Genomic DNA, 57,671 nt, shown 5'->3' with positions numbered 1-57,671 from the left:
ATGAGGATGTTTAATATGATTTGATGTAGATTTCTAACTAGACATATCCTTATGCAATGAAAAAATGATGTAGGGATAGAAAATTAACCTAAAGACATGAAAAATTTTTAGTGCATTACTAGATTATTCATGTCTTTTAGGTTTTTTTGCTTAATTTTCATGATATACATATGGAAAAGTTTGAATAAAACATTGACAGTTATCTATATATAGGAATATACTGTATATAGATAAACATCTATATAATAAATTAAATTTTAATGCAGGGTGAATAGACTAGATAAAAGTCAATGGAAACATTGTATATTTCCGTAAAATCCTTGAAGGAGGTGGTTAAGTGGAACAACGTTATAAGGATAATGCAAAAATCATTAAAGCACTTTCTGACCCTAATAGACTTAAAATAATAGACATCTTGTCCTGCGGAGAAAGGTGTGCTTGTGATATCTTAGAGCACTTTGACTTTACACAGCCAACTCTTTCTCATCATATGAAAGTTTTGATGGAATGCGGCATTGTAGAGTGCAGAAAGGAAGGGTTATGGAGTCATTACTCACTGAATGACCCTAACTGTAATAAGCTTATATTATTTCTTGAAAATCTTATGACAGATACGGAGGAATGTATCTGTAAAGATAAAAGCAAATGCCAATGCAAATAAAAGGGAGTGTGTAATAATGAAAAAAATGATTATTTTCGAACCAGCTATGTGTTGTCCAACAGGAGTTTGTGGTCCATCAGTGGATCCAGAACTATTAAGGGTGTCTACAGTAATCAATCATCTAACTAAAAATGGTGTATTCATTGAAAGACACAATTTAACGAGCAATCCTTTAGCCTTTATTCAAAATGGGGAAATCAATCAGATGCTAGACAAGGAAGGCATAGAAATTCTACCAGTTACAATGGTCGATGGGGTTGTGGTAAAAATAAGACAGTATCCTACAAATGAAGAATTCTGTAACCTATTAGATATAAAAGAAGATGATTTGAAAGTAGTGGATGAAAAAGCATCAGAGGGGTGCGATCCTAATAATAGTAGTTGTTGTTAATAATATAGGAAAAGAGGGGTTTATATGCCATTGAAAAAATTTGATGTAGCCGAGATCAACTTAACGAAATACTTGTTTTTCACAGGGAAAGGTGGAGTTGGTAAAACCTCAACGGCTTGTGCCATTGCAGTAGCCTTGGCAGATAAAGGGAAAAGAATTATGCTGATTAGCACGGATCCGGCCTCCAATCTTCAAGACGTATTCCATACAGAATTAGATAACAAAGGAGTACCTATAAAAGAAGTCCCCAATTTAGTCGTAGCAAATTTTGAGCCAGAAAAGGCTGCAGCGGAGTATAGGGAAAGTGTGATTGGCCCCTATAGAGGGAAACTGCCAGAAGTTGTTCTGGAAAATATGGAAGAACAACTTTCAGGATCATGTACAGTAGAGATAGCAGCTTTCAATGAATTCTCTAGTTTTATCACCGATAAAAAGGCAGCAGAAGAGTACCATCATATTATATTTGACACTGCACCTACAGGTCATACATTAAGAATGCTTCAACTGCCTTCGGCATGGAGCAATTTTATTAGTGAAAATACCCATGGAGCATCCTGTTTAGGGCAATTATCAGGGCTAGAAGATAAGAAGGAGATTTATAAAAATGCAGTGCAAAACCTATCAGATGGAGAAAAAACTACACTTATCCTTGTATCTCGCCCTGAGGTAGCAGCTTTAAAAGAAGCTGAAAGAGCTTCGATAGAATTGCAGGATATAGGGGTAAATAATCAGCTTTTAGTCATCAATGGGATGTTACAGGGACACGATGATGAACTTTCTACTGCTATTTATATAAAACAAAAAGCAGCATTAGGGGATATGCCAGAAGGTCTTAAATCTATTAGGACTTTTGAAATCCCTCTAAGACCATATAATGTCACTGGAATAGAGAATGTAAGGGCTTTTTTCAAGAATGATGATATAAAACACAGTAATGTTGTATTAGATGTTGAAAATATTCCTTATCTCAAGGATGTAATCCAAGATGTATATGAATCTAATAAGAAGGTCATATTTACCATGGGTAAAGGTGGAGTAGGTAAAACCACAATAGCAGCTTCAATTGCCCTAGAACTAGCGAAAAAGGGGAAGAAAGTTCATCTAACTACTACCGATCCAGCAGCACATTTAAAATTTGTTTTAGAAGAGGGGTACGGCATTACCATAAGCAGCATTGATGAGAAAAAAGAGCTAGAAAAATATAAAGAGGAAGTATTAAGCAAAGCAAGAGAAACAATGAATGATGATGATATTGCCTATATAGAAGAGGACTTAAGATCTCCCTGTACCCAAGAAATTGCGGTATTTAGGGCCTTTGCCGAGATTGTTGAAAGGTCTGAAAATGAAGTTGTAGTTATTGATACAGCACCAACGGGGCATACATTACTACTTTTAGATTCAACCCAAAGCTATCATAAGGAGATAGCAAGATCCCGAGGAGATATACCGGAGTCTGTTAAGAAACTACTGCCTAAGCTAAGGAATGAACAAGAAACTGAAGTAATCATTATTACCCATGCAGAGACCACACCAGTTTATGAGGCTATAAGGCTAGAAGAAGACTTAAATAGAGCAGACATTTATGTTAAGTGGTGGGTGATCAATTCAAGTTTCTATGCGACCCATACAACCAATGATATTTTGAAGGTAAAAGCAAGTAATGAAATAGAATGGATGAACAAGGTTAATGAGGTTTCTAAAGGGAATTTTGCAGTTGTACAGTGGATTTCAGAGGAAGTAAAGGGTAAAAATCTAAGTAAACTCTTAGAATAGAGCTTGCCCAGGGAAATGAATCATTTTAAATGTTAAAAAGAATTGTAGATAAGATATTTTCAGGGAGGGAATCTAATGGGAGAAAAAATCAAAATTGAAATGTTTGGAATAAAAAATCAAGCAGTAGCAGAGCCATGTGGATGAGGCCCAAGCACAGACTGCGGTCCTAGTGAGGATCCAACCACAATAGAAATATATGAAGAGCTTAGAAATTTTCTTAAACAGACAGATATGTGGGATAAGATTGAAATGATTTTTATTGATTTAGAAGAAGATGATTTAGGTAGCTATAAATCTGAAATGGCAGTGATCAATAGGGGATATCAACCTCCCATTACCTTTATAGGAGGACAGCCTGCATTTACTGGTCAAGTGGATCATTTTAAAACCTATCAAATTCTTAAGAAAATATAATCCTTATAGAGATGCTAGTGATGCTTACTCTTATTAAGATAGCAAACAATACAAGAGGATGGTTTTAAAGGAAATAGGAAAGGGAGGATAAGTGGTGAAGAATTATAAACCAAAGGTAGCCTTTGTCTGTGTCCACAATTCATGTCGTAGTCAAATAGCAGAAGCATTGGGGAAGTGCTTTGCCAGTGATGTTTTTAAAAGCTATTCGGCAGGCACGGAAATTAAAGAGCAAATAAACCAAGATGCAGTAAGACTAATGAAGGAAATCTATTTAATAGATATGGAGAAGGAACAATACAGTAAGTTATTGCAGGATATTCCCCCTGTGGATATTGTCGTTACTATGGGGTGTAATGTGGATTGTCCTTACCTTCCCTGCAAGCATCGAGAGGATTGGGGATTAGATGATCCAACTGGTAAAAGTGATGGGGAATTCAAAGCTGTTATTTCCACCATTGAAACCCATATAAAAGACTTGGCAGAAAGGATCAGACTTGGATTGTTGAATTAATGCTTGTTCTATAAAGTAAAATGGAATCTCAGGTTTTTATTTATGCTATTGTGTTATAATAAAGGGATATAGAGAAAATAATGGGGTGATCATTATGATGCACTATGGATATAGAATGGGACTGCCTTGGCTTTTCATGTTTCTGCCTCTATTGATTGTAGGACTGATGGTGTATATCATTGTAAGACTTGTACAAAAAAGCAATCATAATGCGGGGATACAGAAAAATAGTGCCCTGGATATTTTGAATGAGAGATTTGCCCGAGGGGAAATTTCTGAAGAGGAATATGAAAGAAAGAAGAAAATGTTGAGGGAGTAAAATAGCTGGGGGATTTATCTATCCCCCAGCTATTTCATTTATCCAATGCATTCTTTTATAATTCTTTCCGCATTTTTAGTACATATTTTTTCTATTTCATCGGGATGGAAATGTGCTTGCTCTAAAGCGATGATTAATTTATCTATTTCTCCCATATCTTTTATTTCCAATTCGCCCCCAATGCCGTCAAAATCTGTACCTAGACCAATGGCATCAATGCCGGCTATATTTTTCATATATTTAATATGTTCTACCATGTATTTTACTCTACTGACTTTATCTCTATCTGGTCCTAAGAAATTGGGGCTGAAGTTAATGCCTACCATACCACCCTTTTCTCCTAATAATTTCAACATATCATCGGTCATATTCCGTGGAACATTGACTAAAGATCTTGCACAGGAATGGGAGGCCACGATTGGCTTGTTGGAATGCTGAATACAGTCATAAAAGCCACCATCAGACAGATGGGAAACATCTATAATCATGCCCAATTGGTTCATTCTTTCCACTACTTCAAAACCAAAGGGCTTTAATCCCTTAGCCATAAGGTTTCTATCTGAGGAGTTGGGATAACCAATGCAGTTTTCATAATTCCAAGTTAAAGTAATTAATCCTAGACCTAAGGCATAAAATTCATCCAATCTTTCTAATTTGCCCTGGAGGAAATCTCCTTCTTCAATGGTTAAAAAGGCAGAAATCTTTCCTTCTTGGATATTTTTTTGCAAGTCCTTATGGCTAGTGGCATGACGGATATTTTCTTTATTGTCTTCCATTTGAGAGGAGAATACCCTATATAGATCCTTTGCGTGCTGATAAATATCCAAATGTTTCTCATCAATCCACCCTTTGTCAATGTATAGGGCAAAAAACTGTGCAAGAACATTTCCCTTCTTTAGTTTTTCAATATCGATGGAATAGGAGTTTTTTGATAAACTTTTTTCTTCTCCATGATAAATACTATAGATAGTATCGCAATGCATATCGATGATACCCATTTTCATCACCTCATCTTTTTCTTATATTATATAGGGATAAAAATACTCTATGCAAGTTTAGGCCTATGGAATAAGAAGATTTATTTTTATAGAACTTTCAAAAATTCCTTTTTTATGATATAAATTTTTTATATCGATATTAGGAGGTGTACAATTGAACTTTCGTAAAGCAAAGAAAGAGGATATTTCTTTCATAATGGACATTATCCGAGAGGCTCAAGAATATTTTAGAAAGAAGGGCATTGATCAATGGCAGAATAATTATCCAAACATAGAAACTATAAAAATGGATATGCGCCATGACAATTCGTATGTATTCGTGAAGGATAATCTTATAGTGGGTACGGTCGCATTAACCTTTGATCGGGAAAAAAGCTATGAAAATATTGTGCAGGGGAGCTGGAAGAGTGCCCAAGATTATGGGGCCATCCATAGAATAGCGGTTGCCCATGAGTGTAGAGGGATGGGTATATCCTCTATTATAATAGAGGATATAGAGAAAATTTGCTTAAACAGAGGGATTCATAGTATTAGAGTAGACACCCATAAAGACAATACTCCTATGCAAAAACTCTTAGAAAAAAATAAATTTCAATATTGTGGAATCATTTATCTAGAAGATGGGGGAGAAAGATTAGCCTTTGAGAAAATATTATAAGGAGTTAGGAAAAAGCTTTCGTATCCTTATATAGTCCTCCATCAAAACAGGCAAAACTTGGACAGCAAATCAATAATACAGATGAATTTTATTCCTAAGGGGTATAATGTTACTATGATGATCATTATTGGGGAAAAAGAGGGGATAGCATGAAGTTATATAATCTATTATTCATTACTTTAGGAATGTTTTTTATGGGCTTGGGGATGGTAGGAGTCATTGTGCCTGTACTACCCACCACTCCCTTTCTTATTTTGGCTTCTGTATTTTTTGTAAAGGGATCTGACCGTTTTGATTTATGGTTTAGAAGTACAAGAATATACAAGTCCTATGCGGAGGATTTTATCAGAGATAGATCCATGACATTAAAAAGAAAAATAACATTGATGTTGATTTCGGATTTGATGTTATCTTTTCCCTTCATAACCCTCAAAAATTTGTATCTAAAACTATTTATTTTATTGGTAGTAATCTTTAAATATTATTATTTTATCTTTAAAATAAAAACTAAGAAAATATATGAATAATGATGAAAACACTCCCCAAAGTTTCTAGCGTATTTTACAATATTTCGGGCTATGGGGCGAGCTAAAGCCTAAGTTATATAGGGGATATACCATCTGTCCATAGGGAAAGACAGGTGCTTTTGTTGTTAAGTTAAATATTGTATAGTAAGGATTACGGATAGAAGGATGAATATACGATGGTTGATAAAACATTGGGCAAGAGAATAGATGGGGTTAAATATTATGATCGAAAAGGAGCATATTTAATTGCAGTGGAAAAAAATATGCTTGCAGTAGTGCAAACCCCAAAAGGTTATTTTCTTTTAGGGGGAGGATTTGAGGAGAAGGAAAATCACATAGAATGTATTAAACGTGAATGTCTTGAAGAAACAGGATATGATGTTGTTATTCAAGATTATATTGGTTGTGCTGAAGAATATTGTTTACATAATGAATTAGGATATTTTCATCCCCTTCAGTTTTATTATTCAGGAAAGATAGCTAGTAAGATATCTGAACCCATTGAAAATGATCATATATTTAATTGGATTTCGATGGAGAATATAGAGGAAAAAATGTATATAAAGGCACAGGCGTGGGCAGTTAGAAATTATTTAGATAGAGGTTCAAGTTGTAGAGTATAATCTTCATTTGTACAATGATTTTTGAGTTGCAAGGAGGAGGCTAAGACAATGAAAGACTATAAAAAATGTATATTATCTATTCTAACCATTTTCATCCTTTCAAGTATTACTGGCTGTAGTTCTATCACTAGCTATCAGCAAAGTATATTTGACGATGATAATAAAATAACCAAAGAAGAGGACAGCTATACTTATAAAATTAGAGAGGGAAAAGGTGCAGGAAATGAAATAGATATCACCTTCACTTCCTTTACAGGAATGGATACCGTATATAAGTTTATGGCTGAGGAAGAAGGGGAGGTTACATTTCATTTTGAATCAGTTGTCCACAAGGGGGATTTTAAAGTAGTTCTTATCACTCCAGAGAAGGAAGTGATCAATATTCTATCCGATACAGAAAAAGGAGATAAAATCATTCCCCTAGGAGAAGGAGAAAGCAGAATGAAATTAGTAGGGAAAAAGGCTAAGGGAACAATGAAAATGACTATGGATGTAGAAGAAAAGATTAAAATGAAAAGACAGGACTAATTGATAAAGGGAAAGTTTGTTATAATAAAAGAAAGAAGAATAAATACTTTGGAGGGATGGTTGATGAATTACAAAATGCTACATACTTGCCTTAGAGTGATGGATTTAGAAAAATCCTTAAAATTTTATCAAGAAGCTCTAGGATTAAAGGAACGAAGAAGAAAGGATTTTCCAGAGGCTGAATTTACCTTGGTTTTCCTAAGGGATGAAGAGGGGATTTATGAGCTGGAATTAACCTATAACTATAATCCTGAAAACCCTTATACAATAGGGGATGGATATAGTCATATGGCTTTTTCAGTAGATGATTTAGAAGCCTCTAGACAAAAACATAAGGATATGGGGTATGAAGTGACCGACCTTATGGGTCTTCCTGGAGAAAAACCCCACTATTATTTCGTGACCGATCCCGATGGGTATGCAATAGAAATTTTAAGAGCTAAGTAAATTCAAAAAGAGGTAAGCCTTAAATTTAAGGTTTACCTCTTTTTATGAGCAAAGTTTTGTCCTAGGCTATTTTACTACCTAAAAGGATATCAATATCATCCCCGCCGATGGTTTCCTTTTCCATTAACTTTTGGGTTAGAGCATGTAATATATCCAAATTGTCATTTAATAAACCTTTAACCTCTTGATATAATTCTTTGATGTATTCTCTACATTTTTCTAGAATGATAGGGTCAGCGTTCATATTTACAGCATCATTATTAAATAAGCCAATATCAGAATCCATGCCCAATTTCATCACATATTCCTTTATGTGTCGAGAGGCTCTTTCGATATCATTGGAGGCTCCAGTGGTGATATTATCTAGCCCAAAGATGAGTTCCTCAGCAGCCCTTCCAGCTAGAAGAACTTTAATATCCTTTAGAATATTTTGCTTAGTCCTATATAATCGATCCTCTGGAATGCTTAAATTAAATCCGCCATATCCCTTTGTACTAGGAATAATGGTTACTTTGCTAATCGTATTTTTAGGAAGTAAAAGCTTGGTAGCTAGAGCATGTCCGCTTTCGTGATAAGCGGTAATCTCCATATCCTCTTTATGGATAGAACTCCTATCTTTCTTTTCAGATCCTGCTACCACGGTATAAAAGGCTTGGTTTAAATGCCTTTGATAAATTTCAGTGCTGTTTTCATTCGCGGCTAAAATAGCCGCTTCATTGGCCAAACTCTCTAGCATTGCCCCACTAAAATAGACAGTATCCCTAGCCAGTTGATCTAGGTCCACATGGTTATTTAAAGGCTTATTTTGCACGTGTAAACCTAAAATTCTACGACGGGCATTGACATCAGGGAGTCCCACCTCAATTAGACGGTCAAATCTTCCTGGGCGAAGTAAAGCCTCATCTAAAGTATCCACTCGATTGGTAGCCGCCACTACCACAATACCTAAATTGGTACTAAAGCCGGACATCTCTGTTAAAAGGGCATTTAGGGTTTGATCTCGCTCGCTATTGCCTTGGTCAGGATTGTCCGCTCTTTTTTTCCCGATAGCATCTATTTCATCAATAAAAATAACGGCTTTTTGAGATTTCTTTGCCTTCTTAAACAATTGGCGAATCCTGCTGGCTCCTACCCCCACATACATCTGTATAAAATCTGAACCTGATACAGCATAAAAGGGAACTCCTGATTCTCCTGCTATTGCCTTTGCTATCAGGGTCTTTCCAGTGCCGGGAGGTCCATAAAGCATGATTCCCCTGGGCATCTTTGCACCAAGCTTTGAATATTTTTCTGGATCTTTAATAAAGTCAATAATATCCTTCACCATATCCTTTGCCTCATCATTGCCAGCTACATGATCAAAGGTGTAGCTGGTTTCATCCTTAGTTTCGGTACCATTAGCATTGACCAATTCCATTTTATCCTTGCTTCTTTCCTTCTGTAATAAAAATACAGCAAATACAGCTACTCCTACCCAAAGAAATACTTGCAAGAGCATATTGGGATTTACTTTACTTTTTGTAACGGTAGCTTCATTTAATAAGAAATACTCTTTCATGGATTCACTTTGAGGATTAGGCACTTGAAATACAGATTTGTCCTTCATTTTCACATCTAGAAAGGCATCATTTCTTATGGTTATTTCCTGAACTTTACCTTCCTCTAAATGAGAAACAAAAGTAGTATAATTCATATCCTTAGGTTTAGGTTGAAAATGCTGATAACCTGCTATAGAAATCAATAATACCACTAATATAGAAACTGCTATGAAAATATAGCTTTTCTTCATAATTACCCCCCTATTATTGTAGCCTTCATCTGCGGCTAATCATTATCATACAATATCTATTGTAATACATTATGTAAACCAAAACAATGATTTTATAGAAAACTATTGTACAGAATATATTCCCTATTTTCAAGATTATAGGAGTATGGAACAGAGCCAAGTAGGAAGGTAGATTTTTATTGATTTTTGCTTTGTAGATAATGGGGGAGGGAGAATAAATGGTATAATGATTTTAATTATATATTCCAGCGGGGGATTCAATGAAATAATCTTAGGAGGGATATTTTATGAGGGAGTATTATTTAGCATACGAGGAAAGGTATAAAAAAGTACATAGTGAGGGTTTCACGTGGTTTTCAGATATTCCAACACCAGAGTTATTAGAGTGGGTTGAATTCAATAATATTCCAATGGATGATGAGATTTGTGAAGTTGGATGTGGAGAAGGAAGAGACGCTTTATATTTAAGTAGTGAAGGCTACAAGGTAACAGCAGTTGATGCCTCGGAATCGGCAATCCTTAAATGTAAGGAACTGTCTAAAAAGAAAGGCGTAGTTGTGAATTGGAAGGTTGCCGATGCATTGTTTTTAAACAAGATGATTAAAAAGCAGTATAAGTGGGTGTATTCCATTGCTACATTGCACATGCTTGTTGAAGATAATGACCGCAATAAATTCTTAGATTCACTATTTAATATCCTTCAGCCAAAGGGGAAACTACTGCTTGTCAGTATGGGGGATGGAGAATCAGAGAAAAGGTCAGACACTTCTACAGCCTTTGAATTGCAAGAAAGATCCAATAATGTAGAGGGCAAAAAAATAATGGTTGCAGGTACTTCCTATCGAGGAGTAAATTGGGAATACCATAAGCATGAATTAGAAAGAGCAGGCTTCCAAATTGAGAAAGCAATAAATACTGAAAATCACGAATATGGCAATTGTATGACTGTTTATTTAAGTCGTGATTGATATGGCGTAATTTTCATTTTTCACAAAAGCAGAACACCTTCGGGAGATTTATAGGGATTTCATTTTATTTTTTAAAAGAATTGGAGGAAAAATATGTTTGAAGTTAGAAGAATTAAGCCAGAAATGACTTATACTATTAGACACCGTATTCTACGTCCACATCAGGCAATGGAAGACTGTAAATACGATACAGATAACCAAGATAGTGCATTTCATGTGGGAGCATTTTATCAGGGAAAACTGATAAGTGTGGCATCCTTTTGTGTTGAAAAGCATCACGATTTTCCTATTGAAAAGCAATATCGATTAAGAGCAATGGCCACCCTTGAAGACTTTCGAAAGTTAGGATCGGGAAGGGCATTAGTTAACCATGGGGAAAATTTATTAAAAGAACAGGGCATTGACTTTTTATGGTGCAAAGGAAGAACCACTGTGCAAGGATATTATAGTAAATTAGGTTTTAAAGCACACGGTGAAGTATTCGATTATCCGCCTATTGGCCCCCATATCATTATGTATAAGAAATTAAGCTTGAGCAAAGAAAACTGTTGAAAAAATATGCCTTGCATATTAAGGTAGTGGGCAGTCTTTATTTACCCTGTAGGAAAATGAATTGATATTTTTTATATTGTATGAAAATCGTCAATGTGAATAGGGCAGAAAATAGATTACAATCAGAGAGGACTATTTATGAAATACAAACCAAAATCAACAAAAATGCTTTTCTTATTTCTTTTCATCCTAGGAATAATAACATTTTTACTATGGCAAAATAATGCCATTGGGATAACAAATTATGAAGTTGCCAATCCCAAAATCCCTAAGGCTTTTCAGGGCTATAAAATTGTACACATTTCAGATTTGCACAATAAGGATTTTAAAGGAAAACTAAAGAAGAAGGTTAGGAAAATTAATCCCGATATTATCCTCATCACGGGAGATCTAATAGATAGAAGAAATACTAGAGTAGATATAGCCCTAGACTTTGCAAAGCAGATGGTGGACATCGCTCCCACATACTTTGTTTCTGGTAACCATGAAGAGTGGTCGGATCGATATCAAGAGCTAAGGGAAGGATTGGAAAAGGTGGGAGTACATCTTATGGATGACTCCTATAGGGTGTTAAGTCGAGAGAAAGAGAAGATTGGCCTTATGGGGATTGCCGATCCTGCTATTGGATTAAAGGAAGGGGAGTACCCTAAAGAAGAGAGCAGAGAGTATTTTCAAGAGGGTCTTACAAAACTTTTGGAAAAGAGCAATACCAATTTTCACATTTTGCTTTCCCATCGTCCGGAACAGTTTGAAGTCTATAGAGATAATAATATAGACTTAGTTTTTAGTGGACATGCCCATGGAGGACAAATTCGAATTCCCTTCGTTGGAGGCCTAGTTGCACCCAATCAGGGGTTATTTCCCAAATATACAAAGGGCATATATCATGAAAAGATTACCTCCATGGTGGTCAGCCGGGGACTAGGCAATAGTCTTTTTCCCCTTAGAGTGTTGAATCCTCCGGAAGTAATAGTGGTTACTCTGCATAACCAATAAAAAGCAAAGTAGGACAGAAAATCAATTTAGACATTTTTGCACATTTAGACAGTTATTGTACAAAAATATTTCATCGCTATTTTTATATCCCTTGGTGTTAGAGCATTATGGAATGTTAAACTTTTGGCATGATGCTTGCATTATATATTGTTAAATATAATACAAGGAGGCAATGCTATGAGCAGAAATCCAAGGGAAATGTTAAACGAGTTTGTAGGAGGATTAGACCAAGTAGGAGAAGAATCACCAGAATTTGTAGGGAGTTTTATGGGACTTTTGGGGGCAGCCTACCAAGAGGGAGCTCTATCTGTTAAGGTAAAAGAATTAATGAGTGTTGCCATAGGAGCCTATAATCGGTGTGAATATTGTATTGTTTATCATGTGTATAAGGCTTTTGAAGCAGGAGCTACCAAAGAAGAAATTATGGAAGCTGCTCAAGTAGCTGTGGCCTTTGGTGGTGGACCTTCCATGGCCTTTACTGTGTCCTTAGTAAAGGAAAGTATTGCAGAGTTTGAAAAGGATTTCCAATAGGGTACAATAAAAATATCAAAACAAACAATAGGAGGGATTTACATGGGTGTACATACGTTAAAGGCAAAAGTTAAACGGGTAAGTGGTTTGGAGGTAGAAGGAGAATCTAGAGGTTTTAAGGTAATTATGGATGAACCTATAGATGAAGGTGGCACTGATAAGGGCATGAATCCTATGGAAATGATTTTATGTGGGCTTGGAGGGTGTCAAACCATAGTCGCTTCTGCCTTTGCCGAATCCCAGGGCATTGACTTACAAGATTTTTGGGTTGAAATTGAAGGAGATCTTGATGTTGAAGGTTTTATGGGGCTTTCTGATGTAAGACCAGGATACCAAGAAATAAGATATACTATGCATATAAAGAGCAGTTCTCCAGAGGATAAAGTGAGAGAATTTGCGAAATTCATCGACTCTAGATGCCCTGTAGGGGATAGTCTAAAAAATACTGTTAATTTTGTAGAAACCGATGTGATTATTTCAAAATAAAAAGGGCTAAAGCCCTTTTTATTTTGAAATAGGAAAGTTGGTCTTGCTGGCAGGGACTAAACTTTTCTATATTCTTATCATGACGATAGTGGTTTTTCGATAATTATTTTTAAGAGATATGGGAGGAAAGTTCATGGAGTATAAAATAGATATGCCACAGATATCAGCTAAAATAAAAGAAGGTACAGTCAGAAAGTTGTACAAGAAAAAAGGGGATACTTTAAATTTAGGAGATGAAATAGTAGACATCACAGCAGGCAAGCTTAATCATACCATCATTTCAGAATATCAAGGGAAAGTTATAGATGTTTTGGTAGAAGAAGGTCAAAAATTGCCTATAGGTCAAGTCATTATCCTCGTAGAGGGAGAGAAAATTCAAGAAGAAGTTACTACATCTAATAAGGAAGAGAAACTTGGGCATGCAAAGGATTCCTCTAAAATAAAAAGAGAAAACCTAGAAACAGATATTGCAATACTTGGTGGAGGCCCCGGAGGATATGTAGCAGCCATAATGGCTTCCCAAAGAGGAGCAAAGGTAGTATTGGTTGAGAAAGAAAAGCTAGGGGGTACCTGCCTAAACCAAGGTTGCATTCCTACCAAGGCTCTAGTAAGAGCTTCAGAAGTTTATAAAACAGTAAAAAATGCTAAGGAGTTTGGTATAAATGTAGGGAGTACATCTTTAAATTACAAAAAGGTGAAGGAAAGAAAGGATCAAGTGGTAAAGCAGTTGGTATCTGGTATAGAGCATCTTATGGAACACAACAAAATCACTGTAGTAAAGGCCGAGGGGAAATTTAAGGATAAACATACTGTGGAATATAAGGGAAGCCATGCAGAAGGGATGATAAAGGCTGATCATATCATTATCGCCACGGGTTCAAAGCCAGGTTTGATTCCTATACCAGGAGCGGATAGCAAGAATGTCATGAACAGCAACGATTTTTTAAATATGGAAAGTTTACCCTCCAGCATGACCATTATTGGTGGTGGAGTGATAGGCATGGAGGTGGCTTTTATTCTCAATAACATGGGGGTTAAAGTAAATGTTGTAGAAATGATGGATAGAATTCTTCCTATGTGCGATGGAGATATTTCCCAAGAATTACAATCCATAGCTAAGGCAGAGGGCATTCATCTTTACACCTCCTCAAAGGTGACAAAAATCTTAGAACTGGATAATGGAGACAGTGTGGTAGTACTGGAACAAGAGGGAAAGGAAAAGGCTATATATTCCCACAAGGTATTTATATCCATTGGAAGAAGTCTAAATGTAGATAATATAGGCCTAGAAGAAGTGGGCATAGAATATAGTCCAAAGGGAATTGCTGTAAATGAACATTTGCAAACCAACATTCCCAATATCTATGCCATAGGGGATGTCAATGGGAAAATATTATTGGCCCATGTTGCCTCCCATCAAGGAATAGTAGCCGTTGAAAATATTTTAGGCAGGGAGGTTTCTACAGAGGATATCATTCCTGCAGGCATTTTTACTGATCCTGAAATTGCCTATGTGGGACTGACGGAGGAAGAAGTAAAGGCTAAAAATATCAAATATAAAGTTTCCAAATTCCCCTTTGGAGCCAATGGTAAGGCCCTATCCTATGGGGCAACAGAGGGTTTTGTTAAATTAATGTGTGAGGAGAAAACACAGAAATTATTAGGAGCTCATATTATAGGGGTGCATGCCACTGATCTTATTCCCCAATTGACCTTGGCCATTAGAAAAGGATTGACTGCTGAGGATATTGCTCAGACAGTCCATGCCCATCCCACAACGGCAGAAACCATTATGGAAGCAGCCCATGATCTTATGGGGCTACCTCTACACCATATGGGGTAGTATGTTATAATAAGAGCAAAAGCTTGTATGGAGGAATTATGGAAAAGTCATATTTAGTCAATATAAAGGTTAGGGACTGTGTGGATAAAAATTTTATCATGGTGGATCAGTATACAACCTTAGGGGAACTAAACCATGCATTACTTAATCATCGGGTGAGGGAAGCTGTAATCTCTGATGATCAAGAAAACTTAATGGGTATAGTCACCACTACTGACTTGACTAAGGGATATGCTAGGGGTCTACAGGATGACAATTTTACTTATGAAGTGATGAGCAAAAACCTTGTGACGGTTTCCCCTCAAGAGGATTTATTAGAGGTTAGAAGTTATTTAAGAAAATTAGGAGTGGGGAGAGCCCCAGTTGTAGATAAGGGAAAAATGATAGGGATGTTGACCACCATATCCATATGTGATGGTTTTTCCCAAAGATTAGATAGTGCGGTGGACTTTTTACATTCCATATTTAATGAAATGGATTATGGGGTCATCATCAGTGACAGTCAGGGGAAAATTCAGTATTTTAATTACAAAATCCAAGAGATATTTGCTCTAGAGCATAATTTACTTGATGGCCCCATAGGAAACCTACTAGATGGGGAAACCTATGGAAGAAGCAAAGAGAATGAAATCATTTTTGAAATAGAAAACCAAATGTTCACCTTGCATACCTCTGAGTTTGATATGGAGCGGAAAACCTATTTTTTGACAACCCTAAAGGATATTACAAAAACCAAAGAGCTTATACAAGAATTGGATAGGACCAAGAATAAACTAATCTATCTTGAAGATAAACTGCAAAGGATAAAGCAGGATAAGGTAAGTTTTGGCGCAATTAAAACCTCCAGTAGAAAGATGGAAAATGTGATTTCCATATGTAAAAGAGTAGCAAAAACCTCGGCGACTATACTCCTCTGTGGTGAAAGTGGCACAGGGAAGGAAGTTTTTGCCGATGCTATATACGAGAGCAGCCTTATCAGCCATAAACCCTTTATTAAGGTGAATTGTGGGGCTATTCCTTACAATCTGTGTGAAAGTGAATTTTTTGGATATGAAAAGGGGGCCTTCACGGGGGCAAGCAAGGAAGGAAAAATGGGTCTATTTGAGACAGCGAATCAAGGGACCATCTTCTTAGACGAGATAGGAGAACTTCATCTAGATATGCAAGCAAAACTTTTAAGGGTATTGCAGGAGCATTCCTTTTATAGGGTAGGGGGGACAAAACCTGTGCATATCCAGGTTAGGGTGATTGCCGCTACCAATAAAGATTTAAAAGAGATGGTAAAGGAAGGGAGCTTTAGAAAGGACCTATATTATAGATTAAATGTGATAAACATCAATCTACCTTCTTTACAGGAGAGAAGAGAAGATATTATTCCCTTAGCCAAGGATTTTCTTCATATGTATTCAAAGGAATATGATGTGGATATAAAGGCTATCCAGCCCAAGGTTATAGAATATCTCACCCATTATAGCTGGCCTGGCAATATAAGAGAACTCAAAAATGTCATGGAACGACTGGTTATTTTATCAGAGGAGGGCATTATCAAGGAAAAATTCCTGCCGGAAAGTGTGATTAATAGTCCCCAAGAGAATAATATTTTAGGAATAGAGGACGAAAAAGAACTTATCCAACGGGCAATTAAAAAATATAAATATAAAACTAAGGTAGCTGAGGCACTGAACATGCCTAGAAGTACCCTATATTATAAAATGAAAGCCTATAATATTGATTTGTAATAATAAATAGACAAAGAGTAGAACAACTTTTTGCCTTTTCTTGAGGAAAAGATTTGGAGAACAAGTTTTGTCATAAATAATAAGGACTTTCCCAATAAACAAGGAAGATAATATAATATAAATCATAATAGATAAGAAAGGTGTAATTTGGTTCCAATGAAGAAAAGAGAGAAAAGTGCCCAATATATGCAACAATACCAAGAAATTTTCCAGTGTCCTATTTGCATGGCAGATATGAAGATTGTAGACTTAAAGAGTTTAATATGCACAAATAATCATACCTTTGACGTAACGAAACAGGGATATATCAATCTGCTAAATAGCTCTTCAAAAACCAAATACAATAAAAAATTATTTGAATCCCGTAAAAGTATAGTAGATAGTGGATTATTTGTGCCCCTGCATGAAAGGATTAGTCAATTGATAGCCAATGGGGTAGGGGGAGAGGAAAGGATAAACATTTTAGACGCAGGTTGCGGAGAAGGCAGCCATCTTGCCTATATAAAAGACAATATAGATAAGAAGTTATCTACCGATGTGTTAGGTGTAGGTATTGATATCGCTAAGGAAGGAATTGTTGTGGCAGCCAGAAACCATATGGATTTTCTTTGGACGGTGGGGGATTTAGCCAAAACTCCCTTTCAGGAGAAGTGCTTTGATATTGTTTTGAATATTTTATCTCCTGCTAATTATGGGGAATTTAAAAGACTACTAAAAGACAATAGTATGGTGGTAAAAATCATACCCCAAAGGGAGTATTTAAAAGAATTACGGGAGATCATTTTAGAAGAATCTAGGGAAGAATCTTATAATAATGAGAGCATAGTAAAAAAATTTAAAGAAAATTTTAGGATTATGGAGAGGCACCCCTTAAGCTATATCTTCCCCTTAGATAAGTCCCTAATTCCGGAATTAATCCTTATGACTCCCCTATCGTGGAGTATAAAAGAAGAGAGTCTACAGGAATATTTAAAAACAGATTTAGACCACATTACTATTGATTTTGATATATTGATAGGTAAACCTTAAGAAAAAAATGAAAAAAAGAATAGATTTTGTTTACCCTCTACGATTAGAGTTTTCTCTAATTGTAGAGATTTTTTTTGTGATGAAAGGGACTTAGAAGGTTTACCATCTTTACCTTCTAAGTCCCTTTCATAAATTTTAGGGGAACAAAAAATTGTTGACAATTTGAGACTCATATTATAAAGTATAGTAAGTTGGTAGGAATACATGGAATTAAAGTGATGAAGGAAGGGGGAGAAGGATGATTCAATTGCTTGATGTCAGTAAAACCTTTGAGAGTAAGGCGGGAAAGGTACATGCTCTAAAGCATGTGAATATGACCATTGAAGAGGGAGATGTTTTTGGGGTTATTGGATTTAGTGGTGCCGGCAAATCCACCTTAATTCGTCTAGTAAATGGATTAGAAAAGCCTACTAATGGAAGGGTGTTTGTAAAGGGGCAGGAAATGGGAGAACTCCCTAAATCTCATCTTAGAAAGATGAGGAAGGAAATCGGTATGGTTTTTCAACAATTTAATCTCCTAAACGCTAAGACAGTTTATGCGAATGTTGCTATGCCCTTAGTTTTAGATAAGATACCAAAGCAAGATATCCAAAAACGTGTGATGCGATTATTAGAATATGTAGGATTGGAAGATAAAGCAGATGCATACCCCAATGAATTGTCTGGGGGGCAAAAGCAAAGAGTGGGAATTGCAAGGGCACTGGCTACAAACCCAAGCATTTTATTATGCGATGAGGCTACTAGTGCTTTAGATCCTAAAACCACTTTATCTATTCTAGAATTATTAAAAAAGATTAATCATGAATTGAATATCACTATTTTAATCATTACCCATGAAATGAATGTCATTAAGAATATCTGCAACAAAGTGGCTGTTATGGAAGATGGAGCAGTTATCGAGGAGGGAAAGGTCATTGATGTTTTCGGAAATCCTCAAAAGGAAGTGACAAAGGATTTTGTGAAAACAGTTATTGACGATACTCTTCCAGAGGGAATGATGAAAAAATTAAAAAGGGATAGGTCCAATAGCTCGATTCTAAGGCTAAAAACCATAGGTGATTATGGAAAAAACGCTCTATTATCGGAGATCAACAAGGAATTTGATATTACTACCCATATTCTATTTGCCAGTGTAAGCGAATTAAGGGAAAATACGTTGAGTATTGTGATTGTGGAAATAGAGGGAACACCTATTGAGAGAGAAAGAGCTCTTGCTCATATTCAATCAAAGGGAATACTCTATGAAAGGATGGAACTATGATGGGATTTAAAGATTTATTGGGAATTACTCCAGACAAACTAATTTTATCCATTCAGCAAAGCATCTATATGATAGGAATAGCCTTGCTTATTGGTGCCCTCATAGGAATTCCCCTAGGAATACTATTGGTTCTTACAAAAAAGGATGGCCTATTGAAAAATACGCTATTATTTTTTGTTTTGAATAATGTAATTAATATCATCCGCTCTATACCCTTTGTGATATTACTTATATTTATCATGCCAATGACCCGAGCTTTAATGGGTACGACCATAGGTTCCAACGCGGCTATTGTGCCCCTTGTGGCCTATATCAGTCCCTATATAGCTAGATTGGTAGAAAATTCCTTGCTAGAGGTAGACAAAGGGATTATAGAAGCAGCGGAAGCTATGGGAGCAACTACATTTCAAATCATATGGTATTTTTTATTGCCAGAGGCTTTAGGATCCTTGATATTGGCCCTAACCACAGGAACTATTGGCTTAATAGGTGCTTCTGCAATGGCAGGGATTATAGGGGGAGGGGGAGTAGGAGATTTAGCATTGACCTACGGATATCAAAGAATGAATACTCCCCTTATGGTTGTTACGGTGATTATTTTGGTCGTTTTTGTACAAATTATTCAAAGCCTTGGAAATTACTATTCAAGGAAGATTAGAAAAAACTAGGAGGGAAAACATGAAAACAATAAAGAAATCATTTATTCTATTAATGTCTTTAGTTTTACTATTGGGGATTATTACAGGGTGTGGACAAAAAACAGAAACAACAGCGGATAAGGATCAAGCCACAAAAAAAGAAATTACAGTGGGAGTATCCCAGGGTCCTTATAATGTTTTATTCGATGAGGCGGTAAAACCCATCTTGGAAAAACAGGGATATACAGTAAAATCAGTAGAGTTCCAAGACTTACTCCAATCTGAAATTGCTCTTAATAACAATGAGATAGATTTTAATGTGGCTCAACATACTGCCTATGCAGAAAATTTCAATGAAGCCCATGATGGTCGTTTAGTCGCTATTACCCCAATTCCCACTGTACCAGCAGGGATATTTTCGGCCACCAATACATCTGTTGACCAGATTGAAGAAGGTGACAAAATAGCTATTCCCAATGATGCTTCCAATGCAGCTAGAGCATATGCTTTACTACAAAAAGCTGGGTGGATTAGCTTAAAAGAAGATGTTGAATTATTAACAGCCAGTGTAGATGATGTAATTGAAAATCCTTATAACCTTGAATTTGTAGAAATGGAATCTTTAAATATACCCAGAGCTTTACAGGATTTTGATTTTGCTGTTATTACGGGTTCCATTGTCTATAATGCAAAAATAGATACATCCACAGTATTATTGCAAGAAGATATTTTAAAACATCTAGAACTCGTGGTGGTTGTAAATGAAGAGGATAAAGATACCCAGTGGGCAAAGGATATTGTAGAGGCCTATCATTCAGATGAGTTTAAGAAATACATGGAGGAAAATAATTCCGATAACTTTTGGTATGTACCGGATGAGTTGAAATAATAGAGAGTATTTTATAAAAATAAACCCAATGTAAAAGAGGGAAAAGAAAAAATGAAAAAGTGGTTTAGTCATTTTTTAAAAAAATTAGAACAGGCCAATAAAGAAAATTTTGGGAGTGAAAGAATGGACTGTTGTGCAGTCAATCAAAAGAGTAACCATGATAGAAATACAAATAAAGGGAAACAAACCAAGGATAGAAATTTTCAATAAAAGAAAAGTTCTCTATTCTCTTGCAAAAAACATTTGACAAAATAAAACAAATGTGCTAGTATAAGTCACAATAAATAAAATATTGAAATCCTCATCCTTCTGGGTGAGGTAGAGGCGCGGTATCTATGAGTATCTATATCGAGGTTGGAAGCCAATGACCTATAGAGAAAGGAGCCACCGCCGAAGTGTCAGACACCAAAATCTGATGCTGGGTCTATATCGAATAGGTATAGGACTGACGTCATGGTATTTGCTCAGTACTTTGATGTTGTGCTATCTCACATTGAGCCAGGAAGGAGGAGAGAGGATACCTAGCTTTGCTATAGGCATATCATCACCTAACAAATCCTGTTAGGTGTTTTTTATTTTTAAGGGATGATTATTCGAATAAAGATTAAGGAGAGAATGTAAAATGAAAAAAAGATTATGGGTATTGACCACTATAGTATTATTGGCCATGACAATATTTGCAGGCTGTGGCTCTAGTCCAGCAGATACTTCGGAAGCAGGAAATGAAGCCAGTGATGATGTTTTTAGAGTCGGACTGGAAGCAGGATATGCACCCTTTAACTGGACACAAATCGATGATTCCAACGGAGGAGTACAAATTGAAGGCAGTGCAGAATATGCAGGGGGATATGATGTAGAAATAGCGAAAAAGATTGCAGAGGGATTAGGAAAGGAATTAGTCATTATAAAGACCGAATGGGATGGATTGACTCCTGCATTAACTTCTGGAAAAATTGATGCCATTGTTGCAGGGATGTCTCCTACAGCAAAGAGAGCAGAAACCGTTGATTTTTCCGATACTTATTACAAATCAGATTTGGTCATGGTTGTGAAAAAGGGAGGAGCTTATGAAGGTGCTACTTCTCTAAAGGATTTCAAAGGAGCAAAGATCACTGCTCAATTAAATACTTTTCATTATTCCGTTATTGATCAAATTGAAGGCGTCATACAGGAGACAGCTATGGATAATTTTCCTGCCATGAGAGTGGCCCTAGAATCTGGTATGATCGATGGATATGTATCCGAACGTCCAGAGGGAGTCAGTGCAACCGCTGCCAATGAAAACTTTGCTATGGTAGAATTTACAGATGGATTTAAAACCTCTGATGAGGATACGGCCATTGCTGTAGGTCTCCCCAAGGGAAGCACTTTAACTGAAAAAATAAATGAAATATTAGCAACCATTTCAGAAGATGAACGCACGACCCTTATGGATGAAGCCATTAAAAATCAGCCATCGTCAAATTAAAGAAGCTATAAAATAGAAGGTAAGCCTGAGTATCAGGAAAAGAGATCGAAGATAAGAAAGAGCTATGCCTATTATCAGAGTACTTACCTATAGGAAAAAAATCAGAGAAAAAGAATCTTAGGATGTCCATAGATTTTGTAGAGTTTTAGAGGAGGGACGACATGACTTATGAGTGGTTGGTAAGAATTTTGGCGGATTATTGGCCTATGTTTTTACGAGGAGCTGGAGTGACATTATTTATTTCCATAATTGGTACCATCCTGGGAACAATTATAGGTTTATTAACGGGAGTTATACGTACAATCCCTATGCCGGAAAGAGGAGGGAAAAGAATCTTATTAAAGTTTCTCAATATCCTTCTCAGTGCATATATAGAATTTTTCCGAGGGACTCCAATGATTGTGCAGGCTATGGTGTTTTATTATGGCTCAGCACAGTTCTTAGGTATTCACATGGATAAATTGGGGGCGGCAATTTTTATTGTATCCATTAATACGGGAGCCTATATGGCAGAGATTGTGCGGGGAGGAATTATTTCTGTCGACCGGGGACAATTTGAAGCAGCTCAAGCCATAGGGATGAATCATGTGCAAACCATGAAAAATGTAGTATTACCCCAGGTAATTCGTAATATCTTACCTGCCACCGGTAATGAGTTTGTAGTCAATATTAAAGATACCTCAGTGCTAAATGTCATCTCGGTATCAGAATTATATTTCCAGACTAAATCCATTGCAGGAAATAATTTTAGATATTTTGAAGCATTTTTTATCACAAGTATTATTTATCTTGTGATGACCTTTACTGTGACGAGAATTCTTCGTGGGATTGAAAGAAAGCTGGATGGTCCAGAAAATTATAATCTTATTGGAAATCAAATGCAGGTGCAAAGACCGGAGGATAGATTGCGCAGGGAAAATAAAATGTAGAGAGGAGGGTGACCATGGAAAGAGTAATCGACATACAACATTTAAGTAAGACCTTTGGAAACAACCAAGTTCTGAAGGACATTAATTTCTCAGTGAACAAAGGAGAAGTAGTTTGCGTCATTGGATCCTCAGGATCTGGAAAGTCCACTCTTCTTCGTTGCATCAATCTTTTGGAAAAACCCAGTGGTGGAGCAATTATTTATAATGAAGAAAATATATTAAAGGATGAACATGATATCTATAAATACCGAACAAGGCTTGGCATGGTATTTCAGCAATTTAATTTATTTAATAATCATGATGTATTAAGCAATTGTACCATAGGACAAAGAAAAGTATTGGGTCGCTCTCAGCAAGAGGCAGAAAAAGTTGCCATGAAGTATTTGGAGGTTGTAGGGATGGCTCAATATATCCACGCCAAGCCAAAACAATTATCGGGAGGACAAAAGCAAAGGGTAGCCATCGCTAGGGCACTTTCTATGGAACCAGATGTTATGCTTTTTGATGAACCCACCTCCGCCCTTGATCCTGAAATGGTAGGAGAAGTCCTAAAAGTCATGAAGCAACTTGCCCAAAGCGGTCTTACCATGATGGTAGTCACCCATGAAATGGGCTTTGCCAAAGAGGTGGCGGATCGTGTAGTGTTCATGGATAAGGGAGTTATTGCGGAGGAAGGAAATCCAGAACAAATCTTCAACCATCCAACCCAGGAAAGAACCAAACAATTTTTAAAGCGTATATTAAATAAAGGATAGAGTAATTTATCATACTCTATCCTTTATTTTTATTCAAATAGTTTTAAATACTCTCCATAACCCTCTTTTTCTAGATCTTCCTTTTTTATAAATCGCAAAGAAGCACTATTAATGCAATATCTCATGCCTCCCTTATCCCTTGGCCCATCAGGGAATAGATGCCCCAGATGGGAATTTCCATACTTGCTTCTTACTTCGGTTCTCCTCATGCCATGGCTGGCATCTGATTTCTCTACAATATGCTCATCGTGAATACTTTTATAAAAACTAGGCCATCCACAACCGGCATCATATTTATGCTGGGAACTAAATAGTGGCTCTCCTGATACGATGTCTACATATATTCCCTCTGCCTCAAAATTCCAAAAATCATTATCAAAGGGTCTTTCAGTAAAATCATTTTGGGTAACATCATATTGAAGAGGAGAAAGTTTTTCCTTTAATACTGTTTTATCAGGTTTTTTATATTTCTTATCCATTGGTTTCCTCCATTCTATTGGAAATTTATTGCCTGATTAACCTTATGGAATATTATACCCATTTAGTAGATATTTCAATTATTCATATATTTTCCTATGGAAATGGGTAAAGGGGAATTCATAGGATTTTAAAGGAATTTTAAGAAAGAAAATAGAAGTTAAAGAGAGAATAAGGATTAAAAGCATTCATATAAATTTAGATAAAAGCGAAAAGGAGGAAAAAAATGAAAATAATAAAGGGGAATAATGTAATCTTTTCTTTTAAGCCTAAAATGGAGCCAGTACAAAAGGTTAATCCCAAGGAAGTTTTTAAAGTGATAACCAATGATTGTTTTTATGGACAAATATCTTCCGAGGAGCAAACATTGGACACCTTAGATTATTCCAGGGTTAACCCTGCCACAGGACCAATATTCGTAGAAGGGGCAGATCCAGGGGATTTATTAAAAGTTAAAATTCTTAAGATTGATATTCACTCCCAGGGGATTGGACTTACTATGGGGGGACAAGGGATTTTAGGGAATAAAGCCACAAAAACAGTGACCAAAATTCTTCCTATAGAAAATGGACATTGTAGGTTTAATGATATTTATCTTCCTATTAAACCTATGATTGGGGTTATTGGGGTAGCTCCCTCCCAGGAGGAAGGAGAGTTTATTACGGCTACTCCTTGGAAACACGGAGGAAATATGGATACTACAGATATTTGTGAGGGGTCAACCCTGTATTTCCCTGTAGTGCAAGAAGGCGCTCTTTTGGCCCTAGGTGATTTACATGGGGTGATGGGGGATGGAGAGGTATGCTTTACGGGATGCGAAATTGGTGGAGAAGTTATTTTACAGGTAGATGTGATAAAAGGCAAGACAACTACTTGGCCTCTATTAGAAACCATAGATTCGACCATGATAGTGGGTTCAGGAAAAACCTTGGAGGAAGCTGCTGAAGCCGCAACTGATCAAGCGGTTGAGCTTCTGAAAAAAGGTCTTGGTCTACCATGGGAAGAGGCCTATATATTAGCCAGCATTTCCATGGACTTAAAAATTAGCCAAGTGGTTAATCCCAATAAAACCATAAGAGCAGCTATTCCAAAAACGATATTGCCCACTGAATTATTAATTCAATCCATATAGTTAAGTAAGAGCTATAGTAAATAAGTGGATAAAGGAGTACACTTATTTACTATAGATAAAGAAATTTCTACCTCCTCTAATCATTAGAGACAAAATAAAAGTCAATAAACGCGGGGATTTATCTATCCCAAGGAGGAGTTAAAGAACAAAAAAACAAAAAGGGATTTTTAGGATAAAATTGGGAACCCTATAGAAAATATAGTTTTTAGGTAGGTGAATCTATGAGAGAAGCAATGTTTTATGAAAAGAAAGAGGATTATATTCATTGTTATCTTTGTCCCCATCATTGTCAGATAAAAGAGGGGAATAGGGGGCGTTGTAATGTGCGCAAGGTCATTGATGGAAAGCTTTACTCCTTAAACTATGGGGAAGTTTCCGCAATGTATGTAGATCCTATTGAGAAAAAGCCTTTAAGGGATTGGATGCCCGGTAGTGAAGTTTTATCCTTTGGGAGCTTTGGATGCAATTTTCATTGCCAGTTTTGTCAAAACCATAATATTAGTATGGAAAGACCCATGACCATGCCTACTACCCCTGGGGAAATTGTGGATAGGACTTTAGAGTATAAAGTACCTTCCATTGCCTATACCTATAATGAACCTACTATTTTCTATGAGATGATGTGGGATGTGGCAAGATTGGCGAAAAAGAACAATCTTAAAAATGTGCTCATTACAAATGGATATATAGAAAAAGAAGCCCTGATTCATCTTTTACAGAGCATAGATGCTATGAATATTGATCTTAAAACCTATAGTGATGACATCTATAAAAAAATGGGGGGCCACTCTGTTTCTAATATTTTGCATACAATAGAAGAAGCTTCCCAAAAATGTCATGTGGAAATATCTCTACTTATTGTACCGGGGATTAACGATGATTTGAAGCAGATACAAGCATTATTTGATAGGTTAAGAGAAATAAACAGTGACTTAGTACTGCATATTTCTAGGTATTTTCCCATATATCATTATCATGAGGATCCTACAGATATAGACCTCATGAAAAGAATACAGGAAAAAGCCTTAACATATTTTGAAAAAGTTTATTTAGAGAATGTATAATCATAAAGATGGAGGCATTGTCCTCAAAATAAAATTTGGCCTATGCAAATAGGCCAAATTTTATTTCCAGCCAATAGACAATGATTCCCATGATTAGGGCGGGGATAGTGTTGAACACTGTAGCCCAAAAGGAAGACCTCTTATCAATAGCCAATAGGGGAAATAGAGCATCTCCATCTTGAGAAATAGCATTGGCCAATAGGGCAGCAAAGGGAACCATACCTTGGGTGTACAGTGTAACAAAAATAATTTGAGGTCCACAGCCAGGAATAATGCCGATTGCTGTACCTATTAAAACAGCTAATAAGCCTGTAGAAGTTAAAAAGCCTGTAATCAAGGTTTCACCAGCGGCATAACTTCCACCCCCTAGGCCTAATACCATAAAATTATAGACCAAATAGGCTACAAAGACCCATGTACCTACAAAGGCAGTTTCCTGAGCATTGTGAATTAATGTTTCTTTTAAAGACATGGCCTTCATCTCGACTTCCTCATGGGTATCATCTTGGAGAAATTTTTTTCCCATCACCATCATGAATATGGAAAAGAGGATTCCTATAATTCCTAACATAGTACCCAAATGAGGAATAGCCAATTCATTTAATTCAATTTGCATCAAGTCTAAAATTCCAAAGACTAAGCCAATGGCTATGAGAATCCAATAAGCAATATACCCTTGATGAGTGAACTTATAACCAAAGGTATTGGGATTTTGGTGACCTTTTATTTCATGATGAAGAATGAGATCAATTTCATCTCCTTCATGATGACCAATATGTTTTACTAACTCTGTATTACCTTCCACAATTGGATGGCCCTCTAGGTTTTGTGCACTATGGTCCATATTTTTATGAAGTTCCTCTGATTCTTTTCGATTTTTCAATTTTATCTTTTTGAGAAGTCTATCTCCAAAATTAAAATAATCCACAATATATCCTGTGATAATGGCAGCAATAAAGGAGAATAGACTGACTAAAATATACTTCCCTGGCATTATCGTCATAATGACAAAGGCCGAGTCCCCCATGGTGGCGATTAAAGTGGCTACTACTGTTCCAAAACTTACGACGCCAGCGGGAAATAGGGGCATGACAAAGATAGCTCCACCACATCCCGGAGTCAATCCCAGCAAAGCCCCTATGATCGGTTGTATGCTTTTTGATTCTTGGATGACCTTTACCAGTTTACCGGACTGGGAAAAATTGATATAACCAAATATGATGAGCACTGCTCCTACAAAGGCAGTTACCTCTATAAAAGCACTTTGGGCACTATCGAAAATAACTTGTAAGATTTCACTGGCCATATGCTTCACTCCCTTTTTATTATATTCAAGACATAATATATTCTAATACCCATAAAAGAGCAATACAAAACAAATAACTTAGAGCACCGTTTACTCGGTGGCCTCTTCATTGACAAATGATAAAGATCAGGATATTATATGAAGGTGACCGACCAGTCGGTCGGAAAGATAGGGAGGCGTATACATGTTAGCAAAATATAGCGTAAAAAAACCTTTCACAGTCTTTGTGGCTGTGATTTTAGTACTTATATTAGGTACTATTTCCTTTATGAATTTGAAAACAGACTTATTACCCAGCCTAGATTTACCTTATATGGTAGTCATGACACCCTATCCCGGGGCCAGTCCAGAAGAGGTGGAAATGGTAGTCACCAAACCAGTGGAGCAGATTTTAGCTACCACAAGTAATATCAAGAACATAAATTCCATATCCGATGAAAATTCCTCCATGATTATTTTAGAGTTTGACAACAATGTGAACATGGATTCTGCAATTATTGAGGTAAATAGCAGTTTAGATTTGATTAAAGCAAATTGGAATGACGAGGTCGGTACGCCTAGCATCATCAAAATGAATCCAGATATGTTGCCCGTGATGATCTCGGCAGTGGACGTCAAGGGAATGAATGTTTCAGAGGTATCCAAGCTAGCCAGGGATAGCATTATACCTGAACTAGAGAGCGTAGAAGGTGTGGCTTCTGTAACTGGACAAGGATTAGTAGAAGATAGCATAGAAGTAAAGATTAGCTCAGATAAGATCGAAAATTTAAATAAGAAGATTTTAAAGAACATAGATAGTGAACTTTCCAAGGCTGAAAGTCAATTATTAAAAGCCAAAGAGGAAGTGAATCAGGGTCTATCCCAATTAAAATCTGAAGAGAAAAAGCAAAGTGCTAAACTAGCCGAAGGAGAGCAGGCTTTAGATTTAGCTAAGTCTGAAATGGAAAAGGCAGAAACACAATTAAATACTGCAGAAAGAGAATTAAAAGAAAAAAAGAATCAAGCCGAAACAGCTCTTACTGCATTAGAAATGATCCTAAGTGGGAAAGCTGATCTTGGGGATTTAGAGGATAGACTCACCCAAGAACAAAAGCAAGAATTACAGGGCATTGTAAATCAAGGAATTTCCCAATTAAAAGCGAAAAAAGATGAATTAACAGCCGCTGTAGTTGAAATGGATAAAGGTTTAGAAGAAATAAAATTACAAAAAGCTACTTTAGCTTCGAAAAAGAATGAAGTTGGAAAGCAAGAAGAACAACTAAAACAGGGTAAAGCCACCCTAGATACAGAAATGAATAAGGCTAAAGTAGAATTGGAAAAAGGCCAATCTACCATCGAAGACAACTTAGCAAAGCTAGATGATTCTAAAGAAGAAGCTTTCAAAAAAGCAGATTTAGAAGGGATGATCACAGAAGATATGATCGGAGGCATCTTGACTGCCCAAAACTTTTCTATGCCTGCTGGTTATGTATCCGAAGATGGAATTGATTATCTTGTAAAAGTTGGAGATAAAATAGGCACAGAACAGGAAATCGGTCAGCTTCTTTTGTTTGATACCAAAGTAGATAGTGTAGGCAAGGTATATTTAAAGGATGTAGCAGATATCCAAAACACAAACAATGCCGAAGAACTATATGCCAAAGTCAATGGAAAGGATGCAGTAATTTTAAGCTTTCAAAAGCAAAGCAACTACTCTACTGCTGAGGTAAGTAAAAGCATTAGGGAAAAAATAAATGAAATGACTGATAAAGATCAAAATCTTACCATAAGCAATTTAATGGATCAGGGAATATATATTGATATTGTAGTGGATTCAGTATTAAGCAATTTAATTTATGGAGGAATTTTAGCCATAGCCATTTTATTACTGTTTTTGAGAGATATAAAACCTACCCTCATTGTTGCCCTATCTATACCCATTAGCTTAGTTTTTGCTATTGCCATGATGTACTTTACCGGGGTAACCATTAACATCATTTCCCTGGGAGGATTAGCTTTGGGAGTAGGTATGCTGGTAGATAACTCTGTGGTGGTTATTGAAAATGTCTATCGATTAAAAAACAATGGATTATCCTCCTACCAAGCCTCTATCGAAGGAGCCAAGCAAGTATCGGGAGCTTTAGCAGCCTCCACCTTAACCACTATAGCGGTATTTCTACCTGTGGTTTTCACCAATGGCATATCCAGACAAATATTTACCGACATGGGATTGACCATTGCTTATTCTTTGATTGCCAGTCTTATTGTAGCCTTAACTTTAGTGCCTGTCATGTCTTCTACTATTTTTAAAAACTTAAAGGACAAAGACCATAAGTTTTTTGATAAAATAGTAGCTTCCTACGAAAGGATACTAAAAACAGCACTACAACATAAATTTATTGTTATGATTCTTGTAGTGGCATTACTTGGAGCCAGTGTATTTTCAGCCTTTACCATGGGTACGGCCTTTATTCCAGAGATGGAAGGCGCAGAAATGTCTGTAACCATCGAAATGGATAAAGACAGCACCTTTAAGGATAGGACCGACATGACCAATACTGTGGTAGATAGAATAATGGAAATTGAAGGAATTGAAACCATAGGAGCATTTTCAGGGGGGACTATGGGTGGCATGGGCTCTGGTGGTGGCGAAAATATGTCCCTATATATCTTGTTAGAAGAAAATAAGACCCTCACCAATAGAGAAATTGAAAAAGAAATACAGGATAAAACAAAGGATTTAGAGGCAGACCTTGTTGTAAGCACTTCAAATATGAATATGGGAGCCATAGCAGGAGAAGGCATCCAGGTGATAATAAAAGGAAATGAAATTGATCAGTTAAGAGAAATATCCCATGATATAGCGGATATATTAAAGGGTACAAAAGGAACTACCGAGATTGAAACAGGTTTTGAGGAAAATGCTGTAGAGATAAGAATTACCGTGGATAAAGAAAAAGCTATGGAAGAAGGCCTTACCGTTGCCCAAGTTTATTCCCAGATAAGTAAGTTGATCTCAGAAGGGAAGACGGCTACAACCATCAATACCGATAATAAAGAATATCCAGTCGTTGTGGTAAATAGTAAAAATGAAAATATCCTTCCAGAGGATTTAGAAGATCTGGAAATGACTATAGAAAAAGAGGGAGAAAGCAAATCTATTAAAGTAGGAGATATTGCTAAGATAACCCAAGTCCAAGGTTTATCTTCTATTCGAAGAGAAGCCCAGGAAAGATATGTTTCAGTAGCAGCCAGTATTGCTTCTGATCACAATATAGGTCTAGTGAGTAGAGAATTTGAAAGTAAGTTAAAGGACTATGATGTTCCTGAAGGATACAAAGTAGAACTTTCCGGGGAAAATGAAACCATCAATGATACCTTAAAGGACCTTATTTACATGATTGGATTGGCCATCGTCTTTATCTATTTGATTATGGTAGCCCAATTCCAATCCCTATTATCTCCCTTTATCGTGATGTTTACCATTCCCTTAGCCTTCACAGGAGGACTCCTGGCCTTATGGATAACAGGAAATGAAATCAGTATGATTTCTATGCTTGGATTTTTAGTATTAAGTGGAGTAGTGGTGAACAACGGTATAGTATTTGTGGACTACACCAATCAATTAAGGAAGAATGGATTAGGAAAAAGGGAAGCCCTTATAGAAACAGGAAAAGTCAGATTGCGCCCCATCCTAATGACGGCCATCACCACCATCCTTGGTTTATCCACTCTAGCCTTTGGTGTGGGCATGGGTGCCGAAATGCTACAACCTTTGGCCATTGTAGCCATAGGAGGATTAACTTACGCCACTATCCTTACTCTATTTGTAGTACCTGTGATGTATGATGTATTTCATAGAAATAAAAAGAGCATAAACAATAGGGATGAGGAAGAATAAAATGTCGGAAATCAAATATTCTGAAAAGGAAAAGGCCATTTTAAATGGCATGATTAACTTAATAAAAAGCGGAGCCAATCCTTATCTAGTCAAGGTCTCTGATATAGCAAAGTCTGCTGGAGTAGGGAAGGGAACCATCTATGATTATTTTCAGACAAAAGAGGAGGTCATTCTAAAGGCTATGCTTTTAAATATCAGCAATGAAATAGATTTGCTAGCCAAAAGAATTGACGCCAAAAGTAGATTTAAAGAAAAGTATTATGAAGTATTAAGTAGTATTGTAGAGAACTTGCAAAACAAGTTTTCTACATTTAACATTCTCATTTCATCGGGGAAACTACCAGAATTTAAAGATAACCATATGCAAGGCAATCACCATTGTTCCTCCCACCGCAACAGGATTGAGGCCATAATTGATCAATTATTGTCTGCGGGTTATAAGGAAGGTGCGATTAAAGATATTGAGTCCAAAGCTTATCAAAGAATGGTAATGAATGGTTCCTTATTTGCCTTTGGAAATTATCTAACCATGCAAAAACATTACCCGGGGATCAGTTTACAAGAGGCCATGGATTATTCTTATAAAATCATCATGAAATCTTTAAACTAATCCATTATATCTAGAGGGGAAGAAGGTGCCCCCTGAATAAAAAATACTAGATAAAGGGTTAGGCTGAATGAGCCTAACCCTTTATTTTGTTGAAAAAGTCCTATTTTGTGTCATTCTGAATGTAGCGTAGCCAAGAACTTTAATGGAGCTTAAATGCTAGATTCTTCCCTATGCTCAAAATGAAAAATTCAGGAATTTTGCTTTATAGATCGCAGATGCTTTCTTAGATTCTATTTAAAGAGGAAATTTTTAATACCAAGGATATGATATAATAAATTATTAGGGAACTTATTATGTGAGCTAATGAAGATTAAAGAGTGAGCATATAAAAACAATAGAACGAAGAAAGCATATAAGGGTGTGAAAAATGTTTGCATTAACAGAAGACCAGATAATGAATTTGTGTAATGGTAGTTATGTCTACTATAAAGGAAAACAATATTATGAACATTCTAGGGTGAAAACCTTAGAATTTGATTCTAAAATAAATGGATTTTTGGCCCTTGTTACCGGCAGAGAAAACTACAGAGTGAAAACATATTTTGATGAAGTTGGAGATTTTGAGGATGCCTCTTGTACATGTCTTGCCTATAAATCCTATATGGGCTATTGCAAGCATATAGTAGCCGTACTTCTTACTATTAAAGATGATAAACAGAGTACGGCTAGAATATTGGAAAACAGGAGAAAAGAAGGGATAAGAAATATCATAAATTATTTTAGCTATGATGGAGTCCAGCCGAAGGTTCCTCTAAGTCTAGAAATTAACTATGAATTTAACAATAGCGGGAATCACATGACTGATTATTCTTCCCTCTTGCACTTTAAAATAGGAGAACAAAAGCTTTATGTCATGAAAAGTCCTAAAACCTTTATCCATCACCTCAATAAAAATGAGCCCTTAGAATACGGAAAGGCCTTTACTTTTTTGCCCTATAAGCACTCCTTTAATGCCCAAGACCAACCTATTATTGATATGATCAAAGAAAAGGTGGAGGAAGAAAAGATTACAAATATATCTTCCTGGGGCTATAATAAAAACAGCATATTTAACGGGAAACACATGATTCTTTCTCCCACTTCTGTAAAAAGATTTTTTCACATGATGGGCAATAGAAAGTTTAATGCCTGTATTGATGGCGTTATCTATAAGGATATCGGTATTTTAGAAGAGGATCTTCCTCTGGCATTTAAATTAAACAAGGATAAAAATAATATGTTCTTGGAGATATTAGGCAATGCAAAGATACAAGCGTTGACAGAGGATGGCTCCTATTATTTTTACGAGGACAATATTTATTGTATATCACCAGAGCAACAAAAATATTTTACTCCTATTTATACAAGCCTTGTGCAGGAGGAAAAAAACATCCTTCACATTCCCCAAGACTATAAAGAAAATTTTGTCAGTCAGGTGCTTCCCTTTGTGGAAAAGATCGGAAGCCTAGGAATAGATAAGAAAATAGAAACTTCTATATACAAGCCTGAGTTTAGGGCAGAAATATATTTAGACAAAAAAGATAAAATGGTTACGGTGGAAGTAAAATATATTTATGGAGATATTACCATAAATCCCTTTGAGGAATACCACAAAAGTGCAGAGGAACAGAGAATTTTGGTAAGAAATATAGAAAAAGAAGGGCAAATCATTAGCCTGTTGGAAGAGGCTGAATTTAAGGTGTCCAGCGAGTATATCTACCTAGAAGGGGATGAAAAGATTTATGAATTTATTCAGAAGGATATCCCGGCTCTGCACCAATTAAGTGAGGTGTATTATTCTGATGCCTTTAAGTCTATCAAAATGTATAATCAATCCTCATTGTCAGCAAGGATGAGATTAAATGAAGATACCAATATTTTAGAATTTAGCTTTGCCATTGACGGTATAGATAAAAGCGAGATTGCCGATGTGTTTATGGCCCTACAGGAAAAGAAAAAGTACTATAGACTAAAAAAGGGTGGTTTTCTGCCATTGAACCTAGAGGGGTTGGAGGAATTTACTAAGATGATTGATTATCTTTCTATTTCTCTAGAGGATCTAGACCAGGATATTATCCAACTCCCAAAGTATAGGGCTCTTTATTTAGATGAAATGATGAAAGAGACTAAAGTAAAAAATGTTCAAAGAAATATAGCCTTTAAGTCGCTTATTCAAAATATTAAGGAACCCGCTGATCTAGATTATCAGGTGCCAGCATCCTTTGAGAACATATTAAGGCCATACCAGATAACAGGTTTTAAATGGTTAAAGACTCTTGCTGAGTATAAGATGGGTGGGATTTTAGCCGATGATATGGGTTTAGGGAAAACCATTCAAATTTTGGCCTTGTTGCTATCCGAGAAAGAAGAAAAGGGGAGAAAGCCTTCTCTAGTTGTGGCGCCAACATCCCTAGTATATAATTGGATGGCGGAGGTGGAAAAATTTGCACCTCAGCTAAAAACTTTGGTGATTGCAGGTAACAAAGAAGAAAGACAGCAAAATATAGATGCTTTATCAGAATATGACCTTATTGTGACTTCCTATCCTTTGATTAGAAGGGATATAGAATGCTATCAAGGTAAAAAATTTAGATGCTGTATATTGGATGAGGCACAACACATCAAAAATCCATCTTCTCAAAATGCAACATCGGTAAAAGAAATCACAGCAGAAAATTATTTTTCCCTCACAGGTACCCCTATCGAAAATTCCTTGACCGAGCTTTGGTCTATATTTGATTTTATTATGCCGGGGTATTTGTTAACCCATGGAAGATTTGTGAAGAAGTATGAAAGATCCATTATCAAGGAGGAGAATAAGGAAGCCCTAAAGCAGCTTAAAAAGCAAATAGCCCCTTTTATTTTAAGAAGGATGAAGAAAGAAGTCCTTATGGAGCTGCCTGATAAAATAGAAAATAAATTGATGGTAGAGCTGACCAAGGAGCAAAAACTGATTTATTTAAGTTATTTAAGCCAAATAAAGGGTGAAATCAATGATGAAATTAAGGAAAAGGGCTTTGGAAGGAGCCATATAAAAATACTAGCCGCATTGACACGATTGAGGCAGATATGCTGCCATCCGGCATTATTTTTAGAGAATTATGAGGGAGGCAGTGGAAAAATGGATCTCCTCAGGGAAGTTGTGGAGGAATCCCTTCAAGGGGGGCATCGAGTGCTGTTATTCTCCCAATTTACCAGCATGCTTACCATCATAAGAAAGTTTCTAGAAGAGCAGAAAATAGAATATTTTTATCTGGATGGTAGTACCGATACTGAGAAAAGAGGGACAATGGTAGAAAGATTTAACCAGGGGGAGAGAGAAGTATTTTTAATTTCCCTTAAGGCCGGGGGAACAGGACTGAACCTCACGGGGGCAGATACCGTTATCCATTTTGATCCCTGGTGGAATCCAGCGGTGGAGGATCAAGCTACAGATAGAGCCTATAGAATGGGACAAAAAAACACTGTCCACGTCATAAAGCTCTTTACAAAGGGAACCATAGAGGAGAAGATATTTGCTATACAAGAAAAAAAGAAAAAAATGATTGACTCGGTTGTAGAGCCGGGAGAAACCATTATTTCTAAGTTAAGCGAAGATGAAATTAGAAATTTATTCGAATAAGTCATAGAGTCCATGGTTTTATTCAAGAGAGGTGAGAATAGTTGGTTTTCAATAATTTAATTTTTAGTTTAAATGCTGTTTTTCCAATTTTTATTATATTGATCATAGGATATATCCTAAAGGAGAAGGGGGTTATAGACCAATATAGTATTCGTAAACTCAATGCCCTGATGTTTAATATCTCGCTACCAATGCTTTTATTTCGAGATATCGCTGGCTCAAATGTTAGAGAATTTTTCGATCTGAAACTCTTACTATTTGCCATAGGGACAACCTTGATCTCCTTTGTGTTGGTATGGATAGGTGCAGAGCTCTTTATCAAGGATAAAGGATCTATTGGGGCTTTTGTGCAAGGGGCATTTAGAGGGAATTATGCTCTTTTAGGGCTAGTCATGGTATCCAATATTGGGGGGAGTGAGGCATTGACTAAAGCAGCCCTTGTAACGGCTTTTATTATTCCCTTATATAATATTTTAGTGATCATTATATTAACTTTACGGTCTGAAGAGGGTGGTAGCATTGGAATGAAAACCACCTTAATGAATATTATTAAAAATCCTCTGATTATTGGGATAGCCTGTGCTATACCCTTCTCCTTATTTAATATTCAACTTCCTACTGTGTTAGCAAAGTCGGTGGACTATATGGCAGTCATGGCAACACCTCTTGCCATGATATCTATAGGAGGTACAATAGATCTTCAGCAAATAAAAAATCAAAAGATCAAACTTGCTTTAGTGGCCTCCACAATAAAGTTGATTATATTGCCGATGATATTCATACCCATTGCTCTGCTCATGGGCATAGTAGGCAATGATCTTTTGGTTTTGTTTGTTATGTATGGGTCGCCTACCGCTGTGAGTAGCTATGTCATGGCTATCAATATGAAGGCTGATGCAGAGTTAGCTTCAGATATCTTTATCATTACAACATTATTTTCTATCTTTACCTTTACAATAGGGATATACATATTTAAGGTTTTGGGATTCATATCCTAATAAAGTAGGGATGGGGGATTTCTCTGAACAGAAAAATGAATATATTTGATGAGGGGGAGAATGATGATTGGATCGCTGGCAGCATTTTTTACTACATTTTCTTTTTTACCACAGGCAATAAAAGTAATAAAAACTAAGGATACTAGTGGCATTTCCTTAGGAATGTACAGCATGTTTGTGCTAGGAGTATTTCTTTGGTTGGTTTATGGCTTGCAAACTGGAGACCTCCCGATAATTTGTGCAAACGCTACTACCTTTATTTTTGCCAGTATTATTTTGACAACAAAGATCGTTGTCGAAGTAAAATCCGCTAAAGAAGAACCTGCTGAAGAACGATCTCCAATGTAAAATTAAAAGAATGAAAGGGAGCTGATATATGTGATATGCTCCCTTTCATTCTTTTTATTTTATCTTTATCAATATATTGACATCCATATTTTCTATTTTTATCTTTTGACTATCCTCTTTTTGTCCCTCTATATTATGGAAAATCAACTTCACTTTCAATCGATCATTTTCATCTATGATGGTCATCTCTTCAGAAGGAATAGCTTCTGTGCCCTGGGGCAGACCATAGGTTTCATAGAGCTTGTTGATATAAGGAGTAAGGTCTTTTTGGTATATTTCTATGCCTTCATACCCCACGATAATGCTGTTGGAATCAGATTGCAAAATGACGTCAATAACCTCATCATTGATTTGCGATTTATTTAAGTAACTATTGAAGCGATACAAGTAGTCATAAGAAGAAATTTCAAAGAGCTTATGGTTTTCCTCTATCATCAAATAGAAATATTCATTTTCCACAGGAGACGTAGGGTGAGTATAGGCAAATCCAAAAATATCTTCCATATTTTCTATTTTAAAATCCTGAGGAAGATACTTGATCCCCTTTAGGTCATGTTGGGTTTCAAAATAGTGAAGGATACCACTTATTTGCTCTTTATCAGCTTTGGAAATATTATGGGAAGCTGGCTTGATGTGATTTCCTTCTATCATACTATTTTCCTTTAAAACTGTTGAAAAACGTTTATTTTGGCTATGGTTTGCTATGGAATAACTGCTGATAGGTCCTAATACCGAAAGCAATAAGACAATAGAAAGACTTACAAGAAGAACAATATTTTTTTTACTTTTGGTTATAGCATAATAAATCATTATTCCCAAAACCCACAATCCAAGGACAAAAACATAATATCTATTTTCTGTTACGCCATAGGCTTTTATTCGAATACCCATGGAGACAAACATCATGAGTAGAATAGGAAGCACCATTAGGGGAGCCCATTGTGAAAAGCCTTTAATCCATTTATTTTCATTTCTCATGGGGTGGATAAAAAACAGCACTATAGTTAAGAGGATAGAATACCAAAGCACCAGATGAGAAACAAGACCCACCGGCCATTGCATGGTCACAATGATTTTTCCAAAATATAGATACAGTATAAAGGTGTACACACTGAGAAGGGGCATCAGGATATACATAAGTAGAACTTTGAAAACTTTGGAGTATTCCATGGGAGAAAGATCTTCCTTGGATTTGGGCACCTGGGCTAAAAAATAGGCAGGTGCAAAAATAAGGGCCACTGTCAAAAATGTATAGACATAGATTTCACTTTCCATGGGAACACCTAATAATTTGTTTGTAGTAAATAAAATAGCAGAAAGTCCTGCATAAAGAATGGCAGAATAAACATAGGTGACGAGAAAACCAGTAAAAAGTTTGAGGACATAGATCTCAAAGTTTTTTCTATCTCCTAGATAAGGAATGAAAATAAAGGCTAAGTATAGAGCCAGACTAATTCCTATATATCTTGTCACCGATACCATGTTTAGATCTTTTAAGAAAAAGAAGTAATACAGTATAGGAAGAATAGCTGATCCTAGGGAATAAACAATTAGCCTAGATTGACGTTCTTTCCCTCTTTTTTCAAAAAGCATCCTTGCACAAAGAGACAAAGGTATGCCCAAGGCCACCGCCATAGCCACCCTTTTTAAGACCTCCTCAATAGGTCTACTGGGATATGTGCTTATTTTCGTTAGGATCATGAGGAGGATAGCAAGGAATGTGGAAAACAATAGGGGAACAGGAAATCTTCGGATGCTGGTATATATGCCTATGGTTATTTTTTTAAAGCTATCGAATAGTTTCATATCAACAATTCCTCCCTTCAAAGGATTTAACTAAATTTTAATTCAATTCACTAAAAAAGGAAAGAAACATTATTGTAACATTCTCCATAGCTTGGTTACAAAGTATCTTAAATAAAAGACAAAATGAGACTTTTGCAGTAGTGGGTATAAACCCTGAGAATGAAAAGATTCAATCCCTTAGGAAGCCTGGGTGCTTGCTATTAGGGAGTTTCCAGGCTTTAGGATTGAATCTTGGAATGAATGCTAGGTGTTATCCACTACTGCAAATAAGGAATGTGTCTTTTATTTAAGATATATCGTTATTTACCCGCCCTATCTAAAGGCAGAAAGAATGAATACATAATTATTCTCTAAACGGTTGAAAGATTCATTTTGCACAACACAGCTTTAATATCATAGTAAGAGATATCCTCTGGCAAAATTTCTTTAATGGGTTTTAAATATTCCGTTCCCACTTGGTCCACTGCTTTAATAATCAGTGCTTCCTTTTCCTGATCGACAATTCTAGACCAATCAATCTCTTCCCCTTCTTCTTGGCATTTTGCCAAATGGGTGAGTATGGTATCTTTTTTAAATCCTCTCATTTGTGCAATTTCCTCTAGGGTTTTTCCTTCTTGATATAGCTCATAACTTTCCCTATGGGAAGGTGTTTTAGAGGTTTTTTTTGAAGAAGTTTTAATCGCTGGCATACTTTCAATGGGGGTTATCTGATTTTCTTCTATATAATTGCGAATCGTGGAAATAAAGATTTCCCCATAGCTTTCATATTTTTTCTGTCCTACCCCCTTAATGGTATAAAAGGCTTCCTCGGTAGTAGGAAGAGTTGTGGCCATTTCCCTTAGGGAGGAGTCCGCAAAGATAATATAAGGAGGCACATTTTTTTCCTGGGATAGATTTTTTCGAAGACTTCTTAATTCTTCAAATAAATCCTTATGAACTTCTTCATGACCTGATTGAGATTCTGGCACGGTATCTATGGCCATATAAACCTTTTCCTCATTTTTAAGAACAGCACCAGAGGAAGAGGTTAGGCGAACTACGGGAAATTGACTTTGGGTTAGGGCAAGATAGCCTTGGGAGACTAAAATAGATATCATAAGTCGGATTTCCTTTTCGGTATAGTTTGGCATAATTCCATAAGTAGAAAGTCTATTGAGGCCAAAATTTAATAACTTTTTATTCTTGGATCCTTTCAAAACCTGTGCGACTAGAGTGCTACCGTATTGTTGTTTCATTCGATAGACACAGGACAAAATTTTTTGGGCTTCAATGGTGATTTCCTTTAGTTTTTTGTCTTCTAGACAGCTACTGCAATTGTTACAATTTTCTTGGAGTTCTGATTGCCCAAAGTAATCCAAAATTTTATGCCGTAGACAATGATGGGTATAACAATAGTCTACTAGATATTGTAAGTTTTTATAGGAAGCAGTTGCCCTATCGGGATCGGGCTGACTTTCTTGTATTAAAAATTTCTGTTTGATGACATCCTGAGGAGAAAACAATAGGATACAATCACTTTTTTCTCCATCTCGACCTGCCCTTCCTGCCTCTTGATAATAGGCTTCCATACTTTGAGGAATATTATAGTGAAGGACAAAGCGCACATTGGACTTATCAATACCCATGCCAAAGGCATTGGTAGCCACCATAATGGAGGTTTCATCATATAAAAAGGATTCTTGGGCTCTTTCCCTTTCTTCCTTGGTCATCCCACCATGGTAAATACTTGCTCCATACCCCTTGTTTTGCAAAAGGGTACCTAGGCCTTCCACTTCCTTTCGAGTAGAGCAATAAATAATTCCCGATTGATCCTTATGTTTTTTTATATAGTCTATGACAAAGGTTTTTTTATCGACTTCTCTTTCCACTTGAAAGAATAGGTTAGGGCGATCAAAGCTAGTAATGATCTCTTTTGGACTTTGCAAATGCAAGAGATGTTTAATGTCCTCTATGATCTCTGGGGTTGCAGTGGCAGTGAAGGCAGCCACCACAGGCCGGTGATTCAGATTTTTAATAAATTTGGGAATCTCTTTATAACTAGGCCGAAAATCATGGCCCCATTGACTAATACAATGCGCCTCATCTACAGCAATAAAGGGGAGTTCAATATGGCTAGCTAAATGAAAAAAGTCATAGGATTTTAATCTTTCGGGAGCCACATAAACTAATCTATATTTTCCATCCTGAATATTATTTAATATTATTTTAATCTCCTGATCGCTTAAGGTGCTATTGATATAAGCAGCAGGAATGCCTATTTCTGTTAATGTATCAACCTGATCCTTCATTAAGGAGATCAGGGGGGAGATTACTAGGGTTGTTCCCTTCATGAGTAGGGAAGGAATTTGATAGCATAGGGATTTCCCCCCACTGGTAGGCATAATTCCCAAAACGTCTTCTCCCTCTAAGATTCCATGAATAAGTCCCTCCTGTCCTACTCTAAAACTATGATAACCAAAATACTCTTTTAACACCTCATAAGTCGTCATATTCATCCTCCAATCTACAAGTATAGTGTATAGATTTATAGGGATAAATTCAATGGGAGAGAAGATTTTCCATATCACATTTAGCCTTGAGGACATATATTATAAGTGAAAGAGTGATGCTTTCTAAAAATGATAAAGAAAGGAAAGGGACCAATATGGATGATTATTATTCTTATGAAGATGAGTGGGTACAATTTGAACACAAAGATATGAATATACAAAATCAACGTGGAGAAAAGCCTATGCCAAGGCAGAAGGAGGATGATGAACTAGAGGTAAGGTATTTTTGGGTGAGAACATTATAGGCGTAAGACCAAGAAAGCATGGCCTTTACTGGATAAAGACCATGCTTTTTTGGGTGAAAATAGAAGGGCGTATTCTAATTCATAGAGACACCGTTTTATAAACTATTAAAAACCTGAAAATGATTACAGTTTGACAAAAGACAACTCTAATGATAACATAGAGTTGTCTTTTTAATAAAAGTTAGTACTCATATTTTGAAAAATCTAAAGCGATGGCTTCTAGATTTTTTTTATTTGTTAATAAAGATAGATGGATAGCTGTCCACAGAATACTTTTAATAATAAGTGTGATATTTTCAAATAATATGAAAATAGTGTATTTCTAAAGAATAAGGCATTTATTAAATAGAGTTATTGAACACTGAAAAATAGAAAGGGAGTTGAGCAATGTCTAAGGTAGAAGTCAGAGAGTTATATAAGATCTTTGGAACAAATCCCAAAAAAGTTATTTCTTTACTTGAAGAGGGAAAATCAAAAGCAGAGATATTAGCTGATACAGGAAATACTGTTGGGGTTAATAATGTCAGCTTTGAAGTTGAGGAAGGAGAAGTTTTCGTTGTAATGGGTTTATCCGGGAGTGGAAAATCTACTTTGATTCGATGTTTAAATCGACTGATTGAACCAACCAAGGGAAAAATATTAATCGATGGTAAAGATATCGTGCAGAGCAATGATCATGAATTATTAAAGATCAGAAGAGAAAAAATGGCTATGGTTTTCCAGAACTTTGGGTTACTTCCCCATAGAAATGTATTGGTCAATGTAGAATATGGATTGGAGATACAAGGGGTTGATCCTGAAATTCGAAGGAAAAAGGCTTATGAAGCAATTGAATCAGTAGGATTAAAAGGATATGAAGAGTCTATGCCTAGTGAATTAAGTGGAGGAATGCAGCAGAGGGTTGGATTGGCTAGAGCTTTGGCTAACGATACCGATGTCTTATTGATGGATGAGGCATTTAGTGCATTAGATCCTCTGATTCGAAAGGAAATGCAGGATGAGCTATTAGAACTTCAATCCAAGATGCAAAAAACCATAATATTTATCACCCATGATTTAGATGAAGCATTAAAATTGGGAGACCGTATTGCTATTATGAAAGACGGTGTAGTTGTACAAATAGGAACTCCCGAAGAAATCTTGAAAAATCCAGCGGATGATTATGTGAAGGAATTCGTACAAGACGTGAATCGTTCTAAGGTCATCACCGCTTCTTCCATTATGAAAAAGCCTGATGCCATTGCATCTCATAAAGATGGCCCAAGGGTTGCCATCAGAAAGATGAAAGAGGCAGGAATATCCAGTATCTTTGTGGCAGACAGAAATAGAAAATTAAGGGGAATTGTCACCATCGATGACGCAACAAGATTGGTCAAAGAGGGGGAAACAAGTATTGAAAGTATTATTATAGAGGACGTTCCTACCACTTCTCCAGAAACACTTATTGAAGAGTTGCTGTCTATTGCTGCCAATACTAAATATCCCATTGTTGTCGTGGATAACAATCATACAATGTTAGGGATTATTGTACGGGTATCTGTTATTTCAGGAATTGTAGGAAAGGAGGATGAATCCGATGATTAATTTTCATATTGGGCCAGCCTTTGAAGCTTTTATAGACTGGCTTACAAATAATTTTGCATCTTTTTTTGACGGTATGCGCTCAGGTATTCTTTTTATCATAGAGGGTTTTGAAAGTATATTACTCTTTCCTCCTGCACTTTTACTAATAGCAATCATTGCTTTAATTGCATGGAAAGTAGCAGGGAAAGGAGTGGCAATTTTTAGTCTTATAGGTTTATTTCTTATTGATGCCATGGGACTATGGGATAAAACCATGCAGTCTTTAGGTCTTGTTCTTACAGCCACATCTATTGCACTCATTATAGGAGTTCCTTTGGGGATATGGTCGGCCAAAAGTGATAAAACCAATCAGATTATGCGACCGATTATGGACTTTATGCAAACTATGCCAGCCTTTGTATATTTGATTCCAGCCGTTATTTTCTTTGATTTGGGTAAAGTCCCTGGAGCAGTGGCAACGGTCATTTTTGCCATGCCCCCTGTTGTTCGATTGACAGGATTAGGAATTCGCCAAGTCCCTGAGGATATTATTGAAGCATCTCGGTCCTTTGGGGCAACCAGTAAGCAGATGCTGTTTCAGGTTCAAATCCCTTTAGCCATACCGACCATTCTTGCGGGAATAAATCAAACCATTATGTTAGCTCTATCTATGGTTGTTATATCGGCAATGATTGGAGCCGGTGGATTGGGCGAAGAAGTATTGAAAGGGATTACTCAGTTAGAAATTGGAACAGGATTTGAAAGCGGGATTGCGGTAGTCATCTTGGCTATGGTCTTAGATCGAATTACTCAATCTTTAGGCACATCAAAAAAAATATAGTGAATCAACATCCACTATCTTTATTGTAGAAGATTAGAGACAAAAGAGTTAAATTTAAAGGAGGATTATTTCAATGAAAAAATGTACAGCAAAGCTAACCATCATTCTTTTTGTCAGTATGTTATTGTTAATTGCGATTACAGGATGTACTACAGGGGGAGAAAAATCAAAAGGTACAGTAAAACTAGGATATGTTAATTGGGCAGAAGGGGTTGCTATGACCAATTTAGCCCAAGCCGTTTTGGAAGATAAAATGGATTATGAAGTAGATATCACAATGGCGGATGCAGCTCCTATCTTTACCTCGGTTGCAAAAGGGAATTATGATGCATTTTTAGATGCTTGGCTTCCGATTACCCATGAAAGTTATATGGAGAGATATGGAGATGATCTCATAGACTTAGGGTATAACTATGAGGGTGCTAGAATAGGTTTGGTAGTACCAAGCTATGTAGATATTGATAGCATTGAAGAATTAAATGAAGTAAAGGATAAATTTGACGGACAAATTGTAGGGATTGACTCTGGAGCAGGCATCATGACGGCATCTGAAAGAGCTCTTCAGGATTATGATCTGGATTATGAATTAATGACCGGAAGTGGACCTACCATGACCGCAGCCTTGAAAAAAGCTATTGATAATGAAGATTGGGTTGTGGTTACAGGCTGGACCCCCCATTGGAAATTTGCGAGATGGGATCTGAAATTTTTAGATGATCCTAAAAATGCCTATGGTGAAGAGGAAAACATTCACACGGTTGCGAGAAAAGATATCAAAGAAGATATGCCTGAAGTAGCAGCTTTTTTGGAAAACTTCAAAATGGATGACCAACAATTAGGGGATCTAATGGGAGCAATTTCAGATAGTGATGGAGAAGCCATAGATGCCGCAAGAGAGTGGATGAATGAAAATGAAGAATTAGTAAATAGTTGGATACCAGCAGAATAGCTATTTATCTATAGGGATCCAAACTCCGATTCTTAATAAAGAATACTAAGGGACTGCAATCAAAGGAACGTGTACTTTTTATTAAGATTTGAACTTGTTTCCCTATATTAAAACCTCTATGGCAAGTCCATAGGGGTTTTAATGATAATATTGAGAATGTCTAAAAAACCTATGGATTTGATTTTATTTTTAAAATATATATAATGGTAAGGGTGGAATTATAAATTGCACATTGCTGTGCAATTTTTTGCATATATACCGAGAGGAGGACGTTATACAAAAAGTTGTATAACACATAAGATGATAACAGTTACAGGATTAGGACTAAGATTTGCAGATAAAAAATTATTTGAGGATGTAAACATAAAATTTACTCCTGGTCATTGCTATGGAATCATAGGGGCCAATGGTGCTGGAAAATCAACTTTTTTAAAAATTCTATCAGGGGAGATTGAACCCAGTCAAGGGGATGTATCCATTACCCCAGGGGAAAGATTAGGGATATTAAAACAGGACCACTTTGAATTTGATCAGCATTCTGTCATGGATACAGTCATTATGGGACATAAGAGACTATATGAAATCATGAAAGAAAAGGATGCTCTTTATCAAAAAGAGGACTTTAATGAAGAGGATGGAGTAAAGGCAGCGGAATTGGAGGCTGAGTTTGCAGAGTTAGATGGATGGTCTGCTGAAACCAATGTGGAAAAATTACTTTTGGGTTTAGGGATTGAGAAGGATCTTCATTATAAAAATATGGAAGAGTTAAAGGGAAGTGAAAAGGTAAAAGTATTATTAGCCCAATCCCTTTTCGGCAATCCCCATATTCTTTTACTGGATGAGCCTACTAACCACTTGGATTTTAAAGCCATTAAATGGTTGGAAGAATTTTTGATTAATTATGAGAATACAGTTATTGTAGTATCCCATGATCGATATTTTTTAAATAATGTATGTACCCATATGGTAGATATTGATTTTGGAAAGGCCAAACTCTATGTAGGCAATTATGATTTCTGGTATGAATCTAGTCAATTGGCTTCAAGACTATTAAAAGATCAAAACAAGAAGAAAGAAGAAAAGATAAAAGAACTTCAAGCCTTTATTGCTCGTTTTAGTTCCAATGCCTCCAAGGCAAAACAAGCCACTTCTAGGAAAAAATTATTAGATAAAATTACCCTAGAGGACATTCAACCCTCCACAAGACGATATCCCTTTGTGGGCTTTACTCCGGAAAGAGAAGCGGGTAAAGATATTCTAACAGTGGAGGGAATAAGCAAGACTGTAGATGGGGTAAAGGTATTGGATAAGGTATCCTTTACGATAAACAAAGGGGATAAAATCATTTTTATGGGTAAAAATGAAAATGCAAAAACCCTTTTGTTTAGAATATTGATGGGAGAAGTAGAACCAGATGAAGGCAGCTTTAAGTGGGGAGTGACCACCAAAAGATCCTATTTACCCAAGGATAATGCAGAATTTTTTGACAATGTCGATCTAAATTTAATTGATTGGCTAAGACAATATTCTGAGGAAAAGTCTGAAACCTTTATTCGTGGATTTTTAGGGAAAATGCTCTTTTCTGGTGATGAGACTTTAAAAAATGCCAAAGTGCTTTCCGGGGGAGAAAAGGTGAGATGTATGTTTTCCCGCCTTATGCTTTCGGGAGCAAATGTTTTACTATTGGATGAACCCACTAATCACTTGGACTTAGAATCCATACAGGCGGTCAATGATGGACTCATTAACTTCAATGGGACTTTACTATTCACTTCCCATGACCATGAGTTTATTCAGACCATTGCCAATCGTATTATAGAGATCACACCCCAGGGGATAGTGGACTATCAAATAACCTTTGACGAGTTTTTAGAAAATCAGGATATTCAGGCTAGGATTCAACAAATGTATCAATAGAAAAAAGTCTATAAAAATATCTCAAAATAATATGCTGGTGCTTTTAGATAAGGAGTGAAGAATATGAAGGATGAATTAAAATGGCTACAGTATGCAAAGAAACTCCAAGCAATAGCCCAAGCAGGATTGGAATATTCTAAAGATAAATATGATATTGAACGATTTGAGGAAATAAGAGACATTAGCATTGATATCATGCATAACTATACCGATATAGAGCATGCAAAAATAAAGGAGTTATTTGCATCAGAAACAGGTTATCAAACCCCTAAAATAGATGTAAGAGCGGCTGTTTTAAAAGAGGATAGGATTTTGCTAATTAAGGAAAAAATAGATGGGCTTTGGGCAATGCCCGGGGGGTGGGCTGATGTGGATTGCTCTTTAAAAGAAAATCTTATAAAAGAAGCAATGGAAGAGGCGGGGGCAGAGATCATCCCTCAAAGGATATTAAGCCTAGAAGATGCGAAAAAGCATAGCAGCCTTCCCATGCCCTACGGTATATATAAAATAATTGTTCAGTGCCGCCTGGTGAAAATAAATTTTAAAAAAAATATAGAAACCTCTGAGGTTGGATTTTTTTCCTTGGATGAATTGCCTGCACTTTCCTTAGGGAGAACGACAAAGGAGCATATTAAAATGGCATTAGAAACCAATGAAAAACCATTTCATGAGGCGATATTTGATTGATTTTTAAGAAGATAAAAATAAGAAGGTCATAACAACCTTCTTATTTTTATGTCTTTATTTACTTTTTCACTAAGCCCTTTATAATATCAGACATTTCTGCAAAGGCATCATCCTTTTCGCTCTCAGACATGTTAGGATTATTTTTAATCTCAAGATAAGTATTTTGGATGGAAGGACTCTTGCTGACTTGCTCTACCGTTAATTTTAGTTTTCTTGCTATTTCATTTACATCTACGTTCGCCATTTATCATCACCCTTTCATTATGATATTCTTAGTATGCCTATAAAATGGAAAAAATAATCATAAATAGAAAATTTAAAAAGAATAAAAAATAAGGTAAATTCCTTAGTAAATATTTACTAGGGAATTTACTAAGTTTTATTTAAAGTTCAAGAAAAACTCTAAAAAATTCTAAAGAGTGCTTAATGCTGTGTATAGAAGGCTTTTGAGGGATATTAGACAAATAAAGAGATGGGAAATACTGAAATTTGGCCTTTTTGTTCAATATAAAATTTTAGTCTTTTATATTTTGTCGAAAAAAATACTAAAATTAATCCTTGACAAAGGGTAAAATTTTTACTAAAATTTAGGTAGGATATGAAAACGCTTTCACAAGAAAGCATATAAAGAAGGGGGAATATATCCATGAAGAAGTTTTTGGTAATCCTTACTGTTTTTGCATTACTTTTTACAGTAGTAGCATGTAGTGGAGGACAGGAAACTGGAGGCGAAGGTTCTGAAAATGCCGGCGGAGATAAACCAACCATAGGGGTAACGATTTATAAATTTGATGATAACTTTATGTCCTTCGTACGCCGTGCGGTTGAATCCAATGCTGAGGGTAAAGCAGATTTAATTTTGAATGATTCTCAAAATGATCAAGCAAAACAAAATGAGCAAGTGGATATGATGATTTCTAAAGGGGTAAAGTCCCTAGCAATCAACTTAGTCGATCCTCAAGCAGCTCCCAGTATTATTGAAAAGGCAAAAGCAGCTGATTTACCAGTTATTTTCTTTAATAAAGATCCAGAATCTGCTATGGGAACCTATGACAAAGCTTGGTATGTAGGAACAGCTCCTGAAGAATCTGGACAAATGCAAGGACAGTTAGTTGTAGACTCTTGGAAAGCCAATCCTGATTGGGATAAAAATGGAGATGGAAAAATCCAATATGTATTGTTAAAAGGAGAGCCAGGACATCCAGATGCAGAAGCTCGTACAGAGCATTCTATAAAGAAGATTAAAGAAGCAGGTATTGAAATGGAAGAATTAGAACTTCAAACAGCAATGTGGGATTCCGTTAAAGGAAAAGAGTTAATGGATGCGTGGTTATCCAAACATGGAGATAAAATTGAATATGTTATAGCGAACAACGACGCTATGGCATTAGGAGCAATTAGTTCCTTACAAGCAGAAGGATATTTTGAAGGAGATAAATTTATGCCAGTAGTTGGAGTAGATGCTATTCCTGACGCCCTTAGTCAAATTGAAAAAGGCGTTATGGTAGGGAGTGTTTTAAATGATGCAGCCAACCAAGGTAAAGCTACTGTTGAATTAGCATTAAACGTTGCCCAAGGCAAAGATGTATTAGAAGGAACTTCTTGGAAATTAGATGATAACAAATCAGTTCGTGTACCTTATGTTATTATCACATTAGACAATATTGCAGAGGCCCAAGCAGCCTACGAATAAGTCGATGATGAGGGATTCTAAAAGATCTTTAAGCACTACCCATAAGTAGTGGGGACTACCTATGGGTGCAAGCTTCAGAAAGATTAATTTAGTAGAAATACTTATTATAATAAAGATGCATGGTGCATTTAAGATGCATATGCATCTTTATTTTATAATAGTAGTGTTTGTCTTGTTCACAAGGAAGCAAATTTTCTTACTATGTCCGTGTAACGCTAGGCGCTATTTCGATTAAAATGAAAAGTTCTACTTTCTAGAAAGGAGGCTCGTTTATGCCTGATAGTCAAACAAAGAATACAAAGCAGGATTATTTATTAGAAATGATTGGGATATCCAAAGAGTTCCCAGGAGTCAAAGCATTGGATAAAGTAGACTTAAGAGTACGTAGAGGTACAGTACACGCCCTAATGGGGGAAAATGGTGCTGGAAAATCTACTCTGATGAAGTGTTTATTTGGAATTTATCATAAGGACCAGGGACAAATTTTTTTAGAAGGACAGGAGGTAGATTTCCAAAATTCTAGGCAAGCCTTAGACAATGGAGTTTCTATGGTACATCAGGAACTTAATCAAGTCAGAACGACAAGAGTCATGGATAATATTTGGTTGGGGCGTTTTCCCACAAAGGGTCTTTTTATAGAGGAGAAAAAAATGTATCAAGCCACTTCGAAAATTTTTAAAGAATTGGATATTGATATTGATCCTCGATTAAAAATGAAGAGACTACCAGTTTCTGAAAGTCAGATGGTGGAGATTGCAAAGGCGGTTTCCTATGATTCTAAGATCATTGTTATGGATGAACCCACATCTTCACTGACTGAAAAGGAAGTCAATCATTTATTTCAGATTATAAGAGCCCTTAAAGCTAGGGGGGTTGGCATTATATATATATCCCATAAAATGGAGGAAATAAAACAGATTGCAGATGATGTAACCATTATGAGGGATGGAAAATGGATAGCCACAAAGCCCACCAACGAAATAAGCACCGATGAAATCATAAGTCTTATGGTGGGTAGAGACTTAACCAATCGCTTCCCACCCAAAACCAATCAACCGGGTAAAGTCATCTTAGAAGCCAAAAATCTAAGAGCGGTTAATCAACCTTCAGTAAGAGAGGCATCCTTTGAATTAAGAAAAGGGGAGATATTAGGGGTTGCAGGATTGGTAGGGGCGAGAAGAACAGAATTATTAGAAACCATTTTCGGAGTAAGGCAATTGGAGTCGGGAGAAATATACTTGCATGGCAAAAAAATTGAAAATAAAGATCCAAGGACCGCAATTAAAAATGGATTTGCCCTTGTTACAGAGGAAAGACGGGCTACGGGAATATTCCCTACATTAGATGTTCGGTTTAATTCCTTTATTGCCAATATCCAACAATATGTACAGAAAAATAAACTTTTGGACGAGAAAAAAATTGTAAATGATGGCCAGTGGGTTATTGAAAGTATGAGGGTTAGAACCCCTTCTCATAAGACCTTAATCAGCTCTCTTTCCGGAGGGAATCAACAAAAAGTAATTGTTGGCCGTTGGCTATTAACTGAGCCCGAAATACTATTAATGGATGAGCCTACCCGTGGTATTGATGTAGGAGCCAAATATGAAATCTATCAATTAGTGATTGATTTAGCAAATAAAGAAAAAGGAATTATCATGGTATCTTCGGAAATGCCAGAATTACTTGGCATTACTGATAGGATATTGGTCATGAGTAATGGAAAAGTCGCAGGTATTGTTAATACAAAAGAAACATCCCAAGAGGAAATCTTAAGGTTATCGGCTAAATACCTATAGGTTAGGAGGAATCAATATGGAAAAAAAATCACCTGAAAAGAATAAAGGTTTAAATAAAAAAACTCTGTTGAGTTGGATGATGAATAATGCTATTGTTGTGGTTCTTATTGGACTTTTAGGAGTGATTATTGCCATCTCACCAGATTTTATCTCCATGAGGAACTTTGTAAATATTTTATCCCAGGCATCCACCCGAGTCATCTTTGCTTTAGGAGTTGGGGGCATCATTGTTTCTAAAGGCACAGACCTATCCTTAGGTCGGCAAGTAGGGTTGGCGGCTGTTATTTCAGCATCTCTTTTGCAGGACCCTAATTATGCCTACAGGATGTATCCTGATCTGCCTGTTCTCAACATCGCTATTCCCATACTATTGGTTATGTTAATCACAGGATTCTTCAGTTTAATCAATGGCTTTGTGGTTGCAAAATTTAAGGTGGATCCCTTTATTGCCACATTGGGAATGATGATCATTGTTTATGGAACAACATCTATTTATTTTGACCGTCCCCCCTATGGAGCACAGCCTATTGGAGGTTTAAGACCAGATTTTATGAAATTTGCCCAAGGAGCGATTCCCGTTGCTGGAGAATTTAAAATTCCATATCTTGTTATCTATGCAGCCATCACCATATTAATCATTTGGGTATTGTGGAATAAAACTCGGTTTGGTAAAAACATCTTTGCTATTGGGGGAAACAGGGAAGCAGCTGTGGTATCAGGAGTGAATGTATTTAAATATACTTTAATGGTATTTGGTTTGGCTGGACTTCTTTATGGTTTAGGGGGCGCCTTGGAAGCTGCCCGTATAGGTAGTGCTACCAATAATACCGGGAATATGTATGAAATGGATGCTATTGCCGCCTGTATAGTAGGAGGATTGTCCTTTGATGGTGGAGTTGGTAGCATTGGAGGAATTGTGGTTGGGGTACTAATATTCCAAGTTATTGCTTACGGACTATCCTTCATTGGGGTGAATCCTTATCTACAGTTTATTATTAAAGGTCTAATTATTATTACTGCGGTGGCTATTGATTCAAGAAAATATGCGAAAAAGAAATAGTCTATAAAATTGGTGAAAACAGAAATAAAATACGTTGAGGTGTCCATTATGAATATAAAAAATTTAGTCAAAGAATCGGTAGAACTATTTAATACGAAAGAAAATCTTCAAGCATTTTTTGCACCAGGGCGTGTAAATCTTATAGGGGAACACACAGATTATAATGGAGGGCATGTATTCCCCTGTGCCCTTAGTTTTGGTACCTATGCTATTGTATCCAAAAGGGAGGATACCCAAATTAGATTGTATTCTAAAAATTTCTCCGAAACAGGTGTTGTGGAAGTAGACCTTAACAATCTCGCTTATGATAAAAACCATGCTTGGGCTAACTATCCCAAGGGGGTTATTATGATGTTTCAGGAGGCAGGATATGATATTCCCCTTGGAATGAACATACTATTCTATGGGGATATTCCCAATGGTGCGGGACTATCCTCCAGTGCTTCCATTGAATTGGTAACAAGTATTGCATTAAAGGAATTATTTCATTTAGAGATTTCTATGATTGAAATGGTGAAGCTAAGTCAAAAAGCGGAAAATCAATTTATAGGAGTAAATTGTGGGATTATGGATCAGTTTGCCAGTGCCATGGGAAAAAAGGATTATGGCATTTTATTGGATACCAATACTCTGAAATATCAATACGCTCCTGTGAAATTAGAGGACATTTCTATTATTATTGCCAATACGAATAAGCGTAGGGGGCTGACAGAGTCTAAATATAATGAAAGACGTAGGGAGTGTGAAAATGCCTTAAAAGATTTACAAAAAAGATTAAACATCAATTCCTTGGGGGATTTAACCCAGGAAGAATTTGAAAAACACAAGGATCTGATTGTAAATCCAGTAGAAAGAAAAAGAGCAAAACATGCGGTCTATGAAAATCAACGCACCATTAAAGCGGTTAAGACATTGAACAATGGTGATATTGATTTATTCGGAGAATTAATCAACCAGTCCCATACTTCCCTCAGAGATGATTATGAAGTATCCTGTGTAGAATTAGATACTTTAGTGGAGGCAGCATGGGAACAAAATGTAATTGGTGCAAGGATGACCGGAGCAGGATTTGGAGGATGTACTGTAAATCTGGTCTATAACGATAAAATTCAGGATTTCATTGAACAAGTGGGGAAGAAATATAAGGAAATCATAGGATATGAAGCGGATTTTTATGTGGCTACTATTGGTGATGGAACAAGAAACATTAGGATATAGACAATTTCAAAAGGGGGTGAAGTATTGATGAATATCTATAAGGAGATAAAAAGACTTATTCAATATGGAATAGAAAAAAGGCTTATACAGGAAGAAGATAAAATTTATGTGGCAAACAAAATTTTAGATATTCTCCATTTAGATGAATACCAGGATATACAAGTGAAAAAAGAGGCTTTAGAAAATCCCCAGGAGATATTGGATAATATTCTAGATTATGCGTATAGGCAGGGCATATTAGAGGTAAACACCATCACCTATAGAGATTTATTGGATACAAAAATAATGGATTGTTTTATTCCAAGACCCAGCGAGGTGATAAGAAAATTCCATGAAGATTATCAGAAGTCACCTCAATTGGCTACCAAAAATTATTATGAAATGTCTACAGCATCTAATTATATAAGGGCAGAAAGAATAAATAAAAATATAAGCTGGAGAGTGGAGACAAACTTTGGACAATTGGACATTACCATTAATTTATCTAAGCCAGAAAAGGATCCCAAAGCTATAGCAGCAGCAAAAAACATGAAGTCAGCCTTCTACCCCAAATGTTTACTTTGTAAGGAAAATGAGGGCTATCAAGGGCGAATTAATCATCCGGCAAGGCACACCCATAGGATTATTCCCATCCAACTGAATCAAGAACAGTGGTTTTTGCAGTATTCACCCTATATTTATTATAATGAACATTCCATTATTTTAAAGGGAAAACATGAACCAATGAAAATCACGAAGGATACTTTTAAAAGATTGTTGGATTTTATATCCAAATTCCCCCATTATTTTATTGGTTCAAATGCTGATTTACCTATTGTGGGCGGCTCAATATTGTCCCATGATCATTTCCAAGGGGGAAGATATGAATTTGCTATGGAAAGGGCACCTATCCTAAAGGAAATGGGCATAGAAGGATTTCCAAACCTTCAATTAAGTATTGTAAAGTGGCCTATGTCTGTCATAAGATTAAGAAGTAAAAAAAGAGAGGACTTAGTAGAGGCAGCTACTTTGATTTTAAATTCCTGGAAAGAATATACCAATGAAGCATTAAATATTCTTTCCCATACAGGCCAGGAGCCTCATAATACCATCACCCCTATAGCTCGGTATAAAAGGGATAAATTTGAGTTAGATTTGGTTCTTAGAAACAATAGAACGGATGAGCAACATCCTATGGGAATTTTTCATCCCCATGGAGATGTTCATCATATCAAAAGGGAAAATATTGGTTTAATAGAGGTAATGGGCTTGGCAGTATTGCCTGCACGATTAATAGAAGAATTATCTTTATTGGAAGAGTGTCTTTTAGGAAATAAAAACCTAGAGGATTATGAAGAATTGAAAAAGCATAAGTCATGGTACGGCTATTTGAAGAATAAATATCAGGGGGAAAAAGCGTCCTTTAATGATGGATTAAAAATTGAGGTAGGTAGGAAATTTGAGAGAGCTCTTATGGATGCCGGTGTCTTTAAACAAGATGCTGAGGGTATCTCAGCCTTTGAAAATTTTATTTTATCCCTAAGTAGGTGAGAAACATGTATTTTGTAGAGGAAGCCTTTAAACTAGGCCACAGGAAAATTGACTTAATCACTGTGAAAAATAAGAGAAATATGGAAATAAAGTTGATCAACTATGGAGCTGCTCTAGTAGAACTGCTGGTACCCGATAAGAATGGAATTATAGAAAATATTATATTATCCCATAGAAATAAGGAGGATTATATAGAAAACCCTTCTTATTTTGGAGCTACTGTAGGTAGAACCGCTGGCCGCATAGCCAAGGGATTATTTTCCTTGGACGGTCAGGAGTATCAGTTAAATAAAAATTATGGTGTCAACCAGGGACACGGAGGGCCTGAGGGCTTTAGTCATCGTATATGGGAATATAGAATTCAACAATACCAGGACAGAACCATGGTTGAATTTTCATACAAAAGCATAGATAAAGAGGAGAATTATCCGGGGAACTTAGAGGTAAGGGTTTATTATGTCCTAACAGAAAATAACCATCTGATTATAGAGTATAAAGCTACTGCAGATAAAAAAACTTTATGTAATTTAACCAATCATACCTATTTTAATTTATCAGGAAACCAGAAAAGAAAGGTCACAGAACAAAGTCTAAAAATTAAATCTGATTATTTTTTAGAAATAGATGAAGATTCTATTCCCACAGGTCAGCTCATAGAGACAGCCCATACACCCATGGACTTTAGAGAAGGAAAACGAATCGGCAGAGATATCAAAAGAGAGTATGGACAATTAAGAATGACCAAGGGCTATGATCATACATGGTTACTAAAAAATGAAAACAATCAAATAAAGATGTGGGATGATATAAGCGGTAGAATAATGACCATTACCACAACCTATCCCAGTGTAGTAATCTATAGCTACAACTTTCCAAATAATGAAGAATTAAAGGGCGGAGGTATAGCGGAGGCCAATGACGGCATTTGTTTTGAAACCCAATTTGAACCTGATGGAATCAATCATTCAAATTTACACTCTGCTATCCTAATGCCCGAAGGAGAATATCACGAAAAAACTCAATATGTTTTTTCGATTATTTAGGAGGATTTGAAATGTATTTGGGTGTGGATTATTATCCCGAACATTGGGAGGCCAATAGAATAGAGGAAGATATCGGTAGGATAAAACAAATGGGGGCCAATATTATTCGTATAGGAGAATTTGCATGGCACCTAATGGAGCCAAAGGAAGGACAATATGATTTTTCCTTTTTTGATGGGGTAGTGGAAAAGGCAAAACAATATGATATAAACATAATGTTTGGAACGCCCACAGCCACTTTTCCTGCCTGGCTAGCAAAAAAATATCCATCTATTTTATCAGAGGATAAATCAGGCAATAAAAGAGTATTTGGTGGGAGAAGACAATATTGTTTCCATTCAGATAGGTATCAAGAATATACGAAAAAAATTGTGGAAAAACTGGTTCACCACTACAGAAATGAGAAAGCCATTATAGCCTGGCAAATTGACAATGAATTTGGTCATGAAGGAAGTGACCTGTGTTATTGTGAACAATGTCATAGGAAGTTTCAAGAGTTTTTAAAGGAAAAATATGAAACTATTCAGGAACTCAACCACAGATATGGCACTATCTTTTGGGGGCAGACTTATAATGATTTTGATGAAATTCCCATTCCCAAAGATACCATTACTATCCATAATCCCGGTCTTTTATTGGATTGGTCTAGATTTAGATCTTTTTCGATTAAGGAATACGCTAAAATGCAAATAGCTTTCGTAAGACAATTAAAAGGGGAACACCAACAAATCACTCATAATTTTGCGGGTGGGTTCTTTGAAAAGTTTTATGATCATAATGAAGTAGCAGACCAATTGGATTTTGTATCCTATGATAATTACCCCGTATGGGGAGGATTGTCTAAGCCCTTAGAACCTGCCCAGATAGCTATGGCTCATGATTTTATGAGGGGGCTGAAAAACAAAAACTATTGGATTGTGGAAGAACTTATGGGAGCCCAAGGACACGATGTTATAGGCTATTTACCTCGGCCCAATCAAGCAAAAATGTGGGCATATCAGGCCATGGCCCATGGTTGTGCAAATCTATTGTTTTTTAGATGGCGGAGTATGACCAAAGGAGCAGAGCAGTTTTGCTTAGGGATTATAGACCATGACAATGAAGAAGGCCGAAAATATCAAGAAGTGCAATCCTTTATGAACGAAGTCCAAAAATATCAAGAAGTAATTCGTAGTGAAATAAAATCGGATATTGCTATTTTGTACAGTTATGATAATATATGGTCTTGGAACCATCAGAGACAATCCCCCTCTTTTGATTTTACTAAGGAATTATTAAGATTATACAGGCCCTTTTATGTGAGAAATACCAATATAGATGTCATAAGCACAGAGAAAGATTTTACAAAATACAAGATTTTAGTTGTACCCGTTATGCAAATGATTGATGAAAAGCTTGGGAAGGCCTTTGAAAACTTTGTAAAGCAAGGGGGTACTATAGTTTATTCCTTCAGAGCAGGCATAAGAGACAGAGACAATAACATTCATTTTAAAAATGTTTTTCCCTGCTTTATTGGGGAAATGACGGGTATTACCATAAAAGAAAGCGAGCCCCTTCCACCAAATCATTATGTGAACATTATAGGAAAAGAAGAATTCCAGGGGACTAAGGGCACTTGTTCTTTCTGGAGGGATT

General features: G+C 36.3%; 54 protein-coding genes and 1 riboswitch (2 of these 55 cut by a window edge). Of the genes, 47 read left to right on the top strand and 7 right to left on the bottom strand.

Features of this window, described 5'->3' with window-relative positions:
- From NSA47_RS06245 to NSA47_RS06215, 7 genes are all read left to right on the top strand, one after another.
- Positions 1 to 24 carry the 3' portion of a CPBP family intramembrane glutamic endopeptidase gene (locus NSA47_RS06245; RefSeq protein ID WP_257530096.1) on the top strand. The gene continues 651 nt to the left of window position 1, outside the view, so only the last 24 of its 675 coding nucleotides appear in the window; its start codon lies beyond the left edge, outside the window; the stop codon is at positions 22 to 24.
- A 313-nt stretch (positions 25 to 337) separates the two neighbouring features.
- The gene (locus tag NSA47_RS06240; RefSeq protein WP_257530095.1) at positions 338 to 661 is read left to right on the top strand and encodes an ArsR/SmtB family transcription factor; all 324 of its coding nucleotides are present in this window, start codon (positions 338 to 340) and stop codon (positions 659 to 661) included.
- Between the two features lie 16 nt (positions 662 to 677).
- Positions 678 to 1,052, top strand: coding sequence for an arsenite efflux transporter metallochaperone ArsD (gene arsD, locus NSA47_RS06235; protein WP_257530094.1), 375 nt, complete (start codon positions 678 to 680; stop codon positions 1,050 to 1,052).
- A gap of 24 nt (positions 1,053 to 1,076) precedes the next feature.
- Positions 1,077 to 2,825 (top strand): arsenical pump-driving ATPase, encoded by a 1,749-nt coding sequence (gene arsA / locus NSA47_RS06230; RefSeq protein WP_257530093.1) that lies wholly within the window; start codon positions 1,077 to 1,079, stop codon positions 2,823 to 2,825.
- Between the two features lie 231 nt (positions 2,826 to 3,056).
- On the top strand, positions 3,057 to 3,239 hold the full coding sequence (locus NSA47_RS06225; protein ID WP_257530092.1) for a hypothetical protein: 183 nt from the start codon (positions 3,057 to 3,059) through the stop codon (positions 3,237 to 3,239).
- A 94-nt stretch (positions 3,240 to 3,333) separates the two neighbouring features.
- Positions 3,334 to 3,750: an arsenate reductase ArsC gene (locus tag NSA47_RS06220; protein WP_257530091.1), complete on the top strand. Its 417-nt coding sequence runs from the start codon at positions 3,334 to 3,336 to the stop codon at positions 3,748 to 3,750.
- A gap of 94 nt (positions 3,751 to 3,844) precedes the next feature.
- Positions 3,845 to 4,069: an SHOCT domain-containing protein gene (locus NSA47_RS06215; RefSeq protein ID WP_257530336.1), complete on the top strand. Its 225-nt coding sequence runs from the start codon at positions 3,845 to 3,847 to the stop codon at positions 4,067 to 4,069.
- Positions 4,070 to 4,107: 38 nt separating this feature from the next.
- Here NSA47_RS06215 and NSA47_RS06210 read toward each other — a convergent pair whose 3' ends face one another.
- Positions 4,108 to 5,067: a dipeptidase gene (locus NSA47_RS06210; RefSeq protein WP_257530090.1), complete on the bottom strand. Its 960-nt coding sequence runs from the start codon at positions 5,065 to 5,067 to the stop codon at positions 4,108 to 4,110.
- A gap of 154 nt (positions 5,068 to 5,221) precedes the next feature.
- Between NSA47_RS06210 and NSA47_RS06205 the strand changes: the two genes are divergently transcribed.
- From NSA47_RS06205 to gloA, 5 genes are all read left to right on the top strand, one after another.
- Complete coding sequence (locus NSA47_RS06205; RefSeq protein ID WP_257530089.1) at positions 5,222 to 5,725, top strand: GNAT family N-acetyltransferase; 504 nt, start codon at positions 5,222 to 5,224, stop codon at positions 5,723 to 5,725.
- A gap of 149 nt (positions 5,726 to 5,874) precedes the next feature.
- Positions 5,875 to 6,252: a YbaN family protein gene (locus NSA47_RS06200; protein ID WP_257530088.1), complete on the top strand. Its 378-nt coding sequence runs from the start codon at positions 5,875 to 5,877 to the stop codon at positions 6,250 to 6,252.
- 176 nt (positions 6,253 to 6,428) lie between these two features.
- Positions 6,429 to 6,875: an NUDIX domain-containing protein gene (locus NSA47_RS06195; protein ID WP_257530087.1), complete on the top strand. Its 447-nt coding sequence runs from the start codon at positions 6,429 to 6,431 to the stop codon at positions 6,873 to 6,875.
- Positions 6,876 to 6,923: 48 nt separating this feature from the next.
- Positions 6,924 to 7,403 (top strand): hypothetical protein, encoded by a 480-nt coding sequence (locus NSA47_RS06190; protein WP_257530086.1) that lies wholly within the window; start codon positions 6,924 to 6,926, stop codon positions 7,401 to 7,403.
- Between the two features lie 63 nt (positions 7,404 to 7,466).
- A complete protein-coding gene (gene gloA, locus NSA47_RS06185; protein WP_257530085.1) occupies positions 7,467 to 7,850 on the top strand; it encodes a lactoylglutathione lyase in 384 nt (127 codons plus the stop codon).
- A gap of 61 nt (positions 7,851 to 7,911) precedes the next feature.
- Here the strand turns inward: gloA and NSA47_RS06180 are convergent, their stop codons facing one another.
- The gene (locus NSA47_RS06180; RefSeq protein ID WP_257530084.1) at positions 7,912 to 9,639 is read right to left on the bottom strand and encodes an ATP-dependent metallopeptidase FtsH/Yme1/Tma family protein; all 1,728 of its coding nucleotides are present in this window, start codon (positions 9,637 to 9,639) and stop codon (positions 7,912 to 7,914) included.
- A gap of 287 nt (positions 9,640 to 9,926) precedes the next feature.
- On the opposite strand from NSA47_RS06180, the gene NSA47_RS06175 reads away from it, so the two are divergent.
- The 15 genes from NSA47_RS06175 to NSA47_RS06105 all read left to right on the top strand — a co-directional run bounded on the left by NSA47_RS06175 (position 9,927) and on the right by NSA47_RS06105 (position 23,723).
- Positions 9,927 to 10,607: a class I SAM-dependent methyltransferase gene (locus tag NSA47_RS06175; protein WP_257530083.1), complete on the top strand. Its 681-nt coding sequence runs from the start codon at positions 9,927 to 9,929 to the stop codon at positions 10,605 to 10,607.
- A gap of 93 nt (positions 10,608 to 10,700) precedes the next feature.
- Positions 10,701 to 11,159 carry a GNAT family N-acetyltransferase gene (locus NSA47_RS06170; protein WP_257530082.1) on the top strand — a complete coding sequence of 153 codons (459 nt, stop codon included), beginning with the start codon at positions 10,701 to 10,703 and terminating at the stop codon, positions 11,157 to 11,159.
- Between the two features lie 138 nt (positions 11,160 to 11,297).
- Positions 11,298 to 12,155, top strand: coding sequence for a metallophosphoesterase (locus NSA47_RS06165; RefSeq protein WP_257530081.1), 858 nt, complete (start codon positions 11,298 to 11,300; stop codon positions 12,153 to 12,155).
- A 177-nt stretch (positions 12,156 to 12,332) separates the two neighbouring features.
- Positions 12,333 to 12,686, top strand: coding sequence for a carboxymuconolactone decarboxylase family protein (locus NSA47_RS06160; protein ID WP_257530079.1), 354 nt, complete (start codon positions 12,333 to 12,335; stop codon positions 12,684 to 12,686).
- Positions 12,687 to 12,728: 42 nt separating this feature from the next.
- Positions 12,729 to 13,172 (top strand): OsmC family protein, encoded by a 444-nt coding sequence (locus NSA47_RS06155; protein ID WP_257530077.1) that lies wholly within the window; start codon positions 12,729 to 12,731, stop codon positions 13,170 to 13,172.
- Between the two features lie 133 nt (positions 13,173 to 13,305).
- Positions 13,306 to 15,015: a dihydrolipoyl dehydrogenase gene (gene lpdA / locus NSA47_RS06150; protein ID WP_257530075.1), complete on the top strand. Its 1,710-nt coding sequence runs from the start codon at positions 13,306 to 13,308 to the stop codon at positions 15,013 to 15,015.
- Positions 15,016 to 15,053: 38 nt separating this feature from the next.
- Positions 15,054 to 16,754, top strand: a complete 1,701-nt coding sequence (locus NSA47_RS06145) for a sigma-54-dependent Fis family transcriptional regulator (RefSeq protein WP_257530074.1) — start codon at positions 15,054 to 15,056, stop codon at positions 16,752 to 16,754.
- Between the two features lie 156 nt (positions 16,755 to 16,910).
- Positions 16,911 to 17,783, top strand: a complete 873-nt coding sequence (locus NSA47_RS06140; RefSeq protein ID WP_257530072.1) for a putative RNA methyltransferase — start codon at positions 16,911 to 16,913, stop codon at positions 17,781 to 17,783.
- A 238-nt stretch (positions 17,784 to 18,021) separates the two neighbouring features.
- Positions 18,022 to 19,044: a methionine ABC transporter ATP-binding protein gene (locus NSA47_RS06135; RefSeq protein ID WP_257530070.1), complete on the top strand. Its 1,023-nt coding sequence runs from the start codon at positions 18,022 to 18,024 to the stop codon at positions 19,042 to 19,044.
- Positions 19,044 to 19,712, top strand: coding sequence for a methionine ABC transporter permease (locus NSA47_RS06130; protein ID WP_373370307.1), 669 nt, complete (start codon positions 19,044 to 19,046; stop codon positions 19,710 to 19,712). The genes NSA47_RS06135 and NSA47_RS06130 overlap by 1 nt, the downstream gene beginning before the upstream one ends.
- Positions 19,713 to 19,722: 10 nt before the next feature.
- Positions 19,723 to 20,571 carry a MetQ/NlpA family ABC transporter substrate-binding protein gene (locus NSA47_RS06125; protein WP_257530066.1) on the top strand — a complete coding sequence of 283 codons (849 nt, stop codon included), beginning with the start codon at positions 19,723 to 19,725 and terminating at the stop codon, positions 20,569 to 20,571.
- 51 nt (positions 20,572 to 20,622) lie between these two features.
- A complete protein-coding gene (locus NSA47_RS06120; RefSeq protein ID WP_257530065.1) occupies positions 20,623 to 20,781 on the top strand; it encodes an LDCC motif putative metal-binding protein in 159 nt (52 codons plus the stop codon).
- A gap of 101 nt (positions 20,782 to 20,882) precedes the next feature.
- A riboswitch (Lysine riboswitch) is annotated at positions 20,883 to 21,065 on the top strand.
- Between the two features lie 128 nt (positions 21,066 to 21,193).
- On the top strand, positions 21,194 to 22,039 hold the full coding sequence (locus NSA47_RS06115) for a transporter substrate-binding domain-containing protein (protein ID WP_257530064.1): 846 nt from the start codon (positions 21,194 to 21,196) through the stop codon (positions 22,037 to 22,039).
- 161 nt (positions 22,040 to 22,200) lie between these two features.
- A complete protein-coding gene (locus tag NSA47_RS06110) occupies positions 22,201 to 22,968 on the top strand; it encodes an amino acid ABC transporter permease (RefSeq protein WP_257530063.1) in 768 nt (255 codons plus the stop codon).
- A gap of 14 nt (positions 22,969 to 22,982) precedes the next feature.
- On the top strand, positions 22,983 to 23,723 hold the full coding sequence (locus NSA47_RS06105) for an amino acid ABC transporter ATP-binding protein (RefSeq protein WP_257530062.1): 741 nt from the start codon (positions 22,983 to 22,985) through the stop codon (positions 23,721 to 23,723).
- Positions 23,724 to 23,752: 29 nt separating this feature from the next.
- Here NSA47_RS06105 and msrB read toward each other — a convergent pair whose 3' ends face one another.
- Positions 23,753 to 24,202: a peptide-methionine (R)-S-oxide reductase MsrB gene (gene msrB / locus NSA47_RS06100; RefSeq protein ID WP_257530061.1), complete on the bottom strand. Its 450-nt coding sequence runs from the start codon at positions 24,200 to 24,202 to the stop codon at positions 23,753 to 23,755.
- Positions 24,203 to 24,426: 224 nt separating this feature from the next.
- Here msrB and NSA47_RS06095 point away from each other — a divergent pair, with 224 nt between their 5' ends.
- The gene (locus NSA47_RS06095; RefSeq protein WP_257530060.1) at positions 24,427 to 25,332 is read left to right on the top strand and encodes an acetamidase/formamidase family protein; all 906 of its coding nucleotides are present in this window, start codon (positions 24,427 to 24,429) and stop codon (positions 25,330 to 25,332) included.
- Positions 25,333 to 25,553: 221 nt separating this feature from the next.
- A complete protein-coding gene (gene amrS / locus NSA47_RS06090; protein ID WP_257530059.1) occupies positions 25,554 to 26,396 on the top strand; it encodes an AmmeMemoRadiSam system radical SAM enzyme in 843 nt (280 codons plus the stop codon).
- 40 nt (positions 26,397 to 26,436) lie between these two features.
- Here amrS and NSA47_RS06085 read toward each other — a convergent pair whose 3' ends face one another.
- On the bottom strand, positions 26,437 to 27,702 hold the full coding sequence (locus NSA47_RS06085; RefSeq protein WP_257530058.1) for a putative manganese transporter: 1,266 nt from the start codon (positions 27,700 to 27,702) through the stop codon (positions 26,437 to 26,439).
- A 184-nt stretch (positions 27,703 to 27,886) separates the two neighbouring features.
- On the opposite strand from NSA47_RS06085, the gene NSA47_RS06080 reads away from it, so the two are divergent.
- The 5 genes from NSA47_RS06080 (at position 27,887) to NSA47_RS06060 (ending at position 37,139) form a co-directional block, all read left to right on the top strand.
- Entirely contained in the window at positions 27,887 to 31,582 is a 3,696-nt protein-coding gene (locus NSA47_RS06080) for an efflux RND transporter permease subunit (RefSeq protein ID WP_257530057.1), read from the top strand.
- Between the two features lies 1 nt (position 31,583).
- On the top strand, positions 31,584 to 32,192 hold the full coding sequence (locus NSA47_RS06075; RefSeq protein WP_257530055.1) for a TetR/AcrR family transcriptional regulator: 609 nt from the start codon (positions 31,584 to 31,586) through the stop codon (positions 32,190 to 32,192).
- Between the two features lie 367 nt (positions 32,193 to 32,559).
- Positions 32,560 to 35,793, top strand: a complete 3,234-nt coding sequence (locus NSA47_RS06070) for a DEAD/DEAH box helicase (RefSeq protein WP_257530053.1) — start codon at positions 32,560 to 32,562, stop codon at positions 35,791 to 35,793.
- Between the two features lie 41 nt (positions 35,794 to 35,834).
- On the top strand, positions 35,835 to 36,791 hold the full coding sequence (locus tag NSA47_RS06065; RefSeq protein ID WP_257530051.1) for an AEC family transporter: 957 nt from the start codon (positions 35,835 to 35,837) through the stop codon (positions 36,789 to 36,791).
- Between the two features lie 63 nt (positions 36,792 to 36,854).
- The gene (locus tag NSA47_RS06060) at positions 36,855 to 37,139 is read left to right on the top strand and encodes a SemiSWEET transporter (protein WP_257530049.1); all 285 of its coding nucleotides are present in this window, start codon (positions 36,855 to 36,857) and stop codon (positions 37,137 to 37,139) included.
- Between the two features lie 54 nt (positions 37,140 to 37,193).
- On the opposite strand, the gene NSA47_RS06055 is transcribed toward NSA47_RS06060, so the two are convergent.
- Both NSA47_RS06055 and recQ read right to left on the bottom strand, forming a co-directional pair.
- Positions 37,194 to 38,945 carry a DUF4153 domain-containing protein gene (locus NSA47_RS06055; protein ID WP_257530047.1) on the bottom strand — a complete coding sequence of 584 codons (1,752 nt, stop codon included), beginning with the start codon at positions 38,943 to 38,945 and terminating at the stop codon, positions 37,194 to 37,196.
- Between the two features lie 350 nt (positions 38,946 to 39,295).
- A complete protein-coding gene (recQ, locus tag NSA47_RS06050; RefSeq protein WP_444546811.1) occupies positions 39,296 to 41,440 on the bottom strand; it encodes a DNA helicase RecQ in 2,145 nt (714 codons plus the stop codon).
- A gap of 80 nt (positions 41,441 to 41,520) precedes the next feature.
- Between recQ and NSA47_RS06045 the strand changes: the two genes are divergently transcribed.
- The 6 genes from NSA47_RS06045 (at position 41,521) to NSA47_RS06020 (ending at position 47,696) form a co-directional block, all read left to right on the top strand.
- Positions 41,521 to 41,739, top strand: coding sequence for a hypothetical protein (locus NSA47_RS06045; protein WP_257530043.1), 219 nt, complete (start codon positions 41,521 to 41,523; stop codon positions 41,737 to 41,739).
- Positions 41,740 to 42,126: 387 nt separating this feature from the next.
- Positions 42,127 to 43,323: a quaternary amine ABC transporter ATP-binding protein gene (locus NSA47_RS06040; RefSeq protein ID WP_257530041.1), complete on the top strand. Its 1,197-nt coding sequence runs from the start codon at positions 42,127 to 42,129 to the stop codon at positions 43,321 to 43,323.
- Complete coding sequence (locus tag NSA47_RS06035) at positions 43,316 to 44,143, top strand: ABC transporter permease (protein ID WP_257530039.1); 828 nt, start codon at positions 43,316 to 43,318, stop codon at positions 44,141 to 44,143. Before NSA47_RS06040 ends, NSA47_RS06035 begins: the two co-directional genes overlap by 8 nt.
- A gap of 73 nt (positions 44,144 to 44,216) precedes the next feature.
- A complete protein-coding gene (locus NSA47_RS06030; protein ID WP_257530036.1) occupies positions 44,217 to 45,092 on the top strand; it encodes a glycine betaine ABC transporter substrate-binding protein in 876 nt (291 codons plus the stop codon).
- 300 nt (positions 45,093 to 45,392) lie between these two features.
- Entirely contained in the window at positions 45,393 to 47,009 is a 1,617-nt protein-coding gene (locus tag NSA47_RS06025; RefSeq protein WP_257530035.1) for an ABC-F family ATP-binding cassette domain-containing protein, read from the top strand.
- A 63-nt stretch (positions 47,010 to 47,072) separates the two neighbouring features.
- Positions 47,073 to 47,696: an NUDIX hydrolase gene (locus tag NSA47_RS06020; RefSeq protein ID WP_257530033.1), complete on the top strand. Its 624-nt coding sequence runs from the start codon at positions 47,073 to 47,075 to the stop codon at positions 47,694 to 47,696.
- 58 nt (positions 47,697 to 47,754) lie between these two features.
- On the opposite strand, the gene NSA47_RS06015 is transcribed toward NSA47_RS06020, so the two are convergent.
- Positions 47,755 to 47,940, bottom strand: coding sequence for a hypothetical protein (locus NSA47_RS06015; protein ID WP_257530031.1), 186 nt, complete (start codon positions 47,938 to 47,940; stop codon positions 47,755 to 47,757).
- Between the two features lie 402 nt (positions 47,941 to 48,342).
- Between NSA47_RS06015 and mglB the strand changes: the two genes are divergently transcribed.
- The 7 genes from mglB to NSA47_RS05980 form a co-directional block, all read left to right on the top strand.
- Positions 48,343 to 49,389 carry a galactose/glucose ABC transporter substrate-binding protein MglB gene (gene mglB, locus NSA47_RS06010; RefSeq protein WP_257530029.1) on the top strand — a complete coding sequence of 349 codons (1,047 nt, stop codon included), beginning with the start codon at positions 48,343 to 48,345 and terminating at the stop codon, positions 49,387 to 49,389.
- A 272-nt stretch (positions 49,390 to 49,661) separates the two neighbouring features.
- Positions 49,662 to 51,185, top strand: a complete 1,524-nt coding sequence (mglA, locus tag NSA47_RS06005; protein WP_257530026.1) for a galactose/methyl galactoside ABC transporter ATP-binding protein MglA — start codon at positions 49,662 to 49,664, stop codon at positions 51,183 to 51,185.
- Positions 51,186 to 51,201: 16 nt separating this feature from the next.
- On the top strand, positions 51,202 to 52,245 hold the full coding sequence (mglC, locus tag NSA47_RS06000) for a galactose/methyl galactoside ABC transporter permease MglC (RefSeq protein WP_257530023.1): 1,044 nt from the start codon (positions 51,202 to 51,204) through the stop codon (positions 52,243 to 52,245).
- Positions 52,246 to 52,293: 48 nt separating this feature from the next.
- On the top strand, positions 52,294 to 53,463 hold the full coding sequence (locus tag NSA47_RS05995) for a galactokinase (protein WP_257530020.1): 1,170 nt from the start codon (positions 52,294 to 52,296) through the stop codon (positions 53,461 to 53,463).
- Positions 53,464 to 53,490: 27 nt separating this feature from the next.
- Positions 53,491 to 54,993 carry a UDP-glucose--hexose-1-phosphate uridylyltransferase gene (gene galT / locus NSA47_RS05990; RefSeq protein ID WP_257530334.1) on the top strand — a complete coding sequence of 501 codons (1,503 nt, stop codon included), beginning with the start codon at positions 53,491 to 53,493 and terminating at the stop codon, positions 54,991 to 54,993.
- A 5-nt stretch (positions 54,994 to 54,998) separates the two neighbouring features.
- A complete protein-coding gene (locus NSA47_RS05985; RefSeq protein WP_257530018.1) occupies positions 54,999 to 56,036 on the top strand; it encodes an aldose epimerase family protein in 1,038 nt (345 codons plus the stop codon).
- A gap of 11 nt (positions 56,037 to 56,047) precedes the next feature.
- On the top strand, positions 56,048 to 57,671 hold the 5' portion of the coding sequence (locus NSA47_RS05980) for a beta-galactosidase (protein ID WP_257530016.1). Its footprint extends 326 nt past the window's final position; only the first 1,624 of its 1,950 coding nucleotides appear in the window; the start codon lies at positions 56,048 to 56,050; the stop codon falls past the right edge of the window.

This window comes from Irregularibacter muris, from assembly GCF_024622505.1.
In the GTDB taxonomy this organism is placed as follows: domain Bacteria; phylum Bacillota; class Clostridia; order Eubacteriales; family Garciellaceae; genus Irregularibacter; species Irregularibacter muris.
This window is presented reverse-complemented; position numbering and strand designations above follow the sequence as displayed.

Excerpts from the sequence above, each read along its gene's own strand:
- arsD (WP_257530094.1), top strand. The coding sequence starts at position 678 with ATGAAAAAAATGATTATTTTCGAACCAGCTATGTGTTGTCCAACAGGA.
- arsA (WP_257530093.1), top strand. The coding sequence starts at position 1,077 with ATGCCATTGAAAAAATTTGATGTAGCCGAGATCAACTTAACGAAATAC.
- NSA47_RS06225 (WP_257530092.1), top strand. The coding sequence starts at position 3,057 with ATGTGGGATAAGATTGAAATGATTTTTATTGATTTAGAAGAAGATGAT.
- NSA47_RS06215 (WP_257530336.1), top strand. The coding sequence starts at position 3,845 with ATGATGCACTATGGATATAGAATGGGACTGCCTTGGCTTTTCATGTTT.
- NSA47_RS06210 (WP_257530090.1), bottom strand. The coding sequence starts at position 5,067 with ATGGGTATCATCGATATGCATTGCGATACTATCTATAGTATTTATCAT.
- NSA47_RS06200 (WP_257530088.1), top strand. The coding sequence starts at position 5,875 with ATGAAGTTATATAATCTATTATTCATTACTTTAGGAATGTTTTTTATG.
- NSA47_RS06195 (WP_257530087.1), top strand. The coding sequence starts at position 6,429 with ATGGTTGATAAAACATTGGGCAAGAGAATAGATGGGGTTAAATATTAT.
- NSA47_RS06190 (WP_257530086.1), top strand. The coding sequence starts at position 6,924 with ATGAAAGACTATAAAAAATGTATATTATCTATTCTAACCATTTTCATC.
- gloA (WP_257530085.1), top strand. The coding sequence starts at position 7,467 with ATGAATTACAAAATGCTACATACTTGCCTTAGAGTGATGGATTTAGAA.
- NSA47_RS06180 (WP_257530084.1), bottom strand. The coding sequence starts at position 9,639 with ATGAAGAAAAGCTATATTTTCATAGCAGTTTCTATATTAGTGGTATTA.
- NSA47_RS06175 (WP_257530083.1), top strand. The coding sequence starts at position 9,927 with ATGAGGGAGTATTATTTAGCATACGAGGAAAGGTATAAAAAAGTACAT.
- NSA47_RS06170 (WP_257530082.1), top strand. The coding sequence starts at position 10,701 with ATGTTTGAAGTTAGAAGAATTAAGCCAGAAATGACTTATACTATTAGA.
- NSA47_RS06165 (WP_257530081.1), top strand. The coding sequence starts at position 11,298 with ATGAAATACAAACCAAAATCAACAAAAATGCTTTTCTTATTTCTTTTC.
- NSA47_RS06160 (WP_257530079.1), top strand. The coding sequence starts at position 12,333 with ATGAGCAGAAATCCAAGGGAAATGTTAAACGAGTTTGTAGGAGGATTA.
- NSA47_RS06155 (WP_257530077.1), top strand. The coding sequence starts at position 12,729 with ATGGGTGTACATACGTTAAAGGCAAAAGTTAAACGGGTAAGTGGTTTG.
- lpdA (WP_257530075.1), top strand. The coding sequence starts at position 13,306 with ATGGAGTATAAAATAGATATGCCACAGATATCAGCTAAAATAAAAGAA.
- NSA47_RS06145 (WP_257530074.1), top strand. The coding sequence starts at position 15,054 with ATGGAAAAGTCATATTTAGTCAATATAAAGGTTAGGGACTGTGTGGAT.
- NSA47_RS06140 (WP_257530072.1), top strand. The coding sequence starts at position 16,911 with ATGAAGAAAAGAGAGAAAAGTGCCCAATATATGCAACAATACCAAGAA.
- NSA47_RS06135 (WP_257530070.1), top strand. The coding sequence starts at position 18,022 with ATGATTCAATTGCTTGATGTCAGTAAAACCTTTGAGAGTAAGGCGGGA.
- NSA47_RS06130 (WP_373370307.1), top strand. The coding sequence starts at position 19,044 with ATGGGATTTAAAGATTTATTGGGAATTACTCCAGACAAACTAATTTTA.
- NSA47_RS06125 (WP_257530066.1), top strand. The coding sequence starts at position 19,723 with ATGAAAACAATAAAGAAATCATTTATTCTATTAATGTCTTTAGTTTTA.
- NSA47_RS06120 (WP_257530065.1), top strand. The coding sequence starts at position 20,623 with ATGAAAAAGTGGTTTAGTCATTTTTTAAAAAAATTAGAACAGGCCAAT.
- NSA47_RS06115 (WP_257530064.1), top strand. The coding sequence starts at position 21,194 with ATGAAAAAAAGATTATGGGTATTGACCACTATAGTATTATTGGCCATG.
- NSA47_RS06110 (WP_257530063.1), top strand. The coding sequence starts at position 22,201 with ATGACTTATGAGTGGTTGGTAAGAATTTTGGCGGATTATTGGCCTATG.
- NSA47_RS06105 (WP_257530062.1), top strand. The coding sequence starts at position 22,983 with ATGGAAAGAGTAATCGACATACAACATTTAAGTAAGACCTTTGGAAAC.
- msrB (WP_257530061.1), bottom strand. The coding sequence starts at position 24,202 with ATGGATAAGAAATATAAAAAACCTGATAAAACAGTATTAAAGGAAAAA.
- NSA47_RS06095 (WP_257530060.1), top strand. The coding sequence starts at position 24,427 with ATGAAAATAATAAAGGGGAATAATGTAATCTTTTCTTTTAAGCCTAAA.
- amrS (WP_257530059.1), top strand. The coding sequence starts at position 25,554 with ATGAGAGAAGCAATGTTTTATGAAAAGAAAGAGGATTATATTCATTGT.
- NSA47_RS06085 (WP_257530058.1), bottom strand. The coding sequence starts at position 27,702 with ATGGCCAGTGAAATCTTACAAGTTATTTTCGATAGTGCCCAAAGTGCT.
- NSA47_RS06080 (WP_257530057.1), top strand. The coding sequence starts at position 27,887 with ATGTTAGCAAAATATAGCGTAAAAAAACCTTTCACAGTCTTTGTGGCT.
- NSA47_RS06075 (WP_257530055.1), top strand. The coding sequence starts at position 31,584 with ATGTCGGAAATCAAATATTCTGAAAAGGAAAAGGCCATTTTAAATGGC.
- NSA47_RS06070 (WP_257530053.1), top strand. The coding sequence starts at position 32,560 with ATGTTTGCATTAACAGAAGACCAGATAATGAATTTGTGTAATGGTAGT.
- NSA47_RS06060 (WP_257530049.1), top strand. The coding sequence starts at position 36,855 with ATGATTGGATCGCTGGCAGCATTTTTTACTACATTTTCTTTTTTACCA.
- NSA47_RS06055 (WP_257530047.1), bottom strand. The coding sequence starts at position 38,945 with ATGAAACTATTCGATAGCTTTAAAAAAATAACCATAGGCATATATACC.
- recQ (WP_444546811.1), bottom strand. The coding sequence starts at position 41,440 with ATGAATATGACGACTTATGAGGTGTTAAAAGAGTATTTTGGTTATCAT.
- NSA47_RS06040 (WP_257530041.1), top strand. The coding sequence starts at position 42,127 with ATGTCTAAGGTAGAAGTCAGAGAGTTATATAAGATCTTTGGAACAAAT.
- NSA47_RS06035 (WP_257530039.1), top strand. The coding sequence starts at position 43,316 with ATGATTAATTTTCATATTGGGCCAGCCTTTGAAGCTTTTATAGACTGG.
- NSA47_RS06030 (WP_257530036.1), top strand. The coding sequence starts at position 44,217 with ATGAAAAAATGTACAGCAAAGCTAACCATCATTCTTTTTGTCAGTATG.
- NSA47_RS06025 (WP_257530035.1), top strand. The coding sequence starts at position 45,393 with ATGATAACAGTTACAGGATTAGGACTAAGATTTGCAGATAAAAAATTA.
- NSA47_RS06020 (WP_257530033.1), top strand. The coding sequence starts at position 47,073 with ATGAAGGATGAATTAAAATGGCTACAGTATGCAAAGAAACTCCAAGCA.
- NSA47_RS06015 (WP_257530031.1), bottom strand. The coding sequence starts at position 47,940 with ATGGCGAACGTAGATGTAAATGAAATAGCAAGAAAACTAAAATTAACG.
- mglB (WP_257530029.1), top strand. The coding sequence starts at position 48,343 with ATGAAGAAGTTTTTGGTAATCCTTACTGTTTTTGCATTACTTTTTACA.
- mglA (WP_257530026.1), top strand. The coding sequence starts at position 49,662 with ATGCCTGATAGTCAAACAAAGAATACAAAGCAGGATTATTTATTAGAA.
- mglC (WP_257530023.1), top strand. The coding sequence starts at position 51,202 with ATGGAAAAAAAATCACCTGAAAAGAATAAAGGTTTAAATAAAAAAACT.
- NSA47_RS05995 (WP_257530020.1), top strand. The coding sequence starts at position 52,294 with ATGAATATAAAAAATTTAGTCAAAGAATCGGTAGAACTATTTAATACG.
- galT (WP_257530334.1), top strand. The coding sequence starts at position 53,491 with ATGAATATCTATAAGGAGATAAAAAGACTTATTCAATATGGAATAGAA.
- NSA47_RS05985 (WP_257530018.1), top strand. The coding sequence starts at position 54,999 with ATGTATTTTGTAGAGGAAGCCTTTAAACTAGGCCACAGGAAAATTGAC.